The 54385-nt window shown below is 71.2% G+C and carries 55 protein-coding genes and 1 CRISPR repeat array (1 of these 56 cut by a window edge); of the genes, 41 read left to right on the forward strand and 14 right to left on the reverse strand.

Going from position 1 to position 54385, the window contains the following annotated elements; all coding sequences use genetic code 11:
- Positions 1-479: 479 nt before the first annotated feature.
- Complete coding sequence (locus ACEZHJ_RS07685; protein WP_018716291.1) at positions 480-791, forward strand: hypothetical protein; 312 nt, start codon at positions 480-482, stop codon at positions 789-791.
- Here the strand turns inward: ACEZHJ_RS07685 and ACEZHJ_RS07690 are convergent.
- The 3 genes from ACEZHJ_RS07690 to ACEZHJ_RS07700 form a co-directional block, all read right to left on the reverse strand.
- A complete protein-coding gene (locus ACEZHJ_RS07690; protein ID WP_163143714.1) occupies positions 772-1266 on the reverse strand; it encodes a hypothetical protein in 495 nt (164 codons plus the stop codon). The genes ACEZHJ_RS07685 and ACEZHJ_RS07690 overlap by 20 nt on opposite strands.
- 100 nt (positions 1267-1366) lie before the next feature.
- Positions 1367-1597, reverse strand: coding sequence for a nucleotidyltransferase domain-containing protein (locus ACEZHJ_RS07695; protein WP_240466364.1), 231 nt, complete (start codon positions 1595-1597; stop codon positions 1367-1369).
- Between the two features lie 637 nt (positions 1598-2234).
- Positions 2235-2816, reverse strand: a complete 582-nt coding sequence (locus ACEZHJ_RS07700; RefSeq protein WP_018719725.1) for a YajG family lipoprotein — start codon at positions 2814-2816, stop codon at positions 2235-2237.
- A gap of 237 nt (positions 2817-3053) precedes the next feature.
- On the opposite strand from ACEZHJ_RS07700, the gene ACEZHJ_RS07705 reads away from it, so the two are divergent.
- Positions 3054-3986: a methylenetetrahydrofolate reductase gene (locus tag ACEZHJ_RS07705; protein WP_018719726.1), complete on the forward strand. Its 933-nt coding sequence runs from the start codon at positions 3054-3056 to the stop codon at positions 3984-3986.
- 70 nt (positions 3987-4056) lie between these two features.
- On the opposite strand, the gene ACEZHJ_RS07710 is transcribed toward ACEZHJ_RS07705, so the two are convergent.
- The gene (locus ACEZHJ_RS07710) at positions 4057-4263 is read right to left on the reverse strand and encodes a hypothetical protein (RefSeq protein WP_018719727.1); all 207 of its coding nucleotides are present in this window, start codon (positions 4261-4263) and stop codon (positions 4057-4059) included.
- Between the two features lie 265 nt (positions 4264-4528).
- Between ACEZHJ_RS07710 and ACEZHJ_RS07715 the strand changes: the two genes are divergently transcribed.
- A complete protein-coding gene (locus ACEZHJ_RS07715) occupies positions 4529-4867 on the forward strand; it encodes a high-potential iron-sulfur protein (RefSeq protein ID WP_018719728.1) in 339 nt (112 codons plus the stop codon).
- A gap of 367 nt (positions 4868-5234) precedes the next feature.
- Here ACEZHJ_RS07715 and ACEZHJ_RS07720 read toward each other — a convergent pair whose 3' ends face one another.
- Positions 5235-6680 carry an FAD-binding oxidoreductase gene (locus ACEZHJ_RS07720; RefSeq protein ID WP_375036395.1) on the reverse strand — a complete coding sequence of 482 codons (1446 nt, stop codon included), beginning with the start codon at positions 6678-6680 and terminating at the stop codon, positions 5235-5237.
- 13 nt (positions 6681-6693) lie between these two features.
- On the reverse strand, positions 6694-7473 hold the full coding sequence (locus ACEZHJ_RS07725) for a hypothetical protein (protein ID WP_018719730.1): 780 nt from the start codon (positions 7471-7473) through the stop codon (positions 6694-6696).
- A 447-nt stretch (positions 7474-7920) separates the two neighbouring features.
- Here ACEZHJ_RS07725 and ACEZHJ_RS07730 point away from each other — a divergent pair, with 447 nt between their 5' ends.
- Both ACEZHJ_RS07730 and ACEZHJ_RS07735 read left to right on the forward strand, forming a co-directional pair.
- Complete coding sequence (locus tag ACEZHJ_RS07730; RefSeq protein ID WP_018719731.1) at positions 7921-8610, forward strand: thiopurine S-methyltransferase; 690 nt, start codon at positions 7921-7923, stop codon at positions 8608-8610.
- Positions 8611-8738: 128 nt separating this feature from the next.
- A complete protein-coding gene (locus ACEZHJ_RS07735) occupies positions 8739-9311 on the forward strand; it encodes a YfaZ family outer membrane protein (protein WP_163140573.1) in 573 nt (190 codons plus the stop codon).
- A 465-nt stretch (positions 9312-9776) separates the two neighbouring features.
- Here ACEZHJ_RS07735 and ACEZHJ_RS07740 read toward each other — a convergent pair whose 3' ends face one another.
- Both ACEZHJ_RS07740 and ACEZHJ_RS07745 read right to left on the reverse strand, forming a co-directional pair.
- Positions 9777-10121, reverse strand: coding sequence for a tetratricopeptide repeat protein (locus tag ACEZHJ_RS07740; RefSeq protein WP_375036396.1), 345 nt, complete (start codon positions 10119-10121; stop codon positions 9777-9779).
- A gap of 119 nt (positions 10122-10240) precedes the next feature.
- Positions 10241-10903: an O-methyltransferase gene (locus tag ACEZHJ_RS07745; protein ID WP_018719734.1), complete on the reverse strand. Its 663-nt coding sequence runs from the start codon at positions 10901-10903 to the stop codon at positions 10241-10243.
- A 24-nt stretch (positions 10904-10927) separates the two neighbouring features.
- Here ACEZHJ_RS07745 and ACEZHJ_RS07750 point away from each other — a divergent pair, with 24 nt between their 5' ends.
- Both ACEZHJ_RS07750 and ACEZHJ_RS07755 read left to right on the forward strand, forming a co-directional pair.
- Positions 10928-11746: a metallophosphoesterase gene (locus ACEZHJ_RS07750; protein WP_375036397.1), complete on the forward strand. Its 819-nt coding sequence runs from the start codon at positions 10928-10930 to the stop codon at positions 11744-11746.
- A gap of 40 nt (positions 11747-11786) precedes the next feature.
- Positions 11787-12917: a hypothetical protein gene (locus tag ACEZHJ_RS07755; RefSeq protein WP_259201128.1), complete on the forward strand. Its 1131-nt coding sequence runs from the start codon at positions 11787-11789 to the stop codon at positions 12915-12917.
- A 218-nt stretch (positions 12918-13135) separates the two neighbouring features.
- Here ACEZHJ_RS07755 and ACEZHJ_RS07760 read toward each other — a convergent pair whose 3' ends face one another.
- Positions 13136-13306, reverse strand: a complete 171-nt coding sequence (locus tag ACEZHJ_RS07760; protein ID WP_018719737.1) for a rubredoxin — start codon at positions 13304-13306, stop codon at positions 13136-13138.
- Between the two features lie 162 nt (positions 13307-13468).
- Here ACEZHJ_RS07760 and thiE point away from each other — a divergent pair, with 162 nt between their 5' ends.
- Genes thiE through ACEZHJ_RS07775 form a run of 3 tightly spaced genes read left to right on the forward strand, consistent with a single transcriptional unit; the run spans position 13469 to position 17316 of the window.
- On the forward strand, positions 13469-14152 hold the full coding sequence (gene thiE, locus ACEZHJ_RS07765; protein ID WP_051088269.1) for a thiamine phosphate synthase: 684 nt from the start codon (positions 13469-13471) through the stop codon (positions 14150-14152).
- A gap of 32 nt (positions 14153-14184) precedes the next feature.
- Positions 14185-15465, forward strand: coding sequence for a glutamate-1-semialdehyde 2,1-aminomutase (gene hemL / locus ACEZHJ_RS07770; RefSeq protein ID WP_018719739.1), 1281 nt, complete (start codon positions 14185-14187; stop codon positions 15463-15465).
- Between the two features lie 21 nt (positions 15466-15486).
- Complete coding sequence (locus ACEZHJ_RS07775; RefSeq protein WP_163140577.1) at positions 15487-17316, forward strand: VTT domain-containing protein; 1830 nt, start codon at positions 15487-15489, stop codon at positions 17314-17316.
- Between the two features lie 111 nt (positions 17317-17427).
- Positions 17428-18476: a CRISPR direct-repeat array (repeat unit 28 nt; unit sequence TTTCTGAGCTGCCTACGCGGCAGCGAAC).
- Positions 18477-18944: 468 nt separating this feature from the next.
- On the opposite strand, the gene ACEZHJ_RS07780 is transcribed toward ACEZHJ_RS07775, so the two are convergent.
- The 3 genes from ACEZHJ_RS07780 to ACEZHJ_RS07790 are packed head-to-tail and all read right to left on the reverse strand — an operon-like array spanning position 18945 to position 21413.
- Entirely contained in the window at positions 18945-19559 is a 615-nt protein-coding gene (locus ACEZHJ_RS07780; protein WP_018719572.1) for a UbiX family flavin prenyltransferase, read from the reverse strand.
- Positions 19556-20920, reverse strand: coding sequence for a UDP-N-acetylmuramate:L-alanyl-gamma-D-glutamyl-meso-diaminopimelate ligase (gene mpl, locus ACEZHJ_RS07785; RefSeq protein ID WP_375036398.1), 1365 nt, complete (start codon positions 20918-20920; stop codon positions 19556-19558). Before mpl ends, ACEZHJ_RS07780 begins: the two co-directional genes overlap by 4 nt.
- Positions 20913-21413 (reverse strand): hypothetical protein, encoded by a 501-nt coding sequence (locus tag ACEZHJ_RS07790; RefSeq protein ID WP_018719574.1) that lies wholly within the window; start codon positions 21411-21413, stop codon positions 20913-20915. Before ACEZHJ_RS07790 ends, mpl begins: the two co-directional genes overlap by 8 nt.
- Before the next feature lie 158 nt (positions 21414-21571).
- Here ACEZHJ_RS07790 and ACEZHJ_RS07795 point away from each other — a divergent pair, with 158 nt between their 5' ends.
- From ACEZHJ_RS07795 to ACEZHJ_RS07890, 20 genes are all read left to right on the forward strand, one after another.
- On the forward strand, positions 21572-22540 hold the full coding sequence (locus ACEZHJ_RS07795) for a TAXI family TRAP transporter solute-binding subunit (protein WP_018719575.1): 969 nt from the start codon (positions 21572-21574) through the stop codon (positions 22538-22540).
- A 17-nt stretch (positions 22541-22557) separates the two neighbouring features.
- The gene (locus ACEZHJ_RS07800) at positions 22558-24357 is read left to right on the forward strand and encodes a TRAP transporter fused permease subunit (protein WP_259201175.1); all 1800 of its coding nucleotides are present in this window, start codon (positions 22558-22560) and stop codon (positions 24355-24357) included.
- Positions 24358-24463: 106 nt separating this feature from the next.
- Positions 24464-25723, forward strand: coding sequence for a 6-phosphofructokinase (locus ACEZHJ_RS07805; protein ID WP_018719577.1), 1260 nt, complete (start codon positions 24464-24466; stop codon positions 25721-25723).
- A 124-nt stretch (positions 25724-25847) separates the two neighbouring features.
- The gene (ppa, locus tag ACEZHJ_RS07810) at positions 25848-26378 is read left to right on the forward strand and encodes an inorganic diphosphatase (RefSeq protein ID WP_018719578.1); all 531 of its coding nucleotides are present in this window, start codon (positions 25848-25850) and stop codon (positions 26376-26378) included.
- A gap of 370 nt (positions 26379-26748) precedes the next feature.
- Positions 26749-27072, forward strand: coding sequence for a hypothetical protein (locus tag ACEZHJ_RS07815; protein ID WP_018719579.1), 324 nt, complete (start codon positions 26749-26751; stop codon positions 27070-27072).
- A gap of 24 nt (positions 27073-27096) precedes the next feature.
- A complete protein-coding gene (gene prmA, locus ACEZHJ_RS07820) occupies positions 27097-27978 on the forward strand; it encodes a 50S ribosomal protein L11 methyltransferase (protein WP_375036399.1) in 882 nt (293 codons plus the stop codon).
- Entirely contained in the window at positions 27978-28730 is a 753-nt protein-coding gene (locus tag ACEZHJ_RS07825; protein ID WP_375036400.1) for a DUF3426 domain-containing protein, read from the forward strand. Before prmA ends, ACEZHJ_RS07825 begins: the two co-directional genes overlap by 1 nt.
- A gap of 112 nt (positions 28731-28842) precedes the next feature.
- The gene (gene fis, locus ACEZHJ_RS07830; RefSeq protein ID WP_040409677.1) at positions 28843-29142 is read left to right on the forward strand and encodes a DNA-binding transcriptional regulator Fis; all 300 of its coding nucleotides are present in this window, start codon (positions 28843-28845) and stop codon (positions 29140-29142) included.
- An 88-nt stretch (positions 29143-29230) separates the two neighbouring features.
- On the forward strand, positions 29231-30817 hold the full coding sequence (gene purH, locus ACEZHJ_RS07835; RefSeq protein WP_040409678.1) for a bifunctional phosphoribosylaminoimidazolecarboxamide formyltransferase/IMP cyclohydrolase: 1587 nt from the start codon (positions 29231-29233) through the stop codon (positions 30815-30817).
- Positions 30818-30827: 10 nt separating this feature from the next.
- Complete coding sequence (gene purD, locus ACEZHJ_RS07840) at positions 30828-32132, forward strand: phosphoribosylamine--glycine ligase (RefSeq protein ID WP_018719584.1); 1305 nt, start codon at positions 30828-30830, stop codon at positions 32130-32132.
- A 181-nt stretch (positions 32133-32313) separates the two neighbouring features.
- On the forward strand, positions 32314-33288 hold the full coding sequence (locus ACEZHJ_RS07845; RefSeq protein WP_375036401.1) for a YegS/Rv2252/BmrU family lipid kinase: 975 nt from the start codon (positions 32314-32316) through the stop codon (positions 33286-33288).
- A 233-nt stretch (positions 33289-33521) separates the two neighbouring features.
- Positions 33522-33971, forward strand: a complete 450-nt coding sequence (locus ACEZHJ_RS07850; RefSeq protein WP_163139277.1) for a hypothetical protein — start codon at positions 33522-33524, stop codon at positions 33969-33971.
- 149 nt (positions 33972-34120) lie between these two features.
- Positions 34121-34498 (forward strand): cytochrome c, encoded by a 378-nt coding sequence (locus tag ACEZHJ_RS07855; protein WP_259201226.1) that lies wholly within the window; start codon positions 34121-34123, stop codon positions 34496-34498.
- Positions 34495-35697: a cytochrome D1 domain-containing protein gene (locus tag ACEZHJ_RS07860; RefSeq protein WP_375036402.1), complete on the forward strand. Its 1203-nt coding sequence runs from the start codon at positions 34495-34497 to the stop codon at positions 35695-35697. The genes ACEZHJ_RS07855 and ACEZHJ_RS07860 overlap by 4 nt, the downstream gene beginning before the upstream one ends.
- Positions 35698-35707: 10 nt before the next feature.
- Positions 35708-36757, forward strand: a complete 1050-nt coding sequence (locus ACEZHJ_RS07865; protein ID WP_375036403.1) for a hypothetical protein — start codon at positions 35708-35710, stop codon at positions 36755-36757.
- A complete protein-coding gene (locus tag ACEZHJ_RS07870) occupies positions 36754-37209 on the forward strand; it encodes an AsnC family transcriptional regulator (RefSeq protein ID WP_018719590.1) in 456 nt (151 codons plus the stop codon). The genes ACEZHJ_RS07865 and ACEZHJ_RS07870 overlap by 4 nt, the downstream gene beginning before the upstream one ends.
- Positions 37206-37760: an AsnC family transcriptional regulator gene (locus ACEZHJ_RS07875; protein ID WP_163139273.1), complete on the forward strand. Its 555-nt coding sequence runs from the start codon at positions 37206-37208 to the stop codon at positions 37758-37760. The genes ACEZHJ_RS07870 and ACEZHJ_RS07875 overlap by 4 nt, the downstream gene beginning before the upstream one ends.
- Positions 37748-38914, forward strand: coding sequence for a heme d1 biosynthesis radical SAM protein NirJ (gene nirJ / locus ACEZHJ_RS07880; RefSeq protein WP_375036404.1), 1167 nt, complete (start codon positions 37748-37750; stop codon positions 38912-38914). Before ACEZHJ_RS07875 ends, nirJ begins: the two co-directional genes overlap by 13 nt.
- Positions 38911-40101 (forward strand): siroheme synthase, encoded by a 1191-nt coding sequence (gene cobA, locus ACEZHJ_RS07885; protein WP_375036405.1) that lies wholly within the window; start codon positions 38911-38913, stop codon positions 40099-40101. Before nirJ ends, cobA begins: the two co-directional genes overlap by 4 nt.
- Positions 40102-40254: 153 nt before the next feature.
- The gene (locus ACEZHJ_RS07890; RefSeq protein ID WP_375036406.1) at positions 40255-41889 is read left to right on the forward strand and encodes a nitrite reductase; all 1635 of its coding nucleotides are present in this window, start codon (positions 40255-40257) and stop codon (positions 41887-41889) included.
- A gap of 32 nt (positions 41890-41921) precedes the next feature.
- Here ACEZHJ_RS07890 and ACEZHJ_RS07895 read toward each other — a convergent pair whose 3' ends face one another.
- On the reverse strand, positions 41922-42320 hold the full coding sequence (locus tag ACEZHJ_RS07895; RefSeq protein ID WP_163139269.1) for a YbaN family protein: 399 nt from the start codon (positions 42318-42320) through the stop codon (positions 41922-41924).
- Between the two features lie 94 nt (positions 42321-42414).
- On the opposite strand from ACEZHJ_RS07895, the gene hemN reads away from it, so the two are divergent.
- Both hemN and ACEZHJ_RS07905 read left to right on the forward strand, forming a co-directional pair.
- Entirely contained in the window at positions 42415-43803 is a 1389-nt protein-coding gene (gene hemN, locus ACEZHJ_RS07900; RefSeq protein WP_163139268.1) for an oxygen-independent coproporphyrinogen III oxidase, read from the forward strand.
- Positions 43804-43932: 129 nt separating this feature from the next.
- On the forward strand, positions 43933-44778 hold the full coding sequence (locus tag ACEZHJ_RS07905) for a mechanosensitive ion channel family protein (RefSeq protein WP_259201258.1): 846 nt from the start codon (positions 43933-43935) through the stop codon (positions 44776-44778).
- Positions 44779-44853: 75 nt separating this feature from the next.
- On the opposite strand, the gene mmsB is transcribed toward ACEZHJ_RS07905, so the two are convergent.
- Positions 44854-45750, reverse strand: a complete 897-nt coding sequence (mmsB, locus tag ACEZHJ_RS07910; protein WP_018719598.1) for a 3-hydroxyisobutyrate dehydrogenase — start codon at positions 45748-45750, stop codon at positions 44854-44856.
- 228 nt (positions 45751-45978) lie between these two features.
- Here mmsB and ACEZHJ_RS07915 point away from each other — a divergent pair, with 228 nt between their 5' ends.
- From ACEZHJ_RS07915 to ACEZHJ_RS07955, 9 genes are all read left to right on the forward strand, one after another.
- Positions 45979-46842: a pirin family protein gene (locus tag ACEZHJ_RS07915; RefSeq protein WP_375036407.1), complete on the forward strand. Its 864-nt coding sequence runs from the start codon at positions 45979-45981 to the stop codon at positions 46840-46842.
- Positions 46843-46929: 87 nt separating this feature from the next.
- A complete protein-coding gene (locus ACEZHJ_RS07920) occupies positions 46930-47538 on the forward strand; it encodes a CoxG family protein (protein ID WP_018719600.1) in 609 nt (202 codons plus the stop codon).
- Between the two features lie 149 nt (positions 47539-47687).
- Positions 47688-48143 carry a (2Fe-2S)-binding protein gene (locus ACEZHJ_RS07925; RefSeq protein WP_018719601.1) on the forward strand — a complete coding sequence of 152 codons (456 nt, stop codon included), beginning with the start codon at positions 47688-47690 and terminating at the stop codon, positions 48141-48143.
- A 10-nt stretch (positions 48144-48153) separates the two neighbouring features.
- Positions 48154-50538, forward strand: a complete 2385-nt coding sequence (locus ACEZHJ_RS07930; RefSeq protein ID WP_018719602.1) for a xanthine dehydrogenase family protein molybdopterin-binding subunit — start codon at positions 48154-48156, stop codon at positions 50536-50538.
- 46 nt (positions 50539-50584) lie between these two features.
- Entirely contained in the window at positions 50585-51382 is a 798-nt protein-coding gene (locus ACEZHJ_RS07935) for a xanthine dehydrogenase family protein subunit M (protein WP_375036408.1), read from the forward strand.
- 145 nt (positions 51383-51527) lie between these two features.
- Positions 51528-52460 carry a MoxR family ATPase gene (locus tag ACEZHJ_RS07940; protein ID WP_018719604.1) on the forward strand — a complete coding sequence of 311 codons (933 nt, stop codon included), beginning with the start codon at positions 51528-51530 and terminating at the stop codon, positions 52458-52460.
- A complete protein-coding gene (locus ACEZHJ_RS07945; RefSeq protein WP_018719605.1) occupies positions 52444-53670 on the forward strand; it encodes a VWA domain-containing protein in 1227 nt (408 codons plus the stop codon). The genes ACEZHJ_RS07940 and ACEZHJ_RS07945 overlap by 17 nt, the downstream gene beginning before the upstream one ends.
- Complete coding sequence (locus tag ACEZHJ_RS07950; RefSeq protein ID WP_018719606.1) at positions 53627-54226, forward strand: NTP transferase domain-containing protein; 600 nt, start codon at positions 53627-53629, stop codon at positions 54224-54226. The genes ACEZHJ_RS07945 and ACEZHJ_RS07950 overlap by 44 nt, the downstream gene beginning before the upstream one ends.
- Positions 54223-54385: the 5' portion of an XdhC family protein gene (locus ACEZHJ_RS07955; RefSeq protein WP_018719607.1), read on the forward strand. Its footprint extends 620 nt past the window's final position; 163 of the gene's 783 nt are visible here — the first part of the coding sequence; it begins with the start codon at positions 54223-54225; its stop codon lies beyond the right edge, outside the window. The genes ACEZHJ_RS07950 and ACEZHJ_RS07955 overlap by 4 nt, the downstream gene beginning before the upstream one ends.

Genomic DNA, 54385 nt, shown 5'->3' on the forward strand with positions numbered 1-54385 from the left:
CAACCACCCTCAGCCCGTCGTCCACCACCAGCCGGGCAATCCGCTGCTTGTATTCCGCCGTGAACTTGCGCCGTTCGCGCGCCATGGCTGTTCTCCTCGTCTTGGGCAAGATCATCCCACCTAACGAGGTGTCCACGAAAAGTAGACCAGCTCACTTACGTGCCGGAGCACGCCCTCTCCCCAACCCCTCTCCCGTGACGGGAGAGGGGCCCGGAGCGCAGGGGAGGGCCCACCCGACGGCCGGGTGCGACGGGCCGGGGGCCGTGGCGCGTGGCCGGCCGCGCCGGGCCGCAGCGGGGCTGTAGGTCGGCTGGGCTCGGGAGCCGACAGAAGATGCCCCGCAAGGCCGGTAACCTCCGGTGCCCCCGCTGGCACCGTTCGGCGGCTGACCGCCGGTTGGACCACCTCCTATAGCGTGTTACTCGTTATCTTCTGATTGAACGCGAAAGGGTGGTGGCGCGAATCGGGAGGATGGGCGGATGGCCCGTGAGAAGGGGCGGCATCGGCGGCGATTGGGGCGGGTGGAGGCCGATCTGCGGGTCGCGGTCTATCTCCGCGGGCGGCGGCTGGGCGAGTACCGCACGCGGGACGTGAATCGTGCCGGCATCGGCCTGCGCCCCGGGCGGATCATGCTCTGGCCCGGGCTGAAGGTGGAGGTGCAGCTGTACTCCGCCGTCGCGGAGCGGCCCATGCCCCGCCGGATTCCGGCGGTGGTCTGCTATGTCCGTGCCTCGGGCATGGGGATCCGGTTCAACAGCGCCGTGCCCAGCGTCAAGGAGGCCCATCGCTGAGCCAGCCGCGGCCGGCCAGCGCCTGGAGCAGGCGGGTAGCGGTGTTCGTCAGCGTGGAGACGAATTCGTGGCCGGTCTGGAGGGCGCTGGCGAGTATGGCGGCGTCCTCGGTGTATTCGTCCACCATCGGGTTGCGGCGCTTGCGAAGGCGGAACCATTCGTCCGCCGATGGGACCAGCTCAAGTCGCTCGGCCCGGTCGAGGTTATCCAGGAGTGCTCCTTTGCGCTCCCCCAGGGCGGCGAGATAGGCGGGGAGCAGTTTGTCGCCGAGCGTGTCCTGCAGGCGCGCGAAACGGCTGACGAACGCCTCCACGCGTTCGGCCTCGTCGATGTCGTTGTCGAGATCGCGTGCCCGCTCCGTGGAGAAGGGTCTGTCGAACACGCGGCGGTCAGTCGTTGCAAGGTGGTCGCTTTCCCGCTGGACGACCCGGGCGAGGAATTGAAGGCGCTCGATATTGTCCGGCCGGGTCGTCATAGCTGTCGCCCTTCGTTCGCTGCCCGCGCATGAATGGTGCTGCGCTGCAGATTGGGGGCGCTGAGCACGACGTCGACCTCGCGCCCGCCGGTGAGTCGAGTCAGGCGGCCGGAAATGCCGGCGACAAGCCACGCCGGGTTCTCGACCGCGGCGTGTCGACCTCGACCAGCAGATCGATGTCCCCGCCGCGACGCTCGTCCCGTAATCGTGAACCAAACAGGAGCACCCGGGCATTGGGGCCGGCCTCTTCGCGGACGACCCTGCGAATCAGGGCCACTGTGTCGTCTGACAGACGCAAGGCGTAGACCTCCGGATGTGCTCCGTTGACCATTTAACAGATGGTAACCCGGCATGCGCCGGTGGGGGCGTTGTCCCGAAGGGAATCGCATCGGGCAGGCGTGTCGCGTCTCCCCGATCTATCAAGGCAGTCGGCGCTGCCAGCGCCGCAGGACGGGATGTTGGCTGCCGGGAGCAGCCAACCTACGTGGCCTGCCACCGCCGGGCCTGTGCGGTAGGTCGTGCGCCGCAGGCGTGCGACATTCCGGCTCGGTCATTGAGGACGTCGCACACGGCCCGCGGCCGTGCACGACCTCCCGGTCTTCCGCTGCGGAAACATACGAGGCCGGCTGCTCATGGCTGCCGGCGGTGACCCGCGGGTTCGGGGGCAGCAGCGCCCGTAGGTCGGCTGCTCCTGGCAGCCGACACAAGGTTGCCTCCTAGGTGCCGGAGGTCTGCGCGCGCGAGCCGTTTCCGCCTGCCGGCAGGGCAGCCGTCGCACACGGCCCGTGGCCGTGCACGACCTACACGAGATCGCCGGCGGTGTGCCGGGGTACCGTTTCCGGTAGCTTTCCGGTAGGTCGGAGGCCGACGACTGTTGCAATTTGACACGCCGGTGCAGTGCCGTCGGTCAGCTGCTCCTGGCAGCCGACATCCCGCCGATTCGACACGCCAGCGCAGTCGGGTCGGGTTCAGCCCCGGCCCGCCAGGAAGTCCACCAGCCGCTGGTCGAAGAGCTGGCGCAGGGCGTCGCGCAGTCCGCGCTCGATCTCACTGGCATTGCGCTCGGGGCCCGGGGCCGTCGCCATGCGGCTCTCGTGGGAGGCCGTGGCTTTCGCGGTGAAACGCTCCCCGCCGCGCCAGGCACGGGCGGTCAGCGTCACCTCGGTGCGGAGCCGGCGGGGGATGTCGGCCGTGACCTCATGATTCAGCGTCGTGATCTCGATGATCAGTCGCGGAGAGGCACTGTCGGACCACAGCTCCGGCTGAAAGCCGGCGCGCTTGAGCGTTTCGCCGGTGGCGACTTTGAGCACGTAGGCGACGTCCTGATCCGTCGTGATCGGGGCATCGCCCTTGTCGTTGTAGCTCGCCACGGTGCCGAGCGTCTTGTCCGGACGGCGGTCCACGGTCTCGAGAGCGACGGCCGGGCCGCCGGAGACGCTCGCGGCCGGTTCCGGCGGGTTCAGCGAGAGCTCCAGCGACTGCGGTTTCTGCGTGCAGGCGCCGAGAACCAGGGCGAGACAGGCGAGGGTAAGCAGGCGGATCGCGGGCATGCTATGCCTCCCGTTAATATGAAAATGTTTCACTTTGCGGATTCGGGGCATTCATGAAACTCACAAAAACCTTGACCTTCCCGGGTTCCCGCCCGAGACTGATCAAGCTGATTTCGCCATATCAGGCGGATCCATTTACACCGTCGATGGCGCCGGGGTGAGGAGATCGCCCGGCAGCCGGCCTGCGCAACGCGTGGCGGCGGTGTCCTGTTAACGAAGCATACAGGGGGGAAACGCGTGACGCAGCCGAAAAACCTGGACACGCGGCCCGCCGGGCTGCACCTGGAGGTCGTCCCGCCCGTACTGCGGGAGAGCGAGGCCGGCGTCGAGGCCGCGCTGGAGAAGGTCGCGACCATTAACGAGGCGGTCGGTCTCGACGCCGTGAACATTCCCGAGATCCGTGAGGAGAGCTCCAAGAGCGACAAGGGCGAGCGCAAGCGCCCCTTCGAGCCGCGCATGGAGCCCCGGGTCCTGGCCCGCCGGATTCGCGACGAGCTGGGCATCGAGTCGATGATCAACCGTGTCGTCGTGCATCTCACCCGCGAGGAGCAGGCGGACTGGTTCCGCGAGACGTGGGAGGAGTACGGCGTGCGCCAGTTCGTCCTCGTCGGCGGCGAGAAGAGCGGGGTGGACTACCCCGGGCCGTCCGTGCCCGAGGCCAACGAGATGATCCGTAAGGCGATCGCCGAGCCCGGCCTGCGGGTCGGCAACATCTGCATCCCCACACGGGATGGCGAGGCCGACCGGATGCGTCGCAAGATGGCGACGGGCGTGGACTTCTTTACCACGCAGATCATCTATCACGCCCACGAGTTCACGGACCTGGTGGACGCGCTGGTCGATAACGGTCTGCCGGAGACGCCGCCGGAGCTGCTGCTGACCATGTGCCCGGTGAAGGGGCCGCGGAATATCCGCTTCCTGCACTGGCTCGGCGTGAGCATTTCCCCGGAGCTCGAGGAATGGCTCGTCGGGGACGGCGAAGGCGTCACCGACCGTTCCATCGAGCACATCGAGCGGACGTGGCAGGAGATCAGTGCCCACCGTGCGCGCCGTGCGCCAGGGCTGCCGGTCGGTGTGAGCCTGGCGCCCATCGGCAAGATCCCGCACGAGACGACGATCCGTCTCGCCCGGGCGTTTACCGGCGGCGTGCGCGCCCGCGCCACCGCCTGACCCGGCCGCCACCGGCCCCGAGGACCCGGGGCCGGTGGCGCGCCGTTGGGCGCGTTCGTCTCCGGGGCGCCTACTGCCGGCGCAGGCGGTCCTTGGTCGTCAGCAGGAACAACCGTCGGAACAGCTCCTCGATGGCCAGCTCCCGGGCCAGGGGGTCGCTGCTGTCTTCCAGCTCCCGGGGGTACTCCCATAGCAGTCGTACGGTGCCCGAATCCGCGTCGCGAACCTCGAGCTGGGGGTTCGAGCCGTTCAGTCGGGCGTCAATGCGGTAACTCATCGCTGTCCCTCCTTCGCATCCTGAACATAAATAATAATCATTGTTATTTGTGTTGCAACCTATTGTGTTGCCAAGCCTCAAGCGTGACGTCACCCCGCAAAGGCGTTACATTGACGCCCAGCCGGGATTACAGAGCGAGTCGGATATAGCGACAGCCATGCCTTAGCGACCAGCAGAGTCGACCGGCGACGGGGGCAGGGGCAGGAATCAACAGAGGCCGGGCAAAACCGGTCCCGAATTACCCGCAAGACGTAAGGAGACAGCTATGTCCCAGAATCATCATGACGAAAGCCGTCGTCGCTTCCTGCGTGCCGGACTCCTGGGTGCCGCGGCGGTGCCGCTGAGCACGCTGATGGTCGGGCGCAAGGCCCACGCGCAGAGCGACATGCCGAAGCTGGCCGAGGACGATCCGGCCGCTCAGGCCCTGAGCTATACCCACGACTACACCACCACGGACAACCCCGCTCACCAGGAAGGGGCGCACTGCGCCAACTGCCAGCTCTACACCGGCGACCCGAACGCCGACTGGGGCCCCTGCAGCGCCTTCCCCGGCAAGCGGGTGAATACCCAGGGCTGGTGCTCCGCCTGGGTCAAGAAGGCCTGAGGCCACGCCATCGACGGGCCGGCATCCCGCCGGCCCGTCGGCTGATCGATCCTTCCCGCCTTTCCCGATCCTCCCCGCCTGATCTTTCGTGGACCGACAGCTCCTCGCGGCCGGGGTTTCCGGTGTTGCACGCGGGGATGTTGGCTGCCATGAGCAGCCAACCTGCGTGACCCTCACCGGCGGGCCTGCGCTGTAGGTCGTGCGCCGCAGGCGTGCGACATTCCGGCTCGGTCATTGAAGGCGTCGCACACGGCCCGCGGCCGTGCACGACCCACGGGTCTTCCGCTGGGTGACCTGCCACCGTCGGGCATCAGTAGGTCGGCTGCTCCTGGCAGCCGACACGCGCAGCCAGCAGTCACCCGCCGGTTCAGCGCGTGCGCGGCGGTACGACCTTGCCCGGGTTGAGGCGGTTCCCCGGGTCCAGGGCGTCCTTGATGCCCCACATCATGTCCCGCTCGACCGCGGGCTTGAGGCGCTCCACCTCGCCGGGCTTGAGCTGTCCGACGCCGTGCTCGGCGGCGAAGGAGCCGTCCAGCTCCGCCACGATGTCGTGCACCAGGCGGTTGAATTCGTCCCAGCGTGCCAGGAAGGCCGTCGGGTCCATGTCCGTCGGCTGGCTCAGGTTGAAGTGGATGTTGCCGTCGCCGACGTGGCCGAAGGGGCAGGGGCGGATGCCCGGCAGCCGCTCGGTTACCGTTGCCGTGGCCCGTTCCAGGAACGCCGGGATCGCCGGCAGGGGGACGGAGACGTCGTGCTTGATGCTGGCCCCTTCGCGGCGTTGTGCCCCGGGGATGCTGTTGCGCAGGGCCCAGAGGGCGGCACGGCCGTCCGCCTCGGCGGCGATGCGGTAGTCCCGCGCGAGGTGTGGGGCGCCGTCCAGGGCGGCCTCGAGCAGCCCGGGCAGGTCGTCGCGGCGGCGCGAGCTGGTGACGTCGAGGAGGACGTACCAGGGCCAGCGTGCCGGGAACGGGTCGTGGCAGCCCTCGCCGTGGCGCAGGGCGAAGGCCACCGGCCGCTCCGCCATGAGCTCGAACGCGGTGAGCGCGTCGCCGGTCTCGCCACGCAGTAGGGCGAGCAGCGCCAGCGCGTCGGCCGGGCCGTCCACCGCCACCAGGGCGGTGGCGTGGTGGCGTGGGCGGGGATAGAGACGGAGCACCGCGGCGGTGATGATGCCCAGCGTCCCCTCGGCGCCGATGAACAGGTCCTTGAGATCGTAGCCGCTGTTGTCCTTGCGCAGGGCGTGCAGGCCGTTCCATACGCGGCCGTCGGCCAGCACCACCTCCAGACCGAGGGTGAGGTCCCGCGCGTTGCCGTAGCGCAGGACGTTCATGCCGCCGGCGTTCGTCGAGAGGTTGCCGCCGATGCGGCATTCCGCCTCGGCGGCGTAGCTCAGGGGGAAGAGGCGGTCCGCCCCGACGGCGGCGCGCTGCACCTCCGCCAGGGTGCAGCCGGCCTCCACGGTGATGGTATGGCCCACCGGGTCGACGGCGCGCACCCGGTCGAGGCGCTCCAGCGAGAGGATCACCTGGTGGCCGGACGTATCCGGCGCGGCGCCCCCGCAGAGCCCGGTATTGCCGCCCTGGGGGACGACGCTCACGCCGGCGTCAGCACACTGGCGCACGGCCTCGGCGACCCCGTCGGTGTCGCCCGGCCGCAGCACCGCGAGGCACCGGCCCTGGAACAGTCCCCGGCGCTCGTGGAGGTAGGGCGCCAGCGCCTCGGGCTGCGTGACCACGGCCGTCTTGCCGAGCGTGTCTCGAAGCCGCTGGAGCAGGGTCTGTCCGTCGGCGGCCGCGTTCATCCCTTCGCTCATGAATCCTGTCCCGTCAACGCCTGTGAATGGCCTGCACCAGTGAGAGCGTCGCCACCACGGCTGCCAGCACCAGCCCGGTCAGGACGGTGGTGACAGCGGCCAGTGCCGCGGCCATCGGTCCGAAGATGGCCGGCGCCTTCATCAGCGTGGTCATCAGCGACTCCTGGTAGTAGAAGAACCACTGATGCCCGGCGGGAAACACCCATTCGTGCAGTCTCGAGAACCAGCCGCCCCCGCCGGCATCGAACATCGCCGCTGTCGCCGCGGCGACCAGGGCCAGCCCGACCGCCAGGGAGAGCAGCAGTGTCCGTGCCGGTGGTACGTGGCCTGCCGCGGCGAGCCAGAGCGTTGCCGCCGCGGCGAGGATCGCTGCGGCGACCGCCACCTGTAGAAACCGCTGTACGCCGGCGGCGACCAGCCGCAGGTGCGCGATCTCCGGGGCGCGCAGCATCGGTATGCTACGGGCGCTGCCCGCCGGGCGGTAGCGGATGCGCCCGAGCCCTTTGCCGCCGTGGTTCACCGCGTCCAGTATCGCACCGAACAGGGCCTGGTGTGTCTCCGGGGTGAGCGTTTCGAAGCCATTGCGGTAGCGGTTCTGTGGCCCGTACTCGGCGATGTGCGCCTGGATGTCGAGCCAGCGGTAGAGCACCGGATAGCCGAAGTCCGCCGTTGACAGTACCTGCCATGCCGCCCCGGCGCAGGCGACGAGCAGCAGCGGTGCCAGCAGTATCCCGGCGAGCCGTGTGGTCAGCCGGGCCGGGGAAAGCGTGTGGGGTATTGCCGGGCCGGTCATCCGTACGGCCACCTCCCATCGGGCCGGGTGCGGGCTTTGCCGCACGCATGAGGGGCCGTGCGCGGATCGTCCCAGGTGCGCGGGCTCTATCCCGGGCCCATGGGCGGAAACCGTGCGGACGCACCCCGGCGGAGCATTGCCGGAACCACCGGCCGGCCGGCGCGGTCGTCTGTCTGTCCCGTCGCTGCCCGGCGGGTGTCCCGACAGCCGCGACCGGATCCGCGGGCGCGCTGACGCGTGACAATCCCGGCGGCCGGGTTAGTAAACTAAGGCCATTGTACCCCGCGCCTGCGGGGGCGGCAGCCACTGCCACCGGGGGAAGGTCGGGCCCCCACGTCCGCGTCACCGAGCGGTGTCCCGGCTGGATCGCCGGGATCGTGTCCCGACACGCAGCGAGTGAGAACGGGCTACAGCGCCTGAACGGTTGGGTAACAGAGGAAGGCCCCTATGGATACGGCATTCTGGCACGAGCGCTGGGAGCGCGGGCAGATCGGTTTCCACCAGTCGGATATCAACCCCTGGCTGCGGCGTTACTGGCCGGAGCTCGGTGTCGCGCCGCCGGCGCGGGTGTTTGTGCCGTTGTGCGGTGCCAGCCTGGACATGGCCTGGCTCGCCGGGCTCGGCCACGAGGTCGTGGGCATCGAGCTCTCGGCGACCGCCATTGAGCGCTTTTTCGCCGAGCAGGGCTGGCAGCCGGAGCGTCACGAGGGGCGTATCCCGAGCTGGCGCGCCGGTGGCGTCACCCTCTACGAGGGCGATTTCTTCGATCTGCGCGCGAGTGATCTCGCGGACGTTGCCGCCGTCTACGACCGTGCCGCGCTCATCGCCCTGCCGCCGCACATGCGCCCGGGCTACGCGGAGCATCTCGCCCGCATCCTTCCGGACGGCACGCGGGGCCTGCTGATAACCCTCGACTACGATCAGTCCGAGATGAAGGGCCCGCCGTTCTCCGTGCCCGCCGATGAGGTCGAGGGCCTCCTGGGCGGGGCGTTCGAGATCGAGCGGCTCGCCTGCGAGCCGGCGCTGGCGGCCAACGAGCGTTTCCGCGAGCGCGGTCTCACCGCCCTCGACGAGCTCGTCTTCCGTATGCGTCGCCGGTCGGGCGCAGCGGGAGAGGCACTGTCGCCGGATGCATGACAGTCCCGCGCCGCCGGCCCCCGGGCGGGATTGTCCCCCTGTGTTCCGAAACCTTTCCGTCATACGCTGTGTCAGCGGACAGGAGGGGGAGGGGAACACCCAAAATTACGTATCCCAGGAGTGAATCGATGAAGAATGCAGTTCGCGCGGTCGCACTGACCTCGACGCTGCTCGCCAGCGCGGCGGCGACGGCGTCCTCGCTGGACCTCAATCTCAGCGACGACGCCCTCCGCTTTGGCGGCCGCCACCAGCTCCAGTCCGGGGACGGCCTGGAGGTGAACGCCGACTGGCTCCACCACCAGGACAACGGCGACGTCCTCGGTGCCGGGCTGCTCATGGTGAACGACGCCGCGGCGGGCCGTGGTGCCCTGAACGTGGGCATCGGCGGGAAGCTGTTCTACGCGGACCTCGACCGCCGTGACGCCGACGGCGCAGCGGTGGGGCTCGGCGGGCGCTTTGAGTGGACCGCGCCGCAGTGGAACCGCCTCGCCTTCGCCGGCCACGGCTACTTCGCGCCGGACGTGACCTCCGGGGGCGATGTCGATCATTACACCGAGGTCGGTGTGCGTGCGGAGTACCTGGTACTGAAGAACGCCCACGCGTATCTCGGTTACCGCAATGTCCGCGTCGGCAACGGCAAGACCGATGACACCGAGACGCTGGACTCCTCCGTCCACGTCGGCCTGCGCCTGGACTTCTAGTCCGGTCTCGGCGGGGCCCGGGAGTCTTCGCTACGCGTAGGTCGCGCGCCACAGGCGTGCGACGTCTCCCGTCCCGCGTGGCCCTTCGCCCGGCGCCCCGGGCGTGGTCGGGCACGTGACGAGCGGGGCCGGAGCGTCGGGGCGAAGTCGCACACGGCCTGCGGCCGTGCCCGACCTACCCGGGGGCGCGGCCGGACGGGTGTTGGCTATGCCTAGCAGGGCTGTAGGTCGCGCACCGCAGGTGTGCGACGTCCCGTGCGGTTGCCGGCGGTCTGTCGTCATCCCCGTTAACGGCAATGCCACGCCGTGGGCCGGGACCAGTAGGTCGGCTGCTCCTGGCAGCCGGCATCCCGCCGGAGGCGCGCTCAGAGACGCTTTATGCCGCAGGCGTGGACGGCTCCTGTCTCCCGCGGTCTATCGAACGGCGCCGCCGCGCCCCTGGGCGACGGTGCCCGCCCCGCGTCTCTATTCCGTCGTCGCGGGCGGCGGGGGGGCATCCGGTTCGCCGGGGGCCGGCCTGTCCGGCTCCGCGGTGTCGTCCGTGGCCGGGCTGCTGCGGGTGCGTTCATCGAGGGTCACGCTCCCGGCGAGCCGTCCCAGCGCCTCCACGGCGAGGGGGTCGCCGGCCCGTGCCGCGCGCCGGATCCACTGCACCGCCTGCCCGGAGTCCGCCACCACCCCCTGGCCGTAGTAGTACATGTAGCCCAGCGCGTACTGCGCCCGCGGATTGCCCGCCCGCGCCGCCTGGTAGAGCGGCGGCAGCGCTCGCCGGTAATCCCCGGCGAGCCAGGCCTCCCGTCCCTCGGCCATGCTCGAACCGCCGGCCGGAGTCGTGGCGCAGCCCGCGAGGGTCGTCAGTGTAAGCAGCAGCAGGGGCAGTAACGGGGCTCTTGGCATGGGCGGGCAGACCTCGCGGGTAATGCGCCCGGTCAGCGCTTTCTGGCCAGAGTGACGCCGTCCGCCACCGGCACCAGGCACAGGTCGATGCGCTCGTCCTCGTGCAGCCGGCGGTTGAAGGCGCGTATCGCCCGGGTGTCCTCGTCGCGGCGGGCGGGATCGACCACGCGGCCGTGCCAGAGCGTATTGTCCACCACCACCAGACCGCCCGGACGGAGCAGCCTCAATGCCTGTTCATAATAGCCCGAATAGCCGGACTTGTCGGCGTCGATGAACACCAGGTCGTGCCGCCGGGCGCCACCCTCGGCGAGGAGCTCGTCAAGGGTGGTGGCGGCGGCCCCCAGGCGCAGCTCGATGCGCCCGTCGACCCCGGCGCTTTCCCAGTAGCGTTGCGCCATGTCGGTCCATTCGCGGCTGCGGTCGCAGGCCACCAGCCGGCCGTCCTCGGGCATGGCGAGCGCCATCGCCAGGGCGCTGTAGCCGGTGAAGGTCCCCACCTCGATGACACGCCGGGCGCCGGTCAGACGCACGAGCATCGCCAGTAGTGCCGCTTCCTCCGGGGCCACCTGCATGCCGGCCTGGGGCAGGCGGGCGGTGGCCTCGCGGAGCTCGCGCTGCACCGGCAGCTCGCGTACGCCCTCGCGCAGGAGGTAGTCGAGGAGGGTGTCGTCGATCCCGATGGTACGATTACTCATGACTGCCGTGTCCGGGTTACCTCGATGAGCGACAACACATCAGAGCCCCCGGGGGGCGTCAAGCCGCTCCGGGTCCTCCAGGTCAGCGACACCCACCTCTACGCGGATCCGGCCGCGGATCTCGCGGGCGTGCCTACCTCCGGGAGTGCACGGGCGGTGCTTGATGCCGCCCTGGCCGGGGAGGCGCCGGACCTCATCGTCGCGACCGGCGACCTCGTCCACGACGGCAGTGCCGCCGGCTATGAGCGGCTTCGCGGCTGGCTCGCGGACTCCGGTGTCCCCGCACTGGTCATCCCCGGCAACCACGACGACCCGGTGGCGATGGCCCGTTGCTTTGCCGAGGCGCCGGTGACCTGGCGCGAGAGTGTCTCCATCGGGGGCTGGCAGGTGATCGCCCTCGATTCCCACGTCCCCGGCGAGCCCTGGGGAAGGCTGGGAGCAGCCCAGCTGGAGCGGCTGGACGGCCATCTCGCCGCCGCGGCCACGCCGGTGCTCGTCGCGGTCCATCATCCGCCGGTTGCCGTCGGTGCGCGCTGGCTGGACGGGATCGCCCTTGCCGACGGCGAGGCCCTGCTCGCCCGGCTGGGCGCCTGCGGACGGCCGGCTGTCGTCATTTGGGGACACATTCATCAGGCCTTTGAAGGGTGGTACGGGGGCGTGAGGCTGCTAGGGGCGCCATCTACGTGCATTCAGTTTGCACCGCTCAGCGGGGAATTCGCGCTGGATATCAGGCCTCCCGGCTGGCGAGAGTTGACACTCCACCCCGGCGGGGGTAACGAAACGTGTGTGGGGCGGCTGTCCGACGGGGCCTTTAGGCCGGTAACGGACTGCGAGGGCTACTGACCGCCCCTGGCTGACGTTGGTCTGGTGGGGGAGAACAGGGATGAGCCAAACGGCCACGGCCGAATCCTCGCCGACGGTGATCGCCCGGCTGCGTGCGGAGCTGGCCGAGGCGCGGGCGCGCGTCGACGAGATGGCGGCCTATTACCGGGGCGAGCTCGAGGCGCTGCGGCAGCGTTCCGAGGCGGAGATGGTGCGCAGCCAGGCCGATGCGGCCGGGCGGCGCAAACGCGCCGAGGAGGAGGCGGCAAGGCTGGCCGACGAGCTGGCCGCGGTCCGTCGCGAGGCGGAGCAGGCACAGCGCCGCTATGCCACCCTGGTGCGCGATCAGGAGGAGGCCGAGGCGGCCGGGCAGGCGCCCGCCTCCGAGCTGGTCCGTCTCGACCGTGAGGTCCGCGCGCTGCAGACCCGGCTGGACACGGAGCGTGCCGAGCGGCGGGAGCTCGAGCGCGTCTACGATGATCTCAAGGCGCAACACCGCCGCACCGAGGCCCGATGGCACGAGCAGATGTCGCGGCTGCGCCGTGGCTTCAAGGCCTCGGAGCAGCGGCGCAAGACCCTGGAGGCGCGGCTGCGCGAGCGCCAGGCCGAGGAGCGGGTCGCCGCCCCGGAGCCCCAGCGCGCGGAGAGCCGGCGCCGGCACCAGGCCGAGCTGAAGATGGGCTGGGGCCAGCAGGAGGTGACCTTCGGCGACGACCTTGCCGATGAGTTCACCCTGATCGAGGGTGATCGCTCGCTTGGTGCCCACGAGAAGGCCGAGCAGGCGCAGGAGGCCGCCGGTTCGCCGCCGGAATCCGTGAGTCCCGGTGAGGCGGAGCACCTGCTTGCCGGCCTCAACGTCGATCGCCGCGTGGCCCAGCGCCCGGATGGCGCCACTATCACGGGGGCCCCCGCGGCGGACGGCGGGTCCGCTGATAACGGTGCCGCGGTGAAGGCATCCGGTGGCGCCGGTGTTTCCACCGCCCCCGCCGGCGATTCGGAGGCGGCCAGACCCGCACCGCGGTTTGAGGCGCGGGCGCCGGCCCCGCCGGTGAGCAATGGGCCGCGGGTGCGTCCCAAGCCGCCCCGGCGGCGGTTTGTGGTCGGTCTGGCGGTTGTGCTGGTGCTGGCCGCGGTGGCCGTGAGCGGCAGCCCCCTGGTCAGCGCGGTCATGCCGTGGCTGGCCGGTCAGTGAGTGCCGTCGCGGACCAGCCGTCCCGGGCGGCGCTGGCCCGTGCTCACGCGTGTTGCCGGACCCCGGTCCGGCAACGGTCTGCGGAGGTCACGGGCGCCGGCCATGTACCACCGTCCCGCTCATCCTGAAGCGATTCGCTGACATGCCCGCGTGTCCGTGCGTCGATACCGGCGCCGGGACTTGTGGCGTGCGCGAAGGTCCCCGAGGCCCGGCGCGATCTAGATCTCGATCATCTCGAAATCCTGCTTGCCCGCACCGCACTCCGGACAGGTGAAATCCTCGGGTATGTCCTCCCAGCGGGTGCCGGGTTCGATACCCGCCTCGGGCAGGCCCTGCTCCTCCTCGTAGATCCAGCCGCAGACGACGCACATGAACGCTCGGTATTCCATTGAGGGGTATCCTGGGTGGAACTGACAGCCGGGCAGCTTACTAACCCGGTCACGGGTAATGCCACAGCTGTGCCCGTCCGACGCGGGTGGAGCGCTCGCCGTCGCGCGCGCAGGGCAGTACACTCGGGCCCACGACGGCCTGACGACAGCGTGGTGCATCGCATGAGCCCAGCTCCCCTGATCCGTGGACTTTATGTCATCACCGATGCGGGGATGCAGCCCCCGGAGCGCCTGATCGAGTCCGTATCCGCTGCCCTGCGCGGCGGCGCGCGGGTGGTGCAGTATCGCGACAAGGGCGATGACCGGGCGCGGCGTCAGGCCGAGGCCACCGCGGTCGTCGATGTCTGCCGCGCGGCGGGCGCGTTGTGCCTGATCAACGACGACGTGGCGCTTGCCGCGGATAGCGGCGCCGACGGCGTGCACATCGGCCGGGAGGACGGCGGGATCGCCGAGGCGCGCAGCCGGCTGGGGCCGGACGCGGTTATCGGGGTGTCGTGCTACAACGAGTTCGGCATGGCCGTGGAGGCGGAGGCCGCCGGGGCGGACTACGTCGCCTTCGGCAGTGTCTACCCCTCGCAGGTAAAGCCGGATGCCGTGCGCGCCCCGCTGTCGCTGTTCGCCCAGGCCCGCCGCCGGCTTTCGGTGCCGGTGGTGGGCATCGGCGGTATCGATGCGGACAATGCCGGTGAGGTCATCGCGGCGGGTGCCGATGCCGTGGCGGTGATCAGCGCGGTGTTTGCCGCACCGGATGTCGCCGCCGCCGCCAGGCGGCTGGCGGCCAGCGCGATCGCCGCCCCGTGGGGGCCCGCCGGACCGGACGGGCCGCCACCGGGCGGTGGTCGGTGACACATGGATCCAGCGTTTGGGAAACCGAGACTATGAGCCGTTCCTCCGAGCTTTTCGCCGAGGCCCGCGAGCACCTCGTGGGCGGGGTCAATTCCGCGGTGCGGGCGTTCCGTTCCGTCGGCGGCGATCCGCCGTTCATGCGCCGGGGCGAGGGCGCGTGGATCGAGGACGAGGACGGCCGCCGCTACGTGGACTACGTCCTTTCCTATGGCCCGCTGGCGGTGGGGCACGCCCATCCCGAGGTGGTGGACGCGGTGCAGCAGGCGGCGGCCCGTGGCCTGAGCTTCGGTGCGCCCACCGTGGCCGAGACCGAGCTCGCCCGCCGGGTGAAGTCGCTGGTGCCCTCCATCGAGCGCATCCGCATGGTCAACTCCGGCACCGAGGCGACCATGAGCGCCCTGCGCCTTGCCCGCGGCTATACCGGGCGGGATCGTATCGTGAAGTTCCAGGGCAATTACCACGGCCACGTCGACCCGTTGCTGGTCGAGGCCGGTTCCGGGGTGCTGACCCTGGGGATCCCGGGCTCGCCGGGCGTCCCGGCGGACGTGGTGGCGGGCACGCTGACCGTGCCCTACAACGACATCGAGGCCGCCCGCGAGGTCTTCAGCCGCTACGGTGACGAGATCGCCGCGGTGATGGTCGAGCCGGTGGCGGGCAACATGAACTGCGTGCCCCCGGTCCCCGGCTTCCTCGAGGGGCTGCGCGGGCTGTGCGATGACAGTGGCGCGCTGCTGGTCTTCGACGAGGTCATGACCGGTTTCCGGGTCGCCCCGGGCGGGGCCCAGGCCCACTACGGCGTGACCCCGGATCTCACCTGTCTGGGCAAGGTCATCGGCGGCGGCATGCCGGTGGGCGCCGTGGGCGGCCGCGGCGAGGTGATGTCCCACCTTGCCCCGGAGGGCCCGGTCTACCAGGCCGGTACGCTTTCCGGTAATCCGGTGGCCATGGCCGCCGGTATCGCGACGCTGGACGTGCTCGCCCGCGAGGGTGCCTGGGCGGGGGCAGAGGAGACCGCCCGGCAGCTCACCCAGGGCCTGCGTGAGCGCGCCCGGGCAGCGGGCGTGCCGTTCACCACCAACCAGGTGGGGACGATGATGGGCCTGTTTTTCACCGACGCCGAGTCGGTGACCGGCTTCGACGACGTCGCCGCGTGCGACGCTGAGCGGTTCAAGCGCTTCTTCCACGGCATGCTCGACGCGGGCGTGTACCTGGCGCCGTCGGCGTTCGAGGCCGCGTTCGTCTCCACCGCCCACGACGAGGCGGCGATCGGGCACACGCTCAAGGCGGCGGAACGCGTCTTCGCCGGGCTCTGACCGGCCTGGGGCTGCGGCGCGGTGGAGTGGCTGACGCCGGTCCTGGCATGGGTCGCGGCCCATGCCCACTGGGCCGGTCCGCTCATCGGGCTGGTGGCGTTCGCGGAGTCGCTGGCGCTCGTGGGGCTGTTCGTCCCCGGGGCGCTGGCGATGTTCGCCGCCGGTGCCCTGGTGGGGACCGGCCATCTGCCGTTCTGGCCGCTGTATGCGTGGTCCGTGGTCGGCGCGATCGCCGGCGATGGCCTGAGCTTCTGGATCGGGCGCTACTACGGCGGCGCGCTGCGCCGGCGCTGGCCCTTCTCCCGCCATCCCGATCTGCTCGAACGCGGGGTGCGCTTCTTCGCCGCCCACGGCGGCAAGGGCGTGCTGCTCGGGCGCTTCGTGGGACCCGTGCGCCCCATCATCCCCGCGGTCGCGGGCATGCTGGACATGCCCGGGGGCCGGTTCCTGCTGGTCAACGTGGCGTCGGCGCTGGCCTGGGCGCCCGCCTATCTCCTCCCGGGCATGGTCTTCGGGGCCTCCCTCGCGGTGGCCGCGAGCGTGGCCACCCGGCTGGTGACCCTGGTAGTGGCAGCGCTGATCCTCGCGTGGCTGGCATGGCGGCTGCCGGGTTGGCTACGGCCGGTGTTCCGTCGCACCGCCGTGCGCCTGCTCCATCGCCGGCCCGGGGCCCGGCCGCTGCGCGGCCTGCGTCACCCAGCCGGCATGCTCTGGCTGGTGGCGCTGGTGACGCTGTTGGTGACCCAGGGCGTCGCGCTCCGGTATCCGCTGCCGGCCGGGTGGGAACAGGACGTCCTCGACGTCCTCGATGCCCATCGCAGTGCCCTCCTGCGGATACTCCTGTGGCTGGTGACACAGCTCGGCAGCACGCTCGCCGTTGCCATCGCCGCGGCTGCGGTGACGGCGACACTGGCCATCGCCCGCCGGGGACGGGCGGCGGCGGTGTACGCAGGGTCGGTCGCCGGCACGGTCGCGCTCGGCTACGTCCTTAAAGCGCTCTATGCAGCGCCGAGGCCCGGCGCGCTCACCGGCGAGGCGTTCGGCTTTGCCTTTCCCAGCGGTCACAGCTACGGGATCGCGGTGTTCGTCGTCGCCACGGCGGTCCTGGTGGCACCGCCGGCCTGGCGGGGGCGGCGCTGGCTGTTCGCCGCCGCCGGCATTTTCGCGGTGACCGTGTCGTTGACCCGCCTGGGTCTCGGCGTGCACTGGCCCCGGGACCTGGTGGCCGGCCTGGCCCTGGGCGTGGTGGGCGGCGGCCTGCCGGCACTGCTCGGCCCCGGGCGCTGCCCGCCCGGGCTGCGCCGCCGCGTGCTGACCGTCGCCGTGCCAGCGCTCACTGTGGGGGCATTGGTCAACGGCCTGCTGAGCTACCCCGACGGGCTGGCGCGATATCCCGCCGTGCAGGACCGGACGCCGGTGACCGCCTCTGCGCTGTGCTCGACGCCCGGGCTGGAATCCCCGGGCACCCGGATATGGCAGGGGCGGGTAGCCGCGCTGGACGAGGCGTTGAAGGCCGCCGGATGGCGGGCGATGCCGGCGTGGACCCTGCAGGCGACGCTGCGCTGGCTGAGTCCCGATCCCTCGCCGGCGCTGCTGCCGGTGCTGCCCCGGGTGGAGGCGGGGCGATGGCCCGCGGCCGTGTGGATAGACGTGGACGGGCCGGACCGCCGCGTGCTGTGGCTGTGGTGGCGTGCCGCCGGCGTGGACGCGCCGGTGTGGCTCGTCGCGGCGGCGGATGAGCGTCTGCGGCCAGGCTGGCCCTTCGTGCTGCGCACGCTCACCCCGGCTGCCGTGCCGGTGGCCGAGCTACGCACGGCTGGGCGTCTCTGCCCGGCTGCCCCAGGGAGGTAGGTCGTGCACGGCCTGTGGCCGTGTGCGACGTTCCGGCATGGCTCGGCTTGAGATGTCGCACGCCTTCGGCGCACGACCTACGGGACTGCGTGTCCCCGCCATCGGGCTGCGTTTCTGAGCTGCCTACGCGGCAGCGAACGCCGAGCAGGGCGCGACGTGCTCTATCGCAACTTTCTGAGCTGCCTACGCGGCAGCGAACGAGCTCACGGCCGAGGAGCTCCAGGCGATGTTTTTCTGAGCTGCCTACGCGGCAGCGAACAGCCATCGAACTCGTGTCCCAGGAACTCAATTTTTCTGAGCTGCCTACGCGGCAGCGAACAGCGATGGTGGCTTCCTTATTTCCGCGACTATTTTCTGAGCTGCCTACGCGGCAGCGAACGTCGGGGCCAAATTCGGCGTCGCACTCAAGATTTTCTGAGCTGCCTACGCGGCAGCGAACCGCGAGAAGCGCTCCCAGCGGCCGCGGTTATATTTCTGAGCTGCCTACGCGGCAGCGAACCCACCCCCACCGGTATCCGCCCGCTGGAAGGTTTTCTGAGCTGCCTACGCGGCAGCGAACGTGAACCGCATCGTCGGCCGCGTCGAGGCCTATTTCTGAGCTGCCTACGCGGCAGCGAACGCCCAGGCCCTGCGGATGCCGACCGAGACCCTTTTCTGAGCTGCCTACGCGGCAGCGAACCTCTACGGCGAGGAGGAGTACGTCTACAGCGCTTTCTGAGCTGCCTACGCGGCAGCGAACGGGCAGTGCGATCCGAACACGCAGACGTGTGATTTCTGAGCTGCCTACGCGGCAGCGAACCACACGCTGGAAAGAGGCTTCATCGCCACCGTTTTCTGAGCTGCCTACGCGGCAGCGAACTCCGGCAGCCGCCTCGCGGCCTCACTCGCCGCTTTCTGAGCTGCCTACGCGGCAGCGAACGACCCGTTGGGCGATCCGGACTGGACAGATGGTTTCTGAGCTGCCTACGCGGCAGCGAACGAGCTCATGGATCTCGTCGTCGCGCAGGCATATTTCTGAGCTGCCTACGCGGCAGCGAACGGCGCGAAGCTTCCCGTGGCGCCCCTCCACCTTTTCTGCGCTGCCGACGCGGCAGCGAACGTAGACGTCCGACAGCCACTCGCTCGCGGTGTCTTTCTGAGCTGCCTACGCGGCAGCGAACTAGGACTATCCGGCGGTAACGGGTTGATTGTCAACGGACAAGTGCGCCGGAGACCGGATGGACCCTTTTTTCTGGTGGGGCGTTAACTGGTTGATTTTGAGCGCTCTTGATGGTGCGCCCGGAAAAAGGGTCCCGCCGGTATCAGGGTCGGTGTTGCCTTGTGGGGTGCGCCCCGGAGACGTACGTGTCGCTGAGCAGCCGTGAGCCCGGCGGCTCTGTCGCTCCCGGTAACCGACAGCGGCGGTGGTGTCCTCCGGCATGCCCGGGCAGCGTTCGTGTGCCGGGTGCCTGTCGGCAGGGCGGGGGCACACGTGTGCGGTGCCCGATCCACGCGAATGGCCGATTCCGGTCTCCGTCCACCGGCAACCGCGCCCGCTCCCCGAGGAACCCCGGTCGCCTTCGAGCAACCTGCTTACGGCCGGACCCGTGTAGGTCGTGCACGGCCCCGGGCCGTGTGCGACATCCCCGCTACGTGCCGTCCTGTCCCCAGCGCGGGCCGAGGGCATTGTCGACCCCGAGCTGGTCGAGGACGCGGGCGACGACGAAGTCGACGAGGGCGTCGACGTCCTGGGGGCGATGGTAGAAGGCCGGGTTTGCCGGGAGCATGACGGCGCCCATGCGGGTCAGCCGGAGCATGTTCTCCAGGTGGATCTCGGAAAACGGGGTCTCCCGGGGCACGAGCACGAGTCGGCCGCGCTCCTTGAGCACGACGTCCGCGGCACGCTCGATGAGCCCGTCGCTGGTGCCGGCGGCGATGCGGGCGAGGCTGCCGGTGGTGCACGGGCAGACCACCATGCGCCGCGGCGCGCCGGAGCCGGAGGCGACCGGGGCGGTCCACTGCCGGGCGCTGAAGACGGTCAGGCCGTCCGCGTCGACGCCGAGGTGCTCACTGAGCACCGCGCCGACGTCGCTGCTGCGCCCGGGCAGGGCCAGGTCCTCCTCCATCTTGAGCACCAGCCGCCCGGCCTCGGAGATGAGCAGATAGACCCGCTCGCCCGCCTGGCGCAGGGCCTGGACCAGTCGCAGGCCGTAGATCCCCCCGGAGGCCCCGGTGATGGCGACGGTGACGGCGTCGTCGATCATGCGCGGTGCTCCGCTCGGTCGGCGAGGGCGGCCAGCAGCCGCTCGTGGATGCCCCCAAATCCGCCGTTGCTCATCACCAGCACGGCGTCGCCGGGGCGTGCCTCGGCGGTGACGGCGGCGACCAGGGCGTCGACGTCGTCACCGGCGTGCGCCCGTTCCCCCAGGGGCGCGAGCGCGGCGTCGAGATCCCACTCCAGTCCCTCCGGGCGGAGTACGAAGGCGGCGTCCGCCCCGTTCAGGCTGGCGCTGAGGCGTTCCCGGTGGACGCCGAGCCGCATGGTATTGGAGCGGGGCTCGGCTACCGCGAGGATGCGCCCGGCGTGCTGTGTGCGCAGCGCGGCGATGGTGGCCTCGATAGCGGTGGGGTGGTGGGCGAAGTCGTCGATCACGCGTACGCCGCCGGCCTCGCCGCGGACCTCCAGGCGGCGGCGCACGCCCTGGAAGTCGGCGAGGGCGTCGGCGCCCACGGCGAGGGGGACGCCGACGTGGCGGGCGGCGAGCAGCGCCGCCGCGGCGTTGCGGGCATTGTGGGTCCCGGCGAGGGGCGGCGTGAAGGCGGTGGTGTCCGCCCCGTTCAGCCGCCAGCCGTCGCCGTCGGCGAGGAGCTGCCAGTCGTTGGCGGCGCCGGTGCCGAACCGGGCCTGAGTGCTCCAGCAGCCCATGGCGAGGGTTGCGGCGAGGGCGGCGTCGTCGCCGTTGGCGAGGATCAGCCCGGAGCCGGGCACGGTGCGGACCAGATGGTGGAACTGGCGCTGGATGGCGGCCAGGTCCGGGAAGATGTCCGCGTGGTCGTACTCGAGGTTGTTGAGCACCAGGGTGCGCGGGCGGAAGTGCACGAACTTGCTGCGCTTGTCGAAGAACGCGGTGTCGTACTCGTCCGCCTCGATCACGAAGAACGGCCCGCTGCCCAGGCGTGCCGAGCGCCCGAAGTTGCCGGGCACGCCGCCGATGAGGAAGCCGGGGTCGTAGCCGGCGTACTCCAGGATCCAGGCGAGCAGGCTCGCGGTGGTGGTCTTGCCGTGGGTGCCGGCGACCGCCAGCACCCAGCGGTCGTGGAGGATGTGGCGGGCGAGCCATTCCGGCCCCGAGGTGTAGGCCCGGCCGTCGTCCAGCACCGCCTCGACGCTGGGATTGCCCCGGGGGAGGGCGTTGCCGATGACCACCTCCTCCGTCGCGGGCATCGCGGCCGGGTCCCAGCCCTCGCGCAGGGCGATGCCCGCGTCCTCGAGCATGGTGCTCATGGGTGGGTAGACGCCGGCGTCGGCGCCGGTGACGTCGTAGCCGCGCTCGCGGGCGAGCAGGGCGATGCCGCCCATGAACGTGCCGCAGATGCCGAGGATGTCGAGGTGTGCGTCAGGCATGGAGCCACTCCAGCAGCAGCCCGGAGCCGATCACCAGCGCCAGCGCCCACACTGTGGCGAGCGCGATGACGGTATCCAGGGCGTGGCGGAAGATGTGCGCGATGATCGCGATGTTCCAGAGGATCAGGCCGATCAGGCCCAGCGCGGTGACCGGTGTGCCCGCCGAGCCCAGGGTGAGCAGGATGAGGGCAAGGCCGGTGACCACCACGTCCGTGGCGTAGAGTGCTGTCGCCGTTTGCAGGAAGCGGTTGCCGAGGCCGTAGGCGTGCAGCAGAGCGTAGGTGAACGCGAAGGTCACGATCACGCCGTAGGCGGCATCCAGTCCGGGGGTGGCGGTCGCCGCCGGCAGGGCGCGCATGGTCGGGTAGCCCACGACCGCGCTGGCCAGCATGGTCGCGGCCAGCAGCGTCGGGGACGCCGGCAGGTCCTGGGGGCCGCGCCGCAGCAGGCAGATGTCCAGGACCAGGCGGACGATGTGTTGCAGCGACGGCATTCGTTCTCCCTGATCCGCCGGGGTGACTCGATGATTCCGGCATGGTAACCGCTTCCCGGCGCGCCTTCATGTCTGCCGCGGCGGTTGAGCGCTGCGCGGGGCGGCGGCAGAATCAGCGGCCGACCCACTCCGAACGATAATGCTAACGGGAGAGATCGATGCGTAAGTTCAGGCGCCTTACCCTCGCGGCGATCACGGTGTTCGTCGCCGGCGTGGCCGCCCTGCCGGCCCTGGCCCAGCAGACCCGGGTGACCTACAAGTCCGCCGCCGCCGGTACGGCCTACTACCAGATGGGCGTGGAGCTCTCCGAGGCCATCAAGGCCGGTACCGACGGCGCGGTTACCGTGACGCTGGAGGAGAGCCAGGGCTCGGTGCAGAACGTCATGGCGGTGATGCGCCGCGGTGGCAATTACGTGTTCACCACGCCGCCGTCGCTGGTGACCAAGGCGATGGCGGGCAAGGGGCCGTTCGAGGGCCGGCCGGCCTCGGCGTTCGGCAAGATCCGCGGGCTGTTCCCGATTCCGGCGATCACCATGCACTGGGTGGTGAAGGGGGGCGATGGCGTCATCGGCCTGAAGGACCTCGCCGGTAAGCACATCCTCATCGGCCGCGGCAGCTTCGGGGCCCGGGAGGCGCAGCGCTACCTCGAGCTGTTCGAGCTCACCGACGACGTCCGCATTGCCGACGCGGATATCGGCAGTGGGCCGGACGCGCTCAAGAACGGCCAGATCGACGGCTTCGTCACCGCCAGCTCCTTCCCCACGCCCAACGTGATCGAGACCGCGGCGAGCCTGGACATCAGCCTGGTCTCGCTGACCCCGGAGCAGATCGAGCGCACCGGTGCGGCCCACCAGACCATACCGGCGGGCACCTACGCGGGCATCGACGAGGACGTGGAGACCACCTCCCTGCCGGTGATCGCCTACACCACCACGGGCATGGACGAGGAGACCGCCTACACCCTCACCCGCACCTTCTGGGAGCGCCGCGAGGCCATGGCCGACGAGTCCGGCTGGTGGGCGGGCATCACCCCGGAGATGATCGGCAATATGACCGGCAAGCTCCATCCGGGGGCGTTGCGTTACTACGACGAGGCCGGGATCGAGGTGCCGGAGCGGCTGCGCTGATCGGCTGACCGCCGGAAGTGGAGAACGACACGCAAGCCGCCGGCGGCGGGGTGCGGGCCGGGTGGATCGCCCTGGGGGCGGTCTCGGTGGCCTTCCACCTGGGGCTGATCTTCTACGGCCTCGCGCCCGCGCTCATCGCCCGGCCCATCCACATGGCCCTGGTGCTGCCGTGGGTCCTGGTGTATGCGGCCTCGAACCGCCGCCAGCGCTGGAGCGGTTGGGTGCTCACGGTCGCCGGCGTGGCGGCCTGCGGTTATATCGTGCTCAACGAGTCCGCGTTGCTGGATCAGTACGGCTTCATCGAGGGGCCGTTCCAGATGGCGCTGGGCGTGTTCCTGCTGCTGCTGGCGCTGGAGACGGCCCGCCGCGCGATCGGCTGGCCGCTGCCCGCGGTGGCGGCGCTGGCGCTGCTCTATGCGGTGCTGGGGCACTATATCCCCGGGGCGTATGGGCATCCGGACCTGCCCCTGGGCAGCGTGGTGGGTGGGCTGACGATCGCCGAGGGCGGGCTCTGGGGCTCGCTCACCGGCGTGAGCGTGGGCGTGGTCGCGATCTTCGTGATCTTCGGCGCGGTGATCAACGCCGGCGAGGCCGGCCAGGGCTTCATGAACCTGGCGAGCGCGGTGGCCGGGCGCCTGCGCGGTGGCGCGGCGAAGGTGTCGGTGGTCTCCTCGGCGCTGCTCGGCTCGATATCCGGCTCCGCCTCGGCCAATGTGGCGTCGACGGGGTCGGTGACCATCCCCTCGATGATCCGCCTCGGCTATCCCCGCTCGCTGGCCGGCGCGGTGGAGGCGGTGGCCTCCTCGGGCGGCCAGATTATGCCGCCGCTGATGGGGGCGGGGGCGTTCGTGATGGTGGAGCTCACCGGCATCCCCTACACCCGCATCATGGGGGCAGCGGTGCTGCCGGCACTGCTGTTCTTCGCGACCGTCTGGTTCGGCCTCAACGCCTTCGCCAGCCGTTACGACCTGCGCCCCCTGGCCGCCAGCGAGCGCCCCACCGGGCGGGCGCTGCTGATCACCTCGCTGTTCTTCGTCGTGCCCTTCGGGGTGCTGCTGGAGCGGATCTTCCATGGCGGCAACACGCCGCAGTACGCGGCCAGCATCGCGATCTTCACCGCCGCGGCGCTACTGCTGTTCGACGCGCGGCTGCGTTTCTCGGTGACCGCATTCCTCCGCCGTCTCGGCGAGGCGCTGGTCCTGGCCGGCCGGCAGGTGGCCGTGATCGGCTCGATCATTCTCTGTGCCTCGCTGGTGATCGGTGTGCTCGGGATGACCGGGCTGGGCGTGAAGATCACCTCGGCGATACTGGCGCTGTCCGGCGACACCCTCTGGCCGGCGCTGGTGCTCACGGCGCTCGCCTGCCTGGCCCTGGGGATGGAGGTGCCCACGACGGCGGCCTATGTCATCTGCGTGTCGGTGGCCGGGCCGGCGCTGCACGACCTGGGCGTGGCGCCGCTGCTCGCGCACCTGTTCGTGTTCTGGTATGCGCTGCTTTCGACGATCACCCCGCCGGTCTGCGGCGGGGTGTTCATCGCCGCCGGGATGGCCGGCGAGAACTGGCTCCGCGTCGCCGTGCGCGCCATGGCACTGGGCGTGGGGCTGTACCTCATCCCGCTGGCGATGGTGGCGAGCCCGGCGCTTCTGGCGCTGGTGGACACGCCGCTCGCCGCCCTGGCGGCGTTCCTGCGTATCGCCGTCGCCCTCGCCGCGGTGAGCTACGGCCTCATCGCGCGGCGGCCGCTGCCACTGCGGGGGCTCCTCCTGGCCGCCGGTCTGGCGCTGCTCTTCGTCTGGCCCGCCGTATGGCCCGCCTGACCGGTGGAACCGGTGGCCGGTCGGCGACACTATCGATTCGCCGAGCGGTTTCTTAGTAGAATCCCGCGGCTTACGCGGCTGTCGAGATAACCGGAGTACCCCGCCCATGAGCGCCAGGAATGCCTTCTATGCCCAGTCAGGCGGTGTGACCGCCGTCATCAACGCTACCGCCTGTGGCGTCATCGAGACCGCGCGCGCCCACCCGGACGCCATCGGCACCGTCTACGCCGGCAAGGCGGGCATCCTCGGGGCACTCCACGAGGAGCTCATCGACACCGGCGAGGAGTCGGCCGAGACCATCGCCGCGCTGCGCCACACCCCGGCGGGGGCGTTCGGCTCGGCACGCTACAAGCTCAAGGGCCTGGAGGAGAACCGCGCCGAGTACGAGCGCCTGATCGAGGTCTTCGAGGCCCACGACATCGGCTACTTCTTCTACAACGGCGGCGGCGACTCCCAGGACACCGCCTACAAGGTCTCGCAGATCGGCGAGCGCCTGGGCCACCCGGTGACCTGTATCGGCATCCCCAAGACGGTGGACAACGACCTCCCCGGCACGGACACCTGCCCCGGCTTCGGCTCGGTGGCCAAGTACATCGCCGTGGCCACCCGGGAGGCCGGGCTCGACGTGCGCTCCATGGCCGAGACCTCCACCAAGGTCTTCGTGCTCGAGACCATGGGCCGGCACGCGGGCTGGATCGCCGCGGCCGCGGGGCTGGCCCGCGAGGAAGAGGGCGACCCGCCCCACGTCATCCTGCTGCCGGAAGTGGCCTTCAACCGCGAGGCCTTCCTGGCGCGGGTACACGACGCGGTGGAGCGCCACGGCTACTGTGTGGTGGTGGTCTCCGAGGGCGTGCGCCATGCCGACGGCACCTTCCTCTCCGACCAGGGCAGCACCGACGCCTTCGGTCACACCCAGCTCGGCGGGGTCGCGCCGGTGGTGGCGTCGCTGATCAAGGCGGAACTCGGCTACAAGTACCACTACGCGGTGGCGGACTACCTCCAGCGTGCCGCGCGCCACATTGCCTCCGCGACGGACGTGGAACAGGCGTACGCCCTCGGTCGCGCGGCGGTGGAGATGGCGCTCGCCGGCCGCAACGGGGTGATGCCGACCATCCACCGTCTCTCCGACGAGCCCTACCAGTGGGAGGTCGGCGAGGCCCAGCTCGCGGATGTCGCCAACAGGGAGGCGAGCATGCCGGCGGCCTACATCAGCGAGGACGGTTTCGATATCACCGATGCCTGCCGCCGCTACCTCCGCCCGCTGATCGCTGGCGAGGACTATCCCCCCTACCGCAACGGCCTGCCGGATTACGCCCGCGTACGCGGCGTGCTCGCCCCGCGCCGGCTCGCCCCCTTCGGCGGCTGAGCGGTACGACGGCGGGAATTCCGCCGGGGGAAGCCCTCGGCGGCTCAGTGCTTTATAATCGCGGCCCGGCGCGCGGCGGCCACGGTCGCCGTGCGGACCCCATTCCAGTGATCAGGAGGGAAGCATGAGCTACGAGAACGTCGCCCCGGGCAAGAGCGTCCCCGAGGACATCAACGTCATCATCGAGATCCCGGCCCACGCCGATCCGGTGAAGTACGAGGTGGACAAGGACTCCGGGGCCATGATCGTCGACCGCTTCATGGCGACGGCAATGCACTATCCCTGCAACTACGGCTATATCCCGCAGACCCTCTGCGGTGACGGCGATCCCGCCGACGTGCTCGTGGTCACCCCGTTCCCGCTCATCACCGGCTCGGTGGTGCGCTGCCGTCCCCTCGGCGTGCTGCAGATGACCGACGAGTCCGGCGAGGATGCCAAGCTGCTCGCGGTGCCGGTCTCCAAGCTCACGCCGATGTATGACAACGTCAAGGCCGCGGAGGACCTGCCGCCCGTGATCCTCGACCAGATCGCCCACTTCTTCGAGCACTACAAGGACCTGGAGAAGGGCAAGTGGGTGCGCATCGACGGCTGGAAGGGCGTCGACGCCGCGCATGCGGAGATCAACGACGCGGTCTCCCGCTACCAGAAGGGCTGACGCCCGGGACCTCCGGCGCGGCGCCCGCCGCGCCGGATACCAGCCGGGCCACCGGGTCCGGAGGCACGGCCGCAACGGCCGCCGCGGCGCCGTCGCCCATGCGGGAATGTGCCCGGCTTGCGGTCGCCACCGCATCGCCATCCCTGACGACCACCCGATGTCCCCCGGCGGGACCGTCCGCGAGCCGACCCGGCGTGTCCGGCACCGGCGGCGCCCGTTACCGTGCATGGTTCACGTTTGGTGTCTACTGTGTGGGTGTTGAACGGGGTATCCGCCGGGGATTGGATTGCGGGCGATCACGGCCTATAATCCGCCGATCTTTCGCTCGGTGCGTACGCCATCGCATGGCTCGGTTGTCGTAGGGGGGCATATGGGCTCGGCCATGACCGTGGACCGCCTGGAGGACGAGAACCGCCGTTACGACGGCCGGGGCGGCGTTAGCGCCGAGAACCGCGGGGCGGGGTTCGCCCCCGCCTTCCTCGACCGGGCCACCGGGCGCGTGCACCGCTCGTGCCTTGCCGATGGGCGGCCCGCCCCCTGTCACTGTCTCGACGGCCTGCCGGAGACGCTGGTCACCGCCCGTGACCTCGGCGGCCGCGTGACCGCGGTGCGTCCCGGCGTGATCGCCGGTTTCGTGCGCGACGGGGCCTTCTATACCCGCGAGCAGGCTGCGCGCGCCCTCGCCGCCGGCTGATCGCCCGACCACGGTGGGGCCACCATGGCCTGGATCGAGATCTCCTTCGAGCTGCCCCGCGAGCGTTTCGGACTGGCCGAGGCCGTGCTCGAGGCCGCGGGGGCGCTGTCCGTTACCGGGCGTGACCCGGGGGACGAGCCGGTGCTCGAGCCCGCTCCCGGCGAACAGCGACTGTGGTCGCGGGTGCGCGTCACCGGCCTGTTCGACGCCGACGTCGACCCGGCGGCGGTCCGAGCAAGCGCCCGCGAGGCCCTGGGTGCGGAGCCGGCGGAATGGCACGTCGGCAGCCTCGAGGACCGCGCCTGGGAGCGGGCGTGGATGGACGATTACCGTCCCATGCGCTTCGGCGAGCGGCTCTGGGTGGTGCCCTCCCATGAGGCCCCTCCGGATCCGGACGCCCTGAACCTTCGCCTGGATCCCGGTCTCGCCTTTGGCACCGGCACCCATCCCACCACCGCCCTGTGCCTGGAGGCCCTGGACGCCCGGCCCCCGGTGGGTGAGCGGGTGCTGGACTACGGCTGTGGCTCCGGCGTGCTCGCCATTGCCGCACTGCTGCTCGGCGCCCGGGAGGCGGAGGGCGTCGACAACGACCCGCAGGCACTGGTGGCCACCCGCGAGAACGCCCACGCCAACGGCGTGGCGGAGCGGCTCGCCGTGCGCGATCACACCGGCGAGCCCCCGGCGCCGGCGGACTGCGTGGTGGCGAACATCCTCTCTGGGGTGCTTATCGAGCTCGCGCCGGTGCTGGTGCGCTGCTGCCGTCCCGGTGGCCGGCTGGTGCTCTCGGGGGTGCTTGCCGGGCAGGCCGCATCGGTGGCCGAGGCCTTCCGCCCCGAGGTCACCCTGGAGGTCTCCGCACCCAGGGACGGCTGGGTCCGCCTGGAGGGCAAGCGGGGGCCCGGGTGATGCCACCGGCGCCCAGACACGCCCGCTGCCCGGAGTGCGGCACGCTCTTCCGGGTCACCCTGGCCCAGTCCGGCGCCGCCGGCGGCCGATGCCGCTGCGGTGTCTGCGGTGCGGTTTTCGATGTCCGCACCCATACCGAGGATCTCCCCGGCGATACGCCCGACCTCCGCGCCGAACCGGCGCTGGGGGAGGTGGGGGGGACCCCGGTGCCGGACGCGCCGCCTCCCCGGGAGCGTATGGCCCCCGCCGCGGACTGGCTGGAACCCGGTCCGGGCGAGGAGGAACCGGTACACCGGCGCTGGCCCTGGTGGCTTGCCGCCGTGGTGCTCCTGCTCGCTATTGCGGGGCAGCTCACCTGGTTCAATCGCCAGGCCCTGCTGGGCAATCCCCTGGTGCGGGACTGGGCGGTGGCGGCCTGCGAGGTGGCGGGCTGTACCGTCCCCCTGCCGCGTCGTCCGGCGGCCGTGCGGGTCGACGAGCGGGCCCTGCGGGCGTCGCCGAACGGTGACCGCCTGCGTTTCACCGCGCAAATCGCGAATACCGCCCCGACCCCCATCGAGTGGCCGCAGATGCGCCTGCGCCTGACCGCGCTCAACGGTCAGATCCTCGCCGAGCGCGGCTTCGAGGCGACGGACTACCTGGACCGGACCCCGCCCGGGACGGGGATGCCCCCCGGGGAGACAGTGGACGTGTCGGTGGAGATCGACGCGCCCCAGCCCCCGGCCCAGGGCTTCGAGGTCTTCTTCCGCTAACGTCGCGCTCGCCCTCTACGGGAGGTGGCGCGACCGGTCGGCGGGTTAGTATTATCACCTATTTCGGCGCCGCGGGCGGCGGTCGATACCAACGCGACGGGCAGATAACGACATGGCAGAGCAACAGGCCAGGCAGGACGAAGGGACCAGGGAGCAGTCGAAGGATCCGCAGCGTCGGGGTGTCGGGCCGATACGCTCTTGCGTGCGCGAGTCGCTGGAGGACTATTTCCGCCAGCTCGACGGCTATCCGGGCAGCGGGCTGTACAAGATGGTGCTCACCGAGATGGAGGTGCCGCTGCTCGAGGTGGTGATGCGCGAGTGCGGTGGCAACCAGACCCGCGCCTCGGAGATCCTGGGCATCAATCGCGGCACCCTGCGCAAGAAGCTCCAGTACTACGGCATCGAGGACTGAGACGCCCGCGTGTCGCCGCGCACCGCAGGGCCGGGCAGTTCCGCTATAATGGCGCCCCCTTGAGGCAGCCAGCGAAGGAAACAGCCCGATGCCAGCAGCCGCACAGTTGAGGCCGGTCCGGCGGGCGCTGATCAGCGTCTCCGACAAGACCGGGATCACCGATTTCGCCCGGGCCCTGCACGAGCGGGGTGTGGAGATCCTCTCCACCGGCGGGACCGCGCGGACCCTCGCCGAGGCCGGTGTTCCGGTGGTCGAGGTCTCCGGGCACACTGGTTTCCCGGAGATCATGGCGGGCCGGGTGAAGACCCTGCACCCGCGGGTGCACGGCGGGCTGCTGGGACGGCGCGGGGTCGACGACGCGGTGATGGACGAGCACGGCATTGCGCCCATCGACCTGCTGGCGGTCAATCTCTATCCCTTCGAGCAGACCGTCGCCCGGGCGGACTGCACGCTGGCCGATGCTATCGAGAACATCGATATCGGCGGCCCCGCGATGATCCGCGCCGCGGCCAAGAACCACGACGGCGTGACCGTGGTCACCGATGCCGGCGACTATCCGGCGGTGCTCTCCGAGCTGGACGCCGGCGGTATCACCGCCGGGACGCGCTTCCGCCTCGCGGTGGCCGCCTTCGAGCACACCGCCCATTACGACGGCGCCATCGCCGAGTACCTGGGCCGGCGCACCGGCGACGGTGATACGCCGGCGGACTTCCCCGACACCCTCAACCCGCAGTTCCGTCTGGTGCAGACCATGCGCTACGGCGAGAATCCGCACCAGCGCGCCGCGTTCTACCGCGAGCCGGCGGCACAGGGCGCGTCGGTGGCCACCGCCAGCCAGCTCCAGGGCAAGGCGCTGTCGTTCAACAACATCGCCGATACCGACGCCGCGCTGGAGTGCGTGCGCGGTTTCGAGGTCCCGGCCTGCGTGATCGTCAAGCACGCCAACCCCTGTGGCGTCGCCGTGGCCGAGGACCTCCTCACCGCCTACGAGCGCGCCTTCGCCACCGACCCGACGTCCTCGTTCGGCGGCATCATCGCCTTCAACCGGACCCTGGACCGCGCCACCGCGGAGGCGATCGTGGATCGCCAGTTCGTGGAGGTGATCGTCGCCCCGGCGGTGGCGGACGGCGTGGCCGAGGCGGTGGCCCGGAAGAAGAACGTGCGCCTGCTCGTCACCGGCGCCCTGGACGAGGGCGCCGACGGCGGGCGGCTCGACTACAAGCGCGTGCGCGGCGGGCTGCTGGTGCAGGATGCCGACCATGAGCTGCTGCCCGCCGGCGCGGCGCCGCGGGTGGTGACGCAGCGTGCCCCGGAGGCGGGTGAGCGCGCCGACCTGCTCTTCGTCTGGGCCGTGGCCCGGCACGTGAAGTCCAACGCCATCGTCTACGGCGGCGCCGGGCGGACGCTCGGCATCGGCGCCGGGCAGATGAGCCGGGTGGACAGCGCCCGTATCGGCGTGCGCAAGGCGTCGGACGCCGGCCTCTCGCTGGATGGCTCGGTGCTCGCCTCGGACGCCTTCTTCCCCTTCCGCGACGGCGTCGACCAGGCCGCCGGGGCCGGCGTGCGGGCGATCATCCAGCCCGGCGGCTCGATCCGCGACGAGGAAGTGATCGCCGCCGCGGACGAGCACGGCATCGCCATGCTGTTCACCGGCATGCGGCATTTCCGGCACTGAGGAGCAGCCCATGAAGGTACTCGTGATCGGCGGGGGCGGACGTGAGCACGCCCTGGCATGGCGGTTCGCCCGCTCCGAACGCGTCAGCGACGTCTACGTCGCCCCCGGCAATGCGGGCACCCGGCGTGAGCCGGGCGTGCACAACGTGGCCGTCGGTGCGGAGGACATCACCGCACTGGTGGACTTCGCCCGTAACTTCGCCATCGACCTCACTGTGGTCGGTCCGGAGGTGCCGCTGACCATGGGCGTGGTCGACGCGTTCCGGGCCGCCGGCCTGCGCTGCCTCGGCCCGGACCGCGCGGCCGCTGAGCTCGAGGGCTCCAAGGCCTTCGCCAAGGCGTTCCTGGAGCGGCACCGTATCCCCACCGCCGGCTACCGGGTGTTCGACGACCTCGGTGAGGCCCGGGACTACATCCGCGAGCACGGCGCACCGCTGGTGGTTAAGGCCGACGGCCTCGCCGCCGGCAAGGGCGTGACCGTGGCGATGACCGTGGACGAGGCGCTGCAGGCCGCCGAGGGCATGCTCGGCGGCAACGCCTTCGGCGACGCGGGCGAGCGTATCGTCGTCGAGGACTTCCTCCAGGGCGAGGAGGCCAGCTTCATCGCCCTCGTGGACGGCAATAACGTCCTGCCGCTCGCCTCCAGCCAGGACCACAAGGCCCGGGACGACGGCGATACCGGCCCCAATACCGGCGGCATGGGCGCCTACAGTCCGGCCCCCATCGTCACCGGGGCGGTGCACGAGCGCATCCTCGAGGAGATCGTGCGCCCCACGGTGCGCGGCCTTGCCGCCGAGGGCCGGCCGTACACGGGGTTCCTCTACGCCGGCGTAATGATCGACCCGGACGGCGAGCCGCGGGTACTGGAGTTCAACGTGCGTCTTGGCGACCCGGAGACCCAGCCCATCCTCATGCGCCTGCGCTCGGATCTGCCGGCGCTCTGCGATGCCGCCCTGGACGGGTGCCTCGCGGAGGTCGGGGCGGAATGGGATCCGCGTCCGTGCCTGGGTGTGGTGATGGCCGCCGGCGGCTATCCGGGCGCCTACGGCAAGGGTGACGTCATCACCGGTCTGCCGGAGAGCGAGAGCGGGGACGTGAAGGTCTTCCATGCCGGCACCAGCGACGACGACGCCGGCGAGGTCGTGACCATGGGCGGGCGCGTTCTCTGCGTCTGCGCCCTCGGCAGCGATATCGCCGAGGCCCGGAACCGGGCCTACGAGCAGGTGGAGCGCATCCACTGGGACGGTGTCTACTACCGCCGGGACATCGGCCATCGGGCCGTCGCCCGTCTCAGGGGCGGCACCCCGGACTCCTAGTCGATCACCGCTCCGGGGCGGTGCCCGTGCGGCGTATCGACGGGCACTCGTGCCCCGGCCCGTGTCGTCAGACGCAGGACGCGTACTGTACGGCCCGCCGGCGGGGCGGGGTTTGGTGATATGGGCCGGTCGACGGACTGACACCGTCGCCGCCCGGTGGCGAGGGGCCCGGAGGGCGCGCATGTTGGAGACCCAGTCCCAGCCGCACCGCGGCGAGCCGCGCCGGCGACTGGCGGTGTTCGCGAACGCCGCGGCCGGGCGCGCCGGCGGCCCGCTGGACGCGGCGCTGGCGGTCTTCGAGCGTTGCGGCGTCGAGTATCGCTGCCACTGGCCCGCCAATGGCGATGCGTTGCGCGCGGGTATTGCCGCCGTCGCCGCCACCGTGGATGCGGTGGTCGTCGCCGGCGGGGACGGCACCGTCAACGCCGCCCTCGGTGCCCTGGCCGGCGGCACCACGCCGCTGGCGGTGCTGCCGCTGGGCACCGCCAACGACCTTGCCCGGACCCTGGGCATCCCGTTCGATCCTGCTGGTGCCGCCGCCATCGCGGTGGATGGTTCCGTCCACCGCATCGATCTGGGTCGGGTCAACGGCCGTTATTTCTGTAACGTCGCCCACATCGGGCTGGGCGTGCGTGCCCGGAACGAAGGCCTGGGCGAGGGCGACAAGCGCCGCTGGCGCGCGCTGAGCTACCCGGTGGCACTGCTGCGTACAGCGGGCCGGCTACGCTCGTTCCGGCTGGAGGTCGAGGTCGATGGCCGCACCGAGCGCCTGCGTGCGCTGCATTTCGCCGTGGGCAACGGCCGTTACTACGGTGGCGGCGTGCCAGTGCAGGCCGAGGCCGGCATCGACGACGGTCTGCTGGATGCCTACTGCGTCCCGCCCCAGGGGCGGCTGGGCCTGCTCCGGGCCGCCTGGGATGTCTGGCGCGGCGGAGTGGCCGGCAGCCCGGTCTGGCGTGCCCAGGCGCAGGTGCTGACTGTCCGCACCCGACGACACCGGCGGATCCTCGCCGATGGCGAGATCATTGCGTACACCCCCGCGACGTTCGAGGTCTGTCCGGGCGAGCTCCCGGTGGTCATCGACCCGGGCAGCGGCGACGCCGCCTCCGCGCCGTCCATACAGCGGCTGTGGCAGGGGGTGAGGAACGTCGTGTAGCGGTCTGGCATGAGTGACGGGCGACGCGGCGGGACAGTCGCGGTATGGTTCAAACCGGTAGGTGCGGCGGCACCCTCGTCGCCGGTGTTGCGCGGTATCACGCACACCCGCTAAGCCGGCGCTCGCACGCTCTGCGGGCAAGGCGCACAATCGCCCGGAAGGTTGGCATTACCGGGCCCGGGCGGTCTGGCTATCGGGGTGTTCCGGGCCCGGCATCAGCGCGGAGGTGGAGGATGAGCCTGCTACGTGATCCGGCCCTGGTGGCCGTCAACGACGTGATGGTCCAGTGCCAGACGAACGCCCGGCACCACCGCTACACCGCGGAGGTGATCGACGACGCCGCGGTGGCGGGCGTGCTCCAGCGCCTGGCCGGCGACCGTGAGGCCCTTGCGGACCGTCTGGCGCTCGGGCTGCGCAGCCACGGCGAGCTCCCGCAGGCGGCGGACGGCGAGCTGGACAGCCTCCACGAGCTGGGCGACCGGCTCATCGCGCGCTTCGCCGAGCGCGGTGCCGGGCGGCTGCTGCGCGAGCGCGGCGACGACGAGCGACGACTCGCCGCCGCGGCCAAGCGGGCGCTGGACGAGGCGGTGCCCGGCGATCTGCGCCCCCAGTTCGAGCATCTCGTCACCGAGGCCAATGCCGCCGCGGACGACTTGATCGCCCGCATCGAGACCCTTTCGTGACGTTTCGCCTTCGGTTGATGGATATCAACTAATAAATCGTATGCATCTTATAGCCTGACCCCGAATGGCCGCCTTTCGGTGGCCGGTACGAGTTCCCTGCCCGCGGGTGCACCAGCGCTTCGGGTGGGGACGACAGTCCGGGGGACGGCATGCTCATCCGTAATTCCGCACTCCTGCGGCGGCTGCGCCACTCCGCGTTTCCGCTCCTGCTGGTTGCCCTCACCGTGCCCCTGGTCCCGGCCGCGGGTGCCGAGCGCCCGGCCGCCCTGCGCGGACGCAGCCTCGGCTCGATCGTGCGCGAGGACTGCGGGGCCTGCCACGGCCTGCGGCTGACCGGCGGCCTGGGGCCGGACATCACCGCCTCCGCGCTGTCCGGGCGCGACGTCGGCGCCCTCGCCGCGACCATCGAGCACGGCCGCCCGGGCACTGCCATGCCCCCCTTCGGCCCGCTGTTCAGCCATGCCGAGATCCGAGCCATCGCCCGCGGCCTCAAGTCCGGGCGGTACCTCCAGGAGAATGACCGATGATCCGATATGCCCGTGCCGCCGTCACGGCCTTCCGTGTCTGGACGCTGCTGCTCGCCGCCGCGCTGCTCGGCGGTTGCGCGACCACCCCCGCCCCGCGGGGCACCGGCGACCTGGGGCTGGTCGTCCAGCGTGCGGACGGCCGGGTGTCCCTGGTGGACGCCAGCGAGCGGGCCGAGCTCGCGGAGATTGACGGCCTCGGCGATCTCTCCCACGCCTCCGCGGTGTTCTCACGGGACGAGCGCTTCGCCTACGTGTTCGGTCGTGACGGCGCGCTGACCAAGGTGGATCTGCTGCGCGGGCGCATCGTCGCGCGGGTGCAGCAGGCGGGCAACAGCATCGGCGGCGCCATCTCCGGCGATGGCCGCCTGGTGGCCGTTTCCAACTACGAGCCCGGCGGCGTGCGCGTGTTCGACGCCCGTACCCTGGAGCCGGTGGCGCGCATCCCGGCGCGCTACGGCGACGGCGAGCGTGCGCGGGTGGTCGGCCTGGTGGACGCCCCCGGGGAGCGGTTCGTGTTCAGCCTCTACGAGGCCGGCGAGATCTGGATCGCTGACTTCAGCGGCGGCGACGAGCCGTCCATCACCCGGATCAGGGGCGTGGGGCGCAAGCCCTACGACGGCCTGATCACGCCGGAGGGGCGCTACTACATCGCCGGGCTGTTCGGGGAGGACGGCCTTGCCCTGGTCGACCTGTGGCACCCGGAGCGTGGCGCCCGGGAGATTCTCGCCGGCTACGGACGCGGTGAGAAGCGCCTGCCGGTCTACAAGATGCCCCACCTCGAGGGCTGGGCGATGGTGGACGACTATGCCCTGCTGCCCGCGGTGGGGCGCCACGAGGTGCTCGTGGTCGACCGTGATGACTGGCACGAGGTGGCGCGCATCCCGGTCCACGGCCAGCCGGTGTTCGTTATGGCCGGCCCGGACGGGCGCGAGGCCTGGGTGAACTTCGCCTTCCCCCGCAACGACACCGTCCAGGTTATCGACATGGACACCCTGAAGGTGGACGACACCCTCACCCCGGGGCGGGGCGTGCTGCACATCGCCTTCTCCGCCCGCGGCGAGGAGGTGTGGCTGTCCCTGCGCGACGACGACGCCGTCGCCGTCTACGACGCGGATACCCACGAGCCCCTGGCCCGGCTGCCGGTGCCGCGCCCGAGCGGGATCTTCTTCACCGACCGTGCCGACCGCATCGGCCTGTGAGGACCCGGCCATGGTGACGGCAGCGGCGGACATCGCAGGCGCGGGAACCGCGGCGGCCCCGGACGGCGTGGCGCGGGCGCTGCTCCGCGCCTACGCCCGCGGCCTGCCGCTGGAGCCGCGGCCGTACCGCACTATGGCCCGTCACCTCCGGGTCGGGGAGGGCGAGGTGATCGCCGCCCTGGGGACGCTCGCGGACCGGGGCTGGCTCGCCCGGGTGGGCGCGGTCTTCCGCCCGGGGGCGGTGGGGGCGAGCACCCTGGCCGCCCTGGCGGTACCGCCGTCGCGCCTGGAGACGGTCGCCGCACAGGTGAACGCGTATCGCGGGGTGAACCACAACTACGAGCGTGAGCACCGTTACAGCCTCTGGTTCGTCGTGACCGCGGCGAGCCGCCCTGGAGTGGATGCCGTGCTGGACGGCGTCGCCGCCGATACCGGGCTGGCGCCCCTGGACCTGCCGCTGGAGAGCGCTTACCACCTGGATCTCGCCGGCCTGATGGCGGGCGAGGGGGACGCGCCGCGGACCGTCACCCCGCGGCCGCCCGCCGAGCCGCTGGTGCTGGACCCGGCGGCGAGGCACGTGCTGGCGGCGCTGGAGGACGGTCTCGCCCTCGTGCCGCGCCCCTTCGCCGCCGTTGCCGCCCGGGCGGGCGTCGACGAGGCGGAGGTGCTCGCGCGGCTGCGGGCCTGGCGGGAGCGCGGCGCCGTGGTCCGCTACGGGCTGATCGCGCGTCACCGCCGGCTCGGCTACCGGGCCAACGCGATGGTGGTCTGGGACGTGCCGGACGAGCAGGTGGACGCCGTCGCCGGCCGCATCGCCGGGTACCGCTTCGTCACCCTGTGCTACCGCCGCCCGCGGCGCCTGCCCGAGTGGCGGTACAACCTCTTCAGCATGATCCACGGCCGCGACCGCGCCACCGTCCGTGCCCAGGCGCAGGCGCTCGCGGCGGCCGCCGGTCCGGCGGTGCGGGACCGGCAGGTGCTCTTCAGCCGCCGGTGTTTCCGTCAGCGCGGCGCGAGCTACGCCCCGGCGCCGGCCGGCGCCGGGGCGGTGGCGTCATGAGTGGCGAACTGGACGCCGTGGACCGGCGCATCGTCAACGTCCTGCAGGGCGGCCTGCCCCTGAGTCCGACACCGTATTCCGAGGCCGCCGGGACCGTGGGCATCGCCGAGGCGGAGCTGCTCGACCGTCTCCGGCGCCTGCTCGACGACGGTTATCTCTCCCGCGTCGGCCCGCTCTTCGACGCCGGCGCCCTCGGCGGCGCCGTGACCCTGGCCGCCATGGCGGTGCCGCCGGTGCGCCTGGACGTGGTCGCGGCGCAGGTGAACGCCCACCCGGAGGTGGCCCACAACTACGAGCGCGACCACCGGCTCAACCTGTGGTTCGTGATCGCTGTGCTGGACGCCGAGCGCCTGGCAGCGGTGGCCGGCGAGATCGAGGCGGAGACCGGCCTGTGCGTCCACCTCATGCCCAAGCGCGCCGAATACTACCTCGGCCTGAGGGTGACGGCATGACCCGGGGCGGGGACGGGCACAGCCCGGACGCGCTGGACCGGCGCATCATCGCCGCGACCCAGCACGGCCTGCCCCTGTGTCCGCGCCCCTACGCCGAGGTCGCCGCCCGCGTCGGCACGGACGAGGACGAGGTCATCCGCCGGCTCGCGGCCATGCAGGCCGGCGGTGGAATCCGGCGCATCGCCGCGGTGCCCCAGCACTACGCCCTGGGCCTGCGCTTCAACGCGATGACGGTCTGGGACGTCCCGGACACCGACGTCGACCGCCTCGGCCGGGACGTCGGCGCGCTGGAGGCCGTCAGCCACTGCTACGCCCGGCCGCGCCACCCGCCGCAGTGGCCGTACAACCTGTTCGCCATGGTCCACGGCCGCGACCGGGACAGCGTCGAGGCGCGGATCCGCGAGGTCGCGGCGGTGCTCGGCGACCACCCCCGTGCCTCGGCGGTGCTCTACAGCCGCCGTGTCCTCAAGAAGACCGGTCTGAGAATCCCGGAACCGGCGACGAACCCCGCAAGCGATCCGCCCCCAGGAGGCCGTCCATGTTCAGACTGACCCGCTATATCGAGGCCCTCCGCACCCCGGGCTCGGTCCCGCCGCCGGCGCGCCCGCCCGGGCCCGTGGTGATCTGGAACCTCATCCGGCGCTGCAACCTCGCGTGCAAGCACTGCTACGCGACCTCCGCGGACATCGATTTCGCCGGCGAGCTCTCCGGCGCGGAGATCGACACGGTGATGGACGACCTCCGCGCCTTCGGCGTGCCGGTGCTCATCCTCTCCGGCGGCGAGCCGCTGATGCACCCGGAGATCCACCGTATCGCCTGCCGTGCCCGGGACATGGGGTTCTTCGTCGGCCTCTCCACCAACGGCACGCTGATCGACGAGTCGAACGTCGCGACCATCGCGGAGACCGGGTTCGACTACGTCGGCATCAGCCTGGACGGCCTCGGCGAGACCCACGACCGCTTCCGCAAGCGCCGCGGCGCCTTCGACGAATCCGTGCACGCGCTGCGGCTGTGCCGGGATGCCGGCATCAAGGTGGGCGTGCGCTTCACCCTGGCCGAGGAGAACGCGCACGACCTGCCGGGGCTGCTGCAGCTCGTCGCCGACGAGGACATCGACAAGTTCTACCTCTCCCACCTCAACTACGCCGGCCGGGGCAACCGCAATCGCCGCGGCGACGCCGTCCACCGACGCACGCGCTGGGCGATGGATCTGCTGTTCCGGCACTGCCTCGCCGACCTCGCGGCCGGCCGGCGGCGGGACTACGTCACCGGCAACAACGACGCCGACGCCGTCTACCTCCTGCACTGGGCAGAGCGCCGTTTCCCGGCGGACGCGGTCGCCGGCCTGCGGCGGCTGCTCCGGGCCTGGGGCGGCAATGCCTCGGGCAGCGACGTCGCCAACATCGACAACCTCGGCAACGTCCACCCGGACACGTTCTGGTGGCAGCACAACCTCGGCAACGTCCGCGAGCGGCCGTTCTCCGCGATCTGGAGCGACGATAGCGAGCCCATGCTGGCTGCACTGCGCCGCCGGCCGCGACCGCTGGAGGGGCGCTGCGGTGCCTGCGCCCACCGCGACATCTGCGGCGGCAATACCCGCACCCGGGCGTGGCAGCTCACCGGCAACCTGTGGGCGGAGGACCCGGGCTGTTACCTGGACGACACGGAGATCGGCCTGCCGGCCGTCGAGGAGGCGCTGTCATGACCGGCATGCCGGCGACGCTGGAGCTCACCGGGCGGCGGGTACTCGTGGTGGGCGGCGGGGACGGCGCACGGCGGCTCGCCGCGTGGCTGGGGTGCCACGGGGCGCGGCTGCGCGTGGTTGCGGCGGATGTCCGCCCGGCCCTGCGCGAGGCCGCCATGGCCGGTGGTTGGGCGCTGTGCGAGCGGGCGTTCGCGCAGGGGGACCTCGACGGCTGTCACCTGGCGGTGGCGGCGTCCGATTGTGTCGATCTCAACCACCGGGTCGCCGCGGAGGCGGACCGGCGGGGCGTGCTGGTCCACGCGGTGGGCGCGCGCGAGCGGTCCTCACTGCACCTCGATATCGACGACGACGAGCCGGCCGCGCTGCAATGGCGCAAGGAACCCGGCGCCGGCCGGGCCTACCTCGTCGGGGCGGGGCCCGGGGACCCGAAGCTGCTCACCCTGCGGGCACGGGAGGTGCTGGGCCGCGCCGACGCCGTGCTCTACGACCGCCTCGCCGCGCCGGAGGTCATGGACCTCGTGCCGGCCCGGGCGCAGCGCGTCTACGTCGGCAAGGCGGCGAGCCACCATACCGTGCCGCAGTCGCGCATCAACGCCATGCTCGTGGACCTCGTCAGCCAGGGGCTCGAGGTGGTCCGGCTCAAGGGCGGAGACCCCTTCGTCTTCGGCCGCGGCGGCGAGGAGCTGGAGGCGCTGCAGGCCGCCGGCGTGTCCTTCGAGGTCGTCCCCGGCGTCACCGCGGCCCTCGGCTGCGCCGCCTATGCCGGTATGCCGCTGACCCACCGGGACCATGCCCGGCTGTGCACCTTCGTCACCGGTCACCTCCGGGACGGCTCCCTGGATCTGCCCTGGGAGGCCCTGGTGCAGCCGTCGCAGACCGTCGTCATCTATATGGGCCTGCACGGGCTGCCGCGGCTGTGCGAGGAGCTCATGCGGCGGGGGCTGGCGCCGGGGCATCCGGCGGCGGTGGTCCAGCGCGCGACCCTCACCGGCCAGCGGGTGGTCACCGGCTGCCTTGGGGACCTGGTGACGCGGGTGCGCGAGGCGCGGCTCCAGCCGCCGAGCCTGGTTGTGCTCGGCGAGGTGGTGCGGCTGCGCGACCGGCTGGACTGGTTCACCGACTCGTTCGACGGGGCGGTGCCGGAAGGCGAAGCCGCGCCAGCTATCGAGGCGCTCCACGGGGGTTGATACCGCTCAAGGCGGGGAGCGCATTTCGCCTACAAAGTAGTAATTGGAATAAATATTCATAAGCGGCCGGCCGCCCGTCCGGGCGGCGCTCCGGCAGACAGGGGCCGGCCGTACCCGGAAGTCGTGTTGGAAGCCATTACAGGAGATACCACTATGTCATCCTCAGGCGTAAGAACCGCCGTGGGCACCGTGCTCGTGGCGCTCGCCGCCGCGTTCACGGCGGCCCCGGTGTTCGCCGGTTTCGACGCCAAACCCGCGGAGACCATCAACGGTCGCCCGGTGAAGGCCTTTGTCAGCTCCGAGTGCGGCGGCTGCCACAACCCCAAGCGTACGGGCGCCACCGGCCCGAACATCACCCAGCAGCGCCTGCGCGAGGGCATCGGCGACGGCGAGGGGGGCTTCAAGACCTCCAAGATCACCGGCCGGCCGCTGACGCCGTTCAATGAGCAGGCAATCTTCATGACCGTCAAGCACGGTCGCACCGGGACATCCATGCCCGCCTGGGGCACGGACTCCAATCCCATCGGCAAGGCGCTGTCCGACGCGGAGATCCGGGCGGTCACCGACTATCTCTGGAACAACGCCGCGCCCAAGCGCTTCTACTGGTCCCGGGAGAAGATGGAGGACTCCCTGGAGGTGCTCGTACCCAAGTCCGAGCAGCCGGCGGAGCCGACCCACGACCACCCGGTGGACAACCTCCTGCTCGCCACCGAGCGCGAATACTTCAGCGTGGCCGTGATCGACGGTGACAGCTTCGAGGTGGTCTCCCATCTCAAGGCCGGTGCCCGCGCCCACGGCTACACCTTCAGCCCTGACGGGCGCTACGCCTACAACCTCGGCCGCGACGGCTGGCTGTACAAGTACGACCTCTACAGCCTCAAGCCGGTGCGTCGCATCCGCCTCGGCCTGGATGCCCGCGGGATCGCGATCTCGGACGACGGGCGCTACATCATGACCGGCATGTACATACCGACCCAGGCGGTGATGGTGGATGCCGACACCCTGGAGCCGGTGAAGGTGATCGACACCCACGGCGTCGCCGCGATCACCGGCGGCAAGGTGGATTCGCGCATCTGCTCGGTGAACGACGTCAAGCCGAGTGTCGGCCCGTACTTCCTGCTCGCGCTCAAGGAGGCGGGCCAGATCTGGCGGGTGAACTACGACAAGCCCGGCTTCCCGGTGAAGAAGGTGGGTAACGTCGGCAAGATCCTGCACGACGGCTTCCTGCGCCCGGACAACAAGGTCTTCTTCCTCGCCTCCCAGAACTCCAATCACGTCGCCGCCCTGGACGTGGAGACCATGGAGATCCTGGCCAAGATCGAGACCGGCACCAAACCGCACCCGGGGCCGGGCGCGGTCTGGCGCGAGGACGGCGTGGAGTACGCGGCGACCCCGCACATCGGCGAGGGCAAGAACGTGATCTGGAACGACCATACCTTCGAGTTGGTCGGCGAGGTGCCCAGCGGCGGCCCGGGCCTGTTCGTGCGCGCCCGCGAGGACATGAAGTACGTGTGGTTCGACTCGGTCTTCCCGCCGGCGTCCAACGAGATCACCGTCCACGAGCGCAAGCCCCCGTTCAAGGTGGTCAAGCGCATCAACGAGGGCACGATGACCCTGCACCCGGAGCCGGACGCCGACGGCAGCCACGTGTTCGTCAGTGACTGGAAGGAGGGCGTGATCCGGGTCTACGACGACGAGACCCTGGAGAAGGTCGCCACCATCACGGACGTGCGCACGCCCACCGGGATCTTCTCGGTGTCGCGGGCACACCACCACGAGGGCCACTGAGGCCCCGGCGGGCGGGGCGCCGGCCCCGCCCGTCACGACCGTCGGGTGACGATAAAGGTGCTGACGCCGAGCAGCAGCGCGGAGACGCCCAGGCGCAGCGGCAGCGGTTCCACCGTCGCCATCATGATCCCCCAGCTCACCACGATCAGTCCGATGGCCGTGCGCTTCGCCGCCGGTCGGATGGCCCGGCGTTCCTGCCAGTCCGCGAGCGGCGGTCCGAGCCGCGGGTGCTCGTGGAGCCAGCGCGCCAGTGCCGGCGAGCTGCGCGAGGCGGCGTAGGCCGCGAGCAGCAGGAACGGCGTGGTCGGCAGCAGCGGCAGGGCCACCCCGAGCATGCCCAGGGCGATGCAGCTCCCGGCCAGCGCCTGCCAGGCGTAGCGGCGGAAGCCGCCGTTTCCCGGTGTGTTTCGAGACCCATGTTTGCCGGCCATGATCTGGATCAAAAGCAGCCCCTGATTTATGCCTTATCCTGCCACAAATGCGCCGTCCTGAACCCATCCCCAGGGGGCGTGCGTGGAGGTTGCCATGTCCGAGACCCTACAGATCGACCCGCAGATGCTCGAGCGCTACGACGTGACCGCCCCGCGGTACACGTCCTATCCGACGGCGCTCGCTTTCCACCCCGGCTGGGACGAGGCCGCCTACGTGGCCCACGTGCGCGCACACCGCGCCCCGGACGAGCCGCTGTCGATGTACGTGCACGTGCCGTTCTGCCACTCGGCGTGCTTCTACTGCGCGTGCAACCGGATCATCACCGCCAACCGCCGTCACGCCGAGCACTACCTGGAGCGGCTGATCCGCGAGATCCACGCCCAGGCGACCCTGCTTGGCCCGCGGCCGCTGGCGCAGCTGCATTTCGGCGGCGGCACGCCCACCTACCTGGACGACGACCAGCTCGAGCGCCTGATGAGGGTGATCGGCGAGGCCTTTCCGTTCGCCCCCGTTGCCGAGCGGGAGTTCTCCATCGAGATCGACCCGCGCACGGTGGACCCGGCCCGCATGCGCCGGCTCCGCGGGATGGGCTTCTCCCGGGTGAGCCTGGGTGTGCAGGACTTCGACCCGGCGGTGCAGGCCGCCATCAACCGGATACAGTCCGCCGAGATGGTCTCGCAGGTGCTCGCCGCGGCCCGTGGCGAGGGCTTCACCTCCACCAACATGGACCTCATCTACGGTCTGCCGAAGCAGGACCGGGCGCGCTTCGACGCGACCCTGGAGCGGATCATCCGCATGCGTCCCGAGCGGTTGGCCATCTACAACTACGCCCACCTGCCCGAGCGCTTCAAGATGCAGCGCCAGATCGACGCCGATACGCTGCCGGGGCCCGAGGAGAAGCTGGGCATCTTCAACGACGCCATCCGCCGGCTCACGGAGGCGGGCTACGTCTACATCGGCATGGACCACTTCGCCCTGCCGGAGGACGAGCTCGCCCAGGCCCTGGCCGCCGATACCCTGCAGCGCAACTTCCAGGGCTATTCCACCCGAGGCGGACTGGATCTGGTGGGCGTGGGCTCCACCGCCATCGGCCACATCGCCGGCGCTTACAGCCAGAATCACCACAATCTCGCGGCCTACAACGAGGCCATCGACGACGGCCGGCTCGCGGTCGCCAAGGGATACCGGCGTGACGCCGACGACGAACTCCGTGCCGAGGTGATCGAGGCGGTGATGTGCCGCTCGCGGCTGGACTTCAACGACGTCTCCGCGCGCCACGGCATCGACTTCGCGGATTACTTTGCCGACGCCCTCGCCGACCTGCGCCCCGCCGAGGCGGACGGGCTGGTGGTCATCGGCGATGACAGCCTGACCGTGACCCGCCAGGGGCGGCTGTTCCTGCGTCAGATCGCGATGCCGTTCGACGCCCATCGCCGGCGCGGCGAGTCCGACATCCTGCGGCGCTTCTCCCGCGCCATCTGACCCGGCGGCGGCCTCGCGGGCCGCCGTCCTTCCGCGGTTGCCCCCGGCCCGGCCGGGGGGCTTTAATGTGCCCGTGCGACGCCCTTTCGGGGCGGCGCCACGCACAACAACAACCGCGGAGCGTCACACATGCAGGACATGCAGCAACTCTACGAGCAGGGCTACGCGTGGCTGGTCACGAACGGGGCCGACTTCCTGCTCAACCTCGTCGGCGCTGTCGTCATCTTCTACATCGGCAAGTGGGCGGCCCGCGGCCTCAAGGGCGTCAGCCGCCGGCTGATGCAGCGCGCGCGACTCGACGACACCCTGGTGAGCTTCGCCGCCAACATCATCTACGCGCTGATCCTCGCCTTCGTGATCATCGCCGCGCTTGGCCAGCTCGGTATCCAGACGGCCTCCCTCATCGCCATCCTCGGTGCCGCCGGCCTGGCCGTCGGTCTGGCCCTGCAGGGCTCGCTGTCCAATTTCGCGGCGGGGGTGCTAATGATCCTCTTCCGCCCCTTCCGGGTGGGGGACTACGTCGAGGCCGCGGGCACCAGCGGTACCGTCGACGAGATCGAGATCTTCCAGACCCGGCTGCGCACCCCGGACAACAAGGTCGTCATCGTGCCGAACGCGAGCGTCACCGGTGGCACTATCGTGAACTACTCGGCGATGGATACCCGCCGTGTGGACATGGTCATCGGCGTGCATTACGACACCGACCTGCCCCGGGCCCGGAACCTGCTCATGGAGATCATCACCGCCGACGAGCGCGTGCTCGCGGATCCGGCGCCCGTGGTGGTGGTGGGTGACCTCGGTGCCAGCACGGTGGACTTCTGGGTGCGGCCCTGGTGCAAGGCCACGGACTACTGGCCGCTGAAGTGGGACATGCTGGAGACCATCAAGACCCGGCTGGAGGCCGAGGGCATCACCATCGCCTTCCCGCAGCTCGACGTCCACCTCTTCCGCGAGGAGGGGCAGGGCGCCGGGTAGCACGGCGGGCCGCGCCGCCCGCGCGGACGCCGCGTCCCGGCCCGGTGCCGTGTCCCCGATCCGGGCGCCGGCGTGTCAGCCGGCGTCGTCTCCGCGCAGGAACTCCAGGATGCTGGAGAAATCCTTCCTGCCGTTGCCCTGGGCGCTGTGGGTCGTGTAGAGGCTGCGCGCAAGCGCCCCCATGGGGGTGGCGGTGCCGCTGTTGACCGCCATGTTCATGGCGAGCCCCAGGTCCTTGGCGATGAGGTCCACCATGAACCCCGGCTGGTAGCCGTTGGAGGCCGGGGCGTTCTCCATTACGCCCGGGTAGGGGTTGTAGACCTGCAGCGCCCAGTTGTTGCCGGAGCTCGCCTTCATGATCTCCGAGGCCACGGCCGGGTCCAGGCCGTGGGCCCTGGCCATGTTCAGCGCCTCGGAGGTGCCGATCATGAGCACGCCGAGCAGCATGTTGTTGCACATCTTGCCCACCTGACCGGAGCCGCTCGGGCCGGCATGGAAGACCGCCTTGCCCATGACGTCGAGCACCGGCCGGGCCTGTTCCACCGCGGCGGCCTCGCCGCCGCAGATGAAGGTGAGCGTCCCGGCACGGGCGCCGCCCACGCCGCCGGAGACCGGGGCGTCCACGAACGCCAGTCCCGCCGCCGCGGCACTCTCGGCGACACCGCGGGCCTCCTCCGCGGCGATGGTGGAGCAGTCCACCAGGAGGGTGTCGCGGGAGACGCGCGCGATCAGCCCGTCGTCCCCCTCGTAGACCTGACGGACGTGGCGTCCGGCCGGGAGCATGGTGATGACGATCTCGGCACCGTCGGCGGCGGCCACGGCGGTCTCCGCCTTCGCCGCGCCGGCCTCCACCAGGGCGCTCACCGATTCCGGCACCAGGTCGAAGACCGTGACCTCGTGGCCGGCATTGACGAGGTTCGTGGCCATGGGGGCACCCATGTTGCCCAGGCCGATGAATGCGATCCGTGACATCCCTCTCCTCCTCGGATTGTGCTTTACGTTAACGTCAACGACGCTTTCCGGGAGTCTGAAACCTCCGCGCCGAAAAGAAAAGTTCCCGCCGCGTCAACGGCCGCCCGTGGGCGTGGCAGCCGTGTCGATTGTTCCTGATGCGGCAACAGCGTATTCGTTTCCAGCATCTTTGTTTCCGGCTCAGACGCTCCTAACGTATCCCTGTAACCCACTGGAGCGGAGAGCGACATGAACGAGCAGCCCCGCAGCGACACCCGCCAGGTCACGCGCCTGGCCCGCGGCATGCCCGCCAGCGACGGCGCGGGCGTGCGGTTGACCCGCGTCATCGGCACCCCATACTTGGATGCCGTCGACCCCTTTCTGATGCTCGACGAGTTCCGCTCCGATAACGCGGACGGCTACATCGCCGGCTTTCCGGAGCACCCGCACCGCGGCTTTGAGACGGTGACCTACATGCTCGCGGGCCGCATGCGCCACGGCGACAACCAGGGCAACAGCGGCGTGCTCGAGCCCGGCGGACTCCAGTGGATGACCGCCGGACGCGGCATCGTGCACTCGGAGATGCCGGAGCAGAGCGACGGGCTCATGTGGGGCTTCCAGCTCTGGGTGAATCTCCCGGCCGGGCGCAAGATGACGGCACCGCGCTACCAGGACATTCCGCCCGCGGAGGTCCCCGTGATCATCCCCGCCACCGGTGTGCGGCTGCGGGTGCTCGCCGGCACCGTGGAGGGCGTCGAGGGGCCGGTGCGCGGTATCGACGTCGACCCCCTGGCCGTGGACATCGCCCTCGATGCCGGTGCCGCTCACCGGCTCACCCTGCCGGCGGACCACGCGGCCTTCGTGTACTGCTTCGAGGGGGGGCTGAGCGTCGGTGAGGGCGATGCCGCCCGGGCCGTGGCCCGCGGCGAGCTGGCGGTGTTGAGCGAGGGGGGCTCGGTGCGGATCGCGGCGGGCGGCGATGCCGGGGGCCGCGGGCTGCTGGTCGCGGGGCGTCCCCTGCGTGAGCCGGTGGCGCGGCACGGGCCGTTCGTGATGAACAGCCGCGAGGAGCTGATGCAGGCGTTTGCCGACTACCGCGATGGCCGCCTGTGACCGTATTGCTGCAGCGCGTCAGTGCACGTGCCCCCGGCGCCGTCTATGGTTTCTAACGCCAGACCGTCACCGTGAGGGCAAGGCGTCATGGAGATGAACCAGGAGCGCGAGCTCGCGTTCGACCGCCAGACCGTGTGGGATGCCCTTAACGACCCGGAGGCGCTGCGCGTGTGCATCCCGGGCTGCCAGGGCCTGGAGATGCTGGAGACCGACCGCTACGAGGCGGTGGTCCAGACCAAGATCGGTCCGGTCAAGGCCCGTTTCCGGGGCCACGTCTCCATCGAGGATGCCGATCCCCCGCAGGGCTACCGCCTGCGCTTCGAGGGCCAGGGCGGTGCCGCCGGCTTCGCCAAGGGTGGGGCCTCGGTCCGGCTGGAGGAGATGAATCCCGAGGGCACGCGACTCGCCTACGACGTCGAGGCCACGGTGGGCGGCAAGCTCGCCCAGGTGGGCTCGCGCATCGTCAACGGCGCCGCCCGCAAGCTCGCCGACGAGTTCTTCGACAACCTCGGGGCCTACCTGCGCGGTGAGCCCGTGGGCGAGCCGGCGCCGGCCGAGGCCTCCGGCTCTTCCGCCGCTGGCAGTGGCGATGCCCCGGCGGCGGAGCCCCCGGCGAGCGCGGACGACACCGGCGAGGCGAGTGCCGGCAAGAAGAAAGGGGGCTGGCGTTTCTGGCGCCGGGATTCGTCCGGCTAGCCGGCCCCCCGCGACGAGCGGCGCCCGTCCCCGTACCGTTTCCTGGCGTCACGCCGTTCACAGGCTATTTTAGAAAAACGGACCCGGAGAGGTCCGCGGCCGCGCCCCGCAGGGGGCGCCATGGCTCAGGCTTAGGAGGAGAGCTGCCCATGAACGTATCGCTCACCGTCAACGGCCAGGCGGTCACCCGGGACGTGGACCCGCGGACGACCCTGGTGGAGCTGCTGCGCAACCACCTCTCGCTCACCGGCACCCACGTCGGCTGCGACACCGGCCAGTGCGGCGCCTGCACGGTGCACCTGGACGGCCGTGCGGTGAAGGCGTGCAGCGTCCTCGCCGGGCAGGCGCAGGGGGCGCAGGTCACTACCATCGAGGGCCTCGCCGACGGCGGCCTGCACCCCATGCAGTCCGCATTCCGCGAGTGCCACGGGCTGCAGTGCGGCTTCTGCACGCCGGGGATGGTCATGGCCGCGGTGGACTTGGTGAAGCGTCACCCGGATCCGGACGAGGCCACCATCCGCGACGGGCTCGAGGGCAATTACTGCCGCTGCACGGGCTACCACAACATCGTGCGCGCGGTGCGCCGCGCCGCCGAGCAGATGTGAGGGGGGAGCGATGAGCGATTCCAGCATCGGCCAGCCGGTTCATCGCCGCGAGGACGAGCGCTTCCTCCGCGGGCAGGGGCGCTACACCGACGACATCCACCTCCCCGGCGAGGCCCACGCCTACTTCCTGCGCTCGCCCCATGCCCACGCGCGCATCCGCGGCATCGGGACCGCCGCGGCGGCGCAGGCGGACGGCGTGGTGGCGGTGCTCACCGGCGAGGACCTCGCCGCCGACGGTGTCGGCGGGCTGCCCTGCGGCTGGCAGATCACCGATGTCGACGGCAATCCCATGAAGGAGCCGGCGCACCCGCCGCTCGCGCAGGGCAAGGTCCGTTACGTGGGCGACGCCGTGGCGGTGGTCATCGCCGAGAGCTACTGGCAGGCCAAGGACGCCTCCGAGCTCATCGAGGTGGACTACGAGCCGCTGGAGGCCGTCGCCTCCGCCGCCCGCGCCCTGACGGACGGGGCACCGCGGGTGCACGACGAGTTCGACGACAACTGCTGCTATGTCTGGGAGATCGGCGAGGGTGGCGAGGTGGACGCCGCCTTCGATAGCGCCGCGCACACCGTGTCGGTGGACATCACCAACAACCGGTTGATCCCCAACGCCATCGAGCCCCGGGCGGCGATCGCGCAGTACACCCCGGGCGAGGAGCGCTATACCCTCTACACCACCAGCCAGAACCCCCACGTCACGCGGCTGCTGATGAGCGCGTTCGTGCTCCAGATTCCCGAGCACAAGCTCCGGGTGGTGGCGCCGGACGTCGGCGGCGGGTTCGGCTCCAAGATCTTCCACTACGCCGAGGAGGCGGTGCTCACCTGGGCGAGCCGCCGGGTCGCCCGGCCCGTGCGCTGGACCGCCGAGCGTTCGGAGTCCTTCACCACCGACGCCCACGGTCGGGACCACGTCACCCGAGCGGAGATGGCGCTGGACGGCGACGGGCATTTCCAGGCGATGCGGGTGCGCACCACCGCGAACATGGGGGCGTATCTCTCCACCTTCGCGCCGTCGGTGCCCACCATCCTCTACGCCACCCTGCTCGCCGGGCAGTACCGCACGCCGAAGATCCACTGCCGGGTCACCGCGGCGTTCACCCACACCACGCCGGTGGACGCCTACCGCGGTGCGGGCCGGCCCGAGGCCACCTACGTGGTGGAGCGCCTGGTGGACGCCTGTGGCCGGGCCCTGGGAATCGATCAGGCGGAGATCCGGCGGCGGAACTTCATCCCGAAGGACGCCTTCCCCTACCAGACGCCGGTGGCGCTCAACTACGACGTCGGCGACTACGAGGCGACCCTGGACGCGGCCATGGAGATGGCCGACGTCGCCGGCTTCGAGCAGCGCCGTGCCGAGGCCCGCTCGCGGGGCCGCTACCGCGGCATCGGCTACTCCACCTACATCGAGGCCTGCGGCCTGGCGCCGTCCAACATCGCCGGTGCCCTCGGTGCCCGCGCCGGGCTCTACGAGGCCGGCGAGGTGCGGCTGCACCCCACCGGCAAGGTCACCGTGTTCACCGGCTCCCACAGCCACGGTCAGGGCCACGAGACCACCTTCGCCCAGGTCGTCTCCGACCGCCTCGGCATCGGCATCGAGGACGTGGAGATCGTCCACGGCGATACCGACCGCGTACCCTTCGGCATGGGCACCTACGGCTCGCGCTCGCTGGCGGTCGGCGGCACGGCGATCATGCGCGCCCTCGACAAGGTGATCGACAAGAGCCGCAAGATCGCCGCGCACATGCTGGAGGTGGACGCCGCGGACGTGGAGTACGACGATCACGGCACCTTCCGCGTGGCCGGCACCGACCGCACGCTGTCCATGCCGGAGATCGCCTTCTCCGCCTACGTCCCGCACAACTACCCGCTGGAGACGCTGGAGCCGGGGCTGGACGAGATGGCGTTCTACGACCCGACCAACTTCACCTATCCCGCGGGCAGCCACATCTGCGAGGTCGAGGTGGACCCCGAGACCGGGCGTGTGGAGATCGTCAACTTCACCGCGGTGGACGACTTCGGCAACGTCATCAATCCGATGATCGTGGAGGGGCAGGTCCACGGCGGGCTCGCCCAGGGGATCGGTCAGGCGCTGCTGGAGGCGTGCGTTTACGACGACGCCAGCGGCCAGCTCGTCACCGGCACCTACATGGACTACACCATGCCCCGGGCGGACGACCTGCCGAGCTTCCGCGTCGACACCCGCAACACCCCCTGCACCCACAACCCCCTCGGGGTGAAGGGCTGCGGCGAGGCCGGGGCCATCGGCGCGCCGCCGGCGGTGGTGAACGCCGTGATCGACGCCCTCGGGCCGCTCGGCGTGCACGACATCGGCATGCCGCTCACGCCGGTGCGCGTGTGGCAGGCCATCCAGCAGGCCGGCGGCAGCCGCGCGGCGTAGGCACGACCCGGGCCCGGTGCCCGGCGTACGGGTGAAGGAGACGACCATGTACGCATTCGAATTCCACCGCGCCAGCGACATCGATGATGCCCTGAAACAGCTCGGCGCGGACGACGAGGCCCAGCTCATCGCCGGCGGCCAGACGCTGCTGCAGAGCCTGCGCCAGCGTCTGGCGATGCCCTCGACCCTGGTCGATCTGGGCGGGCTCACCGAGCTCGCTGGCATCGAGCGCGACGGCGACGCCCTCAACATCGGCGCCATGACCCGGCACGCGGAGGTCGCCGGCGCCGCCGCCGTGCACGACGCCATCCCCGCGCTCGCGGTGCTCGCCGGCGGTATCGGCGATGCCCAGGTCCGCAACATGGGTACCCTGGGCGGCTCCATCGCCAACAACGACCCGGCGGCGGATTACCCGGCGGGCCTGGTGGGGCTGGGTGCCACGGTGGTAACCACCGAGCGCGAGATCGCCGCGGACGACTTCTTCACCGGGATGTTCGAGACGGCCCTGGGCGAGCACGAGCTCATCCTCGGGGTGCGTTTCCCGGTGCCCCGGCGGGCGGGCTACGTGAAGTTTCCGCAGCCCGCATCGCGGTACGTACTGGTGAGCGTGATGGTCGCGGAGACGGACGAGGGCGTGCGCGTCGCCGTCTCCGGCGCGGGTCCCTGCGTGTTCCGCGTCCCGGAAATGGAGCGGGCGCTCGCGGCGGATTTCCGTCCCGAGGCCCTGGACGGCATCCGCGTGGACCCGGGCGGGCTCAACGAGGACCTCCATGCCACGCCGGAGTACCGTGCCCACCTCGTGGGCGTGATCGCGCGGCGTGCGGTAGCGGCGGCGCTGTCGTAGCGCGCTCGTCGCGTTGAGGCACGGGCGGGCGGCGGCGTTATGCCGGCCGTATGAGGACGGTCACCGGGGTTCCGCCCCCGTCGGACGCCAGGCCGTGACCCGCCCGGACCCAGGGTTCCCCGGAGCGAAGGATACCGGATCAGCCATGCCGCGAGACCGTGATGACCTGCCCGCCGATATAGAGGCGGTGGACGCGCTGTTCGCCGGGCAGGACTACGTCAGCGACCGCCGCCTGTCGACGGCGGTGTTCCTCGCCCTGCGCCTGGGGCGGCCGCTGTTCCTGGAGGGCGAATCGGGCACCGGCAAGACGGAGGTCGCCCGAGCCCTCGCCGCCGGCCTCGGGCGCCGGCTCATCCGGCTGCAGTGCTACGAGGGCCTGGACGTCGCCTCGGCGGTGTACGAGTGGAACTACCAGCGCCAGATGATCGAGATCCGCCTCGCCGAGGCGGGCGGGGCGGTGGATCGGGAGCACCTGGCCGATGACATCTTCGCCGAGCGCTTCCTCATCCGCCGGCCTCTGCTCCAGGCCCTGGAGCCACAGCCCGAGGGCCCGCCGGTGCTGCTCATCGACGAGCTCGACCGCACCGACGAGCCCTTCGAGGCCTTCCTGCTGGAGGTGCTGGCGGAGTACCAGGTGACCATCCCCGAGCTCGGCACCGTGCGCGCGGAGGAGCCGCCGATCGTGGTTATCACCTCCAACCGCACCCGCGAGATCCACGACGCGGTCAAGCGCCGCTGCTTCTACCACTGGGTGGATTATCCGGATGCCGCGCGGGAACTCGCCATCGTACGCCGCCGCGCCCCGGCGGCCGCCGAGGCGCTGAGCGCGATGGTGGTCGCCTTCGTCCAGCGACTGCGCGAGATGCCGCTGTACAAGCTCCCGGGGGTGGCCGAGACCATCGACTGGAGCCAGGCGCTGACCGCCCTGGACCGGGTCAGCCTGGACCCGGCCGTGGTCGGCGAGACCCTCGGGGCGGTGCTCAAGTACCAGGAGGACCTTGAGCGGCTGGACAGCCACGAGATCGAGAGCCTGCTCGAGCAGATCAACGCCGAGATCGCGGATGAGCGCCACGGCTGAGCCCCGCGGACGGCTGGCCGCCAACGTCGCCCATTTCGTGCGCCTGCTCCGCGCCGCCGGTCTGCCGCTGGGCCCGGACAGCACCCTGGACGCCATCGAGGCCGTGCGCACCGCCGGCGTGGGCGACCGCGCCGACCTGCGCGCGGCGCTGGCCGCGGTGCTGGTGCGCCGGCGCAGCGACCTGCCCGTCTTCGAGCAGGCGTTCGAGCTGTTCTGGCAGCATCCCCGGCTCACCCAGCGCGCCCTGCAGCGCCTCGCCGCCCGCGCCGCCGGCGGTGGCACGACATCGCCGCGCCGGCCGCCGCCGCGGCGGATCGCCGACGCGCTCGCGCCGGAGGCGGACACGGGCGCCGGCGGGCGGGAGGCCGGCGATACCGAGGAGGGGCTGGCGACGCTCACCTGGACGGACCGGGAGCGGCTTCAGCACCGGGACTTCGAGAGCCTGAGCGCCGAGGAGCTTGCCCGGGCCCATCGCCTGATCCGCGACATGGTCCCGCCGGCGCCGGCGCGGCCCACCCGGCGTTACCGGCCGGACCCCCGGGGGACGCGTGTCGATCCGAGGGCAAGCCTCAGGGCCGGGCTACGCGGGGGCTCGCCGGGTATCGAGCTCCGCCACCGCCAGCGCCAGTGGCGTGAGCCGCCACTGGTGGTACTCTGCGATATCTCGGGGTCCATGAGTCAGTATGCGCGGACCTTCCTGCATTTCCTACATGCGCTGATGCACTCGCGCGAGCGTGTGGAGGTGCTGCTGTTCGGCACCCGGCTGACCCGGGTGACGCGGCTGCTCCGCGCCCGGGACGTGGACGAGGCCCTGGCGGCCGTGGGCGGTGCCGCGCCGGACTGGTCCGGCGGCACGCGCATCGGGGCCATGCTCGGTGCCTTCAACCGTCGCTGGGCGCGGCGGCTGCTGGGGCAGGGCGCGGTGGTCGTGCTCCTGAGCGACGGGCTGGACCGGGATCCCGAGGGCGGGCTTGCCCGGGAGGCGGCGCGGCTGCACCGGCTCTCCCGGCGACTCATCTGGGTCAACCCGCTGCTGCGCTGGTCCGGCTTCGAGGCCCGCGCCGGCGGGGTGCGGGCACTGCTGCCCCACGTGGACGAATTCCGCCCGGTGCACAGCCTCCACAGCCTGGAGCAGCTGGCCCGGGCCCTCGGCGGGAGATACGGCGATGGCGAGCGGGCCGATCTGCGGGCTGCTGCTGGCGGGGGGTGAGGGCCGGCGTTTCGGCGGGGACAAGCTCATGGCGGCGCTGGCGGACGGCACGCCCGTGGCCGTCGCCACCGCCCGGGCGCTGGCCGCCGGCTGCGACCGGGTCGTCGCCGTGACCCGGCCGGACCGTGATCCCCTGGTGAAGGCGCTGCGCGGTGCCGGCTGCGAGGTGGTCGTCACCGCCGCATGCCGGCGTGGCATGGGGGCGAGCCTGGCCGCCGCGGTCGCGGCCTCGGGGGCGGCCGCGGGATGGCTGGTGCTCCCGGCGGACATGCCCGCCGTGGCCGGCACCACGGTCGCCGCCGTCGCGGCGGCCCTGCGTCGTGGTAGCCTCATTGCAAGACCCGAGCTCGACGGTCGCCCCGGTCATCCGGTCGGCTTCTCCGCCGAGCTGCGCGAGGCGCTCGCCGCCCTGGACGGCGATACCGGGGCCCGCGGTGTGGTGGCGCGCCATCGAGACGCCGTCGCCTGCCTGGCGGTGGACGACCCCGGTATCCTCGCGGATATAGACACGCCGGCGGACCTCGTCCGTCTCGCCGGAGGAGGAAACGGGACGTGAGCGACGACTGGCTGGAGATACTGCGCGAGCTGCGCGAACGCGGCGTGGGCCATGCCCTCGCCACGGTGATCGAGACCCGCGGCAGCGCCTCGGCGAAGACCGGTTCCAAGGCGGTGATCGACGCCGAGGGCCGGCTGCTGCACGGCTGGGTGGGCGGCG

It is taken from the genome of Arhodomonas sp. KWT2 (assembly GCF_041949875.1).
Lineage (GTDB): Bacteria > Pseudomonadota > Gammaproteobacteria > Nitrococcales > Nitrococcaceae > Arhodomonas > Arhodomonas aquaeolei.

Excerpts from the sequence above, each read along its gene's own strand:
- ACEZHJ_RS07685 (WP_018716291.1), top strand. The coding sequence starts at position 480 with ATGGCCCGTGAGAAGGGGCGGCATCGGCGGCGATTGGGGCGGGTGGAG.
- ACEZHJ_RS07690 (WP_163143714.1), bottom strand. The coding sequence starts at position 1,266 with ATGACGACCCGGCCGGACAATATCGAGCGCCTTCAATTCCTCGCCCGG.
- ACEZHJ_RS07695 (WP_240466364.1), bottom strand. The coding sequence starts at position 1,597 with ATGGTCAACGGAGCACATCCGGAGGTCTACGCCTTGCGTCTGTCAGAC.
- ACEZHJ_RS07700 (WP_018719725.1), bottom strand. The coding sequence starts at position 2,816 with ATGCCCGCGATCCGCCTGCTTACCCTCGCCTGTCTCGCCCTGGTTCTC.
- ACEZHJ_RS07710 (WP_018719727.1), bottom strand. The coding sequence starts at position 4,263 with ATGAGTTACCGCATTGACGCCCGACTGAACGGCTCGAACCCCCAGCTC.
- ACEZHJ_RS07715 (WP_018719728.1), top strand. The coding sequence starts at position 4,529 with ATGTCCCAGAATCATCATGACGAAAGCCGTCGTCGCTTCCTGCGTGCC.
- ACEZHJ_RS07720 (WP_375036395.1), bottom strand. The coding sequence starts at position 6,680 with ATGAGCGAAGGGATGAACGCGGCCGCCGACGGACAGACCCTGCTCCAG.
- ACEZHJ_RS07725 (WP_018719730.1), bottom strand. The coding sequence starts at position 7,473 with ATGACCGGCCCGGCAATACCCCACACGCTTTCCCCGGCCCGGCTGACC.
- ACEZHJ_RS07730 (WP_018719731.1), top strand. The coding sequence starts at position 7,921 with ATGGATACGGCATTCTGGCACGAGCGCTGGGAGCGCGGGCAGATCGGT.
- ACEZHJ_RS07735 (WP_163140573.1), top strand. The coding sequence starts at position 8,739 with ATGAAGAATGCAGTTCGCGCGGTCGCACTGACCTCGACGCTGCTCGCC.
- ACEZHJ_RS07740 (WP_375036396.1), bottom strand. The coding sequence starts at position 10,121 with ATGGCCGAGGGACGGGAGGCCTGGCTCGCCGGGGATTACCGGCGAGCG.
- ACEZHJ_RS07745 (WP_018719734.1), bottom strand. The coding sequence starts at position 10,903 with ATGAGTAATCGTACCATCGGGATCGACGACACCCTCCTCGACTACCTC.
- ACEZHJ_RS07750 (WP_375036397.1), top strand. The coding sequence starts at position 10,928 with ATGAGCGACAACACATCAGAGCCCCCGGGGGGCGTCAAGCCGCTCCGG.
- ACEZHJ_RS07755 (WP_259201128.1), top strand. The coding sequence starts at position 11,787 with ATGAGCCAAACGGCCACGGCCGAATCCTCGCCGACGGTGATCGCCCGG.
- ACEZHJ_RS07760 (WP_018719737.1), bottom strand. The coding sequence starts at position 13,306 with ATGGAATACCGAGCGTTCATGTGCGTCGTCTGCGGCTGGATCTACGAG.
- thiE (WP_051088269.1), top strand. The coding sequence starts at position 13,469 with ATGAGCCCAGCTCCCCTGATCCGTGGACTTTATGTCATCACCGATGCG.
- hemL (WP_018719739.1), top strand. The coding sequence starts at position 14,185 with ATGAGCCGTTCCTCCGAGCTTTTCGCCGAGGCCCGCGAGCACCTCGTG.
- ACEZHJ_RS07780 (WP_018719572.1), bottom strand. The coding sequence starts at position 19,559 with ATGATCGACGACGCCGTCACCGTCGCCATCACCGGGGCCTCCGGGGGG.
- mpl (WP_375036398.1), bottom strand. The coding sequence starts at position 20,920 with ATGCCTGACGCACACCTCGACATCCTCGGCATCTGCGGCACGTTCATG.
- ACEZHJ_RS07790 (WP_018719574.1), bottom strand. The coding sequence starts at position 21,413 with ATGCCGTCGCTGCAACACATCGTCCGCCTGGTCCTGGACATCTGCCTG.
- ACEZHJ_RS07795 (WP_018719575.1), top strand. The coding sequence starts at position 21,572 with ATGCGTAAGTTCAGGCGCCTTACCCTCGCGGCGATCACGGTGTTCGTC.
- ACEZHJ_RS07805 (WP_018719577.1), top strand. The coding sequence starts at position 24,464 with ATGAGCGCCAGGAATGCCTTCTATGCCCAGTCAGGCGGTGTGACCGCC.
- ppa (WP_018719578.1), top strand. The coding sequence starts at position 25,848 with ATGAGCTACGAGAACGTCGCCCCGGGCAAGAGCGTCCCCGAGGACATC.
- ACEZHJ_RS07815 (WP_018719579.1), top strand. The coding sequence starts at position 26,749 with ATGGGCTCGGCCATGACCGTGGACCGCCTGGAGGACGAGAACCGCCGT.
- prmA (WP_375036399.1), top strand. The coding sequence starts at position 27,097 with ATGGCCTGGATCGAGATCTCCTTCGAGCTGCCCCGCGAGCGTTTCGGA.
- ACEZHJ_RS07825 (WP_375036400.1), top strand. The coding sequence starts at position 27,978 with ATGCCACCGGCGCCCAGACACGCCCGCTGCCCGGAGTGCGGCACGCTC.
- fis (WP_040409677.1), top strand. The coding sequence starts at position 28,843 with ATGGCAGAGCAACAGGCCAGGCAGGACGAAGGGACCAGGGAGCAGTCG.
- purH (WP_040409678.1), top strand. The coding sequence starts at position 29,231 with ATGCCAGCAGCCGCACAGTTGAGGCCGGTCCGGCGGGCGCTGATCAGC.
- purD (WP_018719584.1), top strand. The coding sequence starts at position 30,828 with ATGAAGGTACTCGTGATCGGCGGGGGCGGACGTGAGCACGCCCTGGCA.
- ACEZHJ_RS07845 (WP_375036401.1), top strand. The coding sequence starts at position 32,314 with ATGTTGGAGACCCAGTCCCAGCCGCACCGCGGCGAGCCGCGCCGGCGA.
- ACEZHJ_RS07850 (WP_163139277.1), top strand. The coding sequence starts at position 33,522 with ATGAGCCTGCTACGTGATCCGGCCCTGGTGGCCGTCAACGACGTGATG.
- ACEZHJ_RS07855 (WP_259201226.1), top strand. The coding sequence starts at position 34,121 with ATGCTCATCCGTAATTCCGCACTCCTGCGGCGGCTGCGCCACTCCGCG.
- ACEZHJ_RS07860 (WP_375036402.1), top strand. The coding sequence starts at position 34,495 with ATGATCCGATATGCCCGTGCCGCCGTCACGGCCTTCCGTGTCTGGACG.
- ACEZHJ_RS07865 (WP_375036403.1), top strand. The coding sequence starts at position 35,708 with ATGGTGACGGCAGCGGCGGACATCGCAGGCGCGGGAACCGCGGCGGCC.
- ACEZHJ_RS07870 (WP_018719590.1), top strand. The coding sequence starts at position 36,754 with ATGAGTGGCGAACTGGACGCCGTGGACCGGCGCATCGTCAACGTCCTG.
- ACEZHJ_RS07875 (WP_163139273.1), top strand. The coding sequence starts at position 37,206 with ATGACCCGGGGCGGGGACGGGCACAGCCCGGACGCGCTGGACCGGCGC.
- nirJ (WP_375036404.1), top strand. The coding sequence starts at position 37,748 with ATGTTCAGACTGACCCGCTATATCGAGGCCCTCCGCACCCCGGGCTCG.
- cobA (WP_375036405.1), top strand. The coding sequence starts at position 38,911 with ATGACCGGCATGCCGGCGACGCTGGAGCTCACCGGGCGGCGGGTACTC.
- ACEZHJ_RS07890 (WP_375036406.1), top strand. The coding sequence starts at position 40,255 with ATGTCATCCTCAGGCGTAAGAACCGCCGTGGGCACCGTGCTCGTGGCG.
- ACEZHJ_RS07895 (WP_163139269.1), bottom strand. The coding sequence starts at position 42,320 with ATGGCCGGCAAACATGGGTCTCGAAACACACCGGGAAACGGCGGCTTC.
- hemN (WP_163139268.1), top strand. The coding sequence starts at position 42,415 with ATGTCCGAGACCCTACAGATCGACCCGCAGATGCTCGAGCGCTACGAC.
- ACEZHJ_RS07905 (WP_259201258.1), top strand. The coding sequence starts at position 43,933 with ATGCAGGACATGCAGCAACTCTACGAGCAGGGCTACGCGTGGCTGGTC.
- mmsB (WP_018719598.1), bottom strand. The coding sequence starts at position 45,750 with ATGTCACGGATCGCATTCATCGGCCTGGGCAACATGGGTGCCCCCATG.
- ACEZHJ_RS07915 (WP_375036407.1), top strand. The coding sequence starts at position 45,979 with ATGAACGAGCAGCCCCGCAGCGACACCCGCCAGGTCACGCGCCTGGCC.
- ACEZHJ_RS07920 (WP_018719600.1), top strand. The coding sequence starts at position 46,930 with ATGGAGATGAACCAGGAGCGCGAGCTCGCGTTCGACCGCCAGACCGTG.
- ACEZHJ_RS07925 (WP_018719601.1), top strand. The coding sequence starts at position 47,688 with ATGAACGTATCGCTCACCGTCAACGGCCAGGCGGTCACCCGGGACGTG.
- ACEZHJ_RS07930 (WP_018719602.1), top strand. The coding sequence starts at position 48,154 with ATGAGCGATTCCAGCATCGGCCAGCCGGTTCATCGCCGCGAGGACGAG.
- ACEZHJ_RS07935 (WP_375036408.1), top strand. The coding sequence starts at position 50,585 with ATGTACGCATTCGAATTCCACCGCGCCAGCGACATCGATGATGCCCTG.
- ACEZHJ_RS07940 (WP_018719604.1), top strand. The coding sequence starts at position 51,528 with ATGCCGCGAGACCGTGATGACCTGCCCGCCGATATAGAGGCGGTGGAC.
- ACEZHJ_RS07945 (WP_018719605.1), top strand. The coding sequence starts at position 52,444 with ATGAGCGCCACGGCTGAGCCCCGCGGACGGCTGGCCGCCAACGTCGCC.
- ACEZHJ_RS07950 (WP_018719606.1), top strand. The coding sequence starts at position 53,627 with ATGGCGAGCGGGCCGATCTGCGGGCTGCTGCTGGCGGGGGGTGAGGGC.